Origin of the sequence: Xanthomonas arboricola pv. juglandis (assembly GCF_905367715.1) — a bacterium.
GTDB classification, from domain to species: domain Bacteria; phylum Pseudomonadota; class Gammaproteobacteria; order Xanthomonadales; family Xanthomonadaceae; genus Xanthomonas; species Xanthomonas arboricola.
The window spans coordinates 1724369-1781724 of the sequence record NZ_HG999362.1 but is presented as its reverse complement, the minus strand read 5'-3'; the positions used below and the strand labels follow the sequence as shown (position 1 = coordinate 1781724).

Annotated in this window: 50 protein-coding genes and 1 tRNA gene (2 of these 51 running past the window's edge); 21 read left to right on the top strand and 30 right to left on the bottom strand. The window is 66.0% G+C overall.

The window, feature by feature from the left end; genetic code table 11:
• The 6 genes from KHN93_RS07630 to KHN93_RS07605 all read right to left on the bottom strand — a co-directional run.
• Positions 1-441, bottom strand: the 5' portion of a protein-coding gene (locus KHN93_RS07630; protein ID WP_212579358.1) for an NADPH-dependent FMN reductase. The gene continues 114 nt to the left of window position 1, outside the view; the window shows 441 of its 555 coding nt (coding positions 1-441); it begins with the start codon at positions 439-441; its stop codon lies beyond the left edge, outside the window.
• Positions 442-517: 76 nt separating this feature from the next.
• A complete protein-coding gene (gene asnB, locus KHN93_RS07625) occupies positions 518-2458 on the bottom strand; it encodes an asparagine synthase (glutamine-hydrolyzing) (RefSeq protein WP_212579357.1) in 1941 nt (646 codons plus the stop codon).
• 31 nt (positions 2459-2489) lie between these two features.
• Positions 2490-3134, bottom strand: a complete 645-nt coding sequence (locus tag KHN93_RS07620; protein WP_212579356.1) for a glutathione S-transferase family protein — start codon at positions 3132-3134, stop codon at positions 2490-2492.
• Positions 3135-3258: 124 nt separating this feature from the next.
• Positions 3259-5829 carry a DUF3857 domain-containing protein gene (locus KHN93_RS07615; RefSeq protein WP_212579617.1) on the bottom strand — a complete coding sequence of 857 codons (2571 nt, stop codon included), beginning with the start codon at positions 5827-5829 and terminating at the stop codon, positions 3259-3261.
• Between the two features lie 58 nt (positions 5830-5887).
• A complete protein-coding gene (locus KHN93_RS07610) occupies positions 5888-7051 on the bottom strand; it encodes an acyl-CoA dehydrogenase family protein (protein WP_047124235.1) in 1164 nt (387 codons plus the stop codon).
• Positions 7052-7222: 171 nt separating this feature from the next.
• Entirely contained in the window at positions 7223-8014 is a 792-nt protein-coding gene (locus KHN93_RS07605; RefSeq protein ID WP_006451921.1) for a glycine zipper 2TM domain-containing protein, read from the bottom strand.
• 145 nt (positions 8015-8159) lie between these two features.
• Here KHN93_RS07605 and KHN93_RS07600 point away from each other — a divergent pair, with 145 nt between their 5' ends.
• Together KHN93_RS07600 and KHN93_RS07595 are read left to right on the top strand one after the other, a co-directional pair.
• The gene (locus tag KHN93_RS07600; protein WP_065050408.1) at positions 8160-8375 is read left to right on the top strand and encodes a DUF6116 family protein; all 216 of its coding nucleotides are present in this window, start codon (positions 8160-8162) and stop codon (positions 8373-8375) included.
• Positions 8375-9142, top strand: coding sequence for a TatD family hydrolase (locus tag KHN93_RS07595; protein ID WP_167704288.1), 768 nt, complete (start codon positions 8375-8377; stop codon positions 9140-9142). The genes KHN93_RS07600 and KHN93_RS07595 overlap by 1 nt, the downstream gene beginning before the upstream one ends.
• Before the next feature lie 40 nt (positions 9143-9182).
• Here the strand turns inward: KHN93_RS07595 and KHN93_RS07590 are convergent, their stop codons facing one another.
• On the bottom strand, positions 9183-10013 hold the full coding sequence (locus KHN93_RS07590; RefSeq protein WP_047124233.1) for a tRNA threonylcarbamoyladenosine dehydratase: 831 nt from the start codon (positions 10011-10013) through the stop codon (positions 9183-9185).
• Between the two features lie 74 nt (positions 10014-10087).
• Here KHN93_RS07590 and KHN93_RS07585 point away from each other — a divergent pair, with 74 nt between their 5' ends.
• Both KHN93_RS07585 and KHN93_RS07580 read left to right on the top strand, forming a co-directional pair.
• Positions 10088-10516 carry a hypothetical protein gene (locus KHN93_RS07585; protein ID WP_212579354.1) on the top strand — a complete coding sequence of 143 codons (429 nt, stop codon included), beginning with the start codon at positions 10088-10090 and terminating at the stop codon, positions 10514-10516.
• A gap of 167 nt (positions 10517-10683) precedes the next feature.
• Positions 10684-11166 (top strand): glycine zipper 2TM domain-containing protein, encoded by a 483-nt coding sequence (locus KHN93_RS07580; protein ID WP_212579353.1) that lies wholly within the window; start codon positions 10684-10686, stop codon positions 11164-11166.
• 221 nt (positions 11167-11387) lie between these two features.
• Here KHN93_RS07580 and KHN93_RS07575 read toward each other — a convergent pair whose 3' ends face one another.
• On the bottom strand, positions 11388-11603 hold the full coding sequence (locus tag KHN93_RS07575) for a cold-shock protein (RefSeq protein WP_003483561.1): 216 nt from the start codon (positions 11601-11603) through the stop codon (positions 11388-11390).
• A gap of 227 nt (positions 11604-11830) precedes the next feature.
• On the opposite strand from KHN93_RS07575, the gene KHN93_RS07570 reads away from it, so the two are divergent.
• Both KHN93_RS07570 and KHN93_RS07565 read left to right on the top strand, forming a co-directional pair.
• The gene (locus tag KHN93_RS07570; protein WP_016902705.1) at positions 11831-12316 is read left to right on the top strand and encodes a DUF456 domain-containing protein; all 486 of its coding nucleotides are present in this window, start codon (positions 11831-11833) and stop codon (positions 12314-12316) included.
• A 207-nt stretch (positions 12317-12523) separates the two neighbouring features.
• Complete coding sequence (locus KHN93_RS07565; protein ID WP_016902704.1) at positions 12524-13657, top strand: phospholipase A; 1134 nt, start codon at positions 12524-12526, stop codon at positions 13655-13657.
• Positions 13658-13984: 327 nt separating this feature from the next.
• Here KHN93_RS07565 and KHN93_RS07560 read toward each other — a convergent pair whose 3' ends face one another.
• The 4 genes from KHN93_RS07560 to KHN93_RS07545 all read right to left on the bottom strand — a co-directional run bounded on the left by KHN93_RS07560 (position 13985) and on the right by KHN93_RS07545 (position 17599).
• The gene (locus tag KHN93_RS07560; RefSeq protein ID WP_024938923.1) at positions 13985-14623 is read right to left on the bottom strand and encodes a carbonic anhydrase; all 639 of its coding nucleotides are present in this window, start codon (positions 14621-14623) and stop codon (positions 13985-13987) included.
• Between the two features lie 186 nt (positions 14624-14809).
• Positions 14810-15445, bottom strand: a complete 636-nt coding sequence (locus KHN93_RS07555; RefSeq protein ID WP_212579352.1) for a glutathione S-transferase family protein — start codon at positions 15443-15445, stop codon at positions 14810-14812.
• A 14-nt stretch (positions 15446-15459) separates the two neighbouring features.
• On the bottom strand, positions 15460-15885 hold the full coding sequence (locus KHN93_RS07550) for a hypothetical protein (RefSeq protein ID WP_212579351.1): 426 nt from the start codon (positions 15883-15885) through the stop codon (positions 15460-15462).
• 196 nt (positions 15886-16081) lie between these two features.
• Positions 16082-17599, bottom strand: a complete 1518-nt coding sequence (locus KHN93_RS07545; RefSeq protein ID WP_039528185.1) for a fumarate hydratase — start codon at positions 17597-17599, stop codon at positions 16082-16084.
• 255 nt (positions 17600-17854) lie between these two features.
• On the opposite strand from KHN93_RS07545, the gene KHN93_RS07540 reads away from it, so the two are divergent.
• Positions 17855-19735 (top strand): ABC transporter ATP-binding protein, encoded by a 1881-nt coding sequence (locus KHN93_RS07540; protein ID WP_046342193.1) that lies wholly within the window; start codon positions 17855-17857, stop codon positions 19733-19735.
• Positions 19736-19952: 217 nt separating this feature from the next.
• Positions 19953-20732 (top strand): ferredoxin--NADP reductase, encoded by a 780-nt coding sequence (locus KHN93_RS07535; RefSeq protein ID WP_024938919.1) that lies wholly within the window; start codon positions 19953-19955, stop codon positions 20730-20732.
• A gap of 131 nt (positions 20733-20863) precedes the next feature.
• Here the strand turns inward: KHN93_RS07535 and KHN93_RS07530 are convergent, their stop codons facing one another.
• Positions 20864-21352: a glutathione peroxidase gene (locus KHN93_RS07530; protein ID WP_047128467.1), complete on the bottom strand. Its 489-nt coding sequence runs from the start codon at positions 21350-21352 to the stop codon at positions 20864-20866.
• A gap of 430 nt (positions 21353-21782) precedes the next feature.
• Here KHN93_RS07530 and KHN93_RS07525 point away from each other — a divergent pair, with 430 nt between their 5' ends.
• Positions 21783-23981 carry a M3 family metallopeptidase gene (locus KHN93_RS07525; protein WP_172837930.1) on the top strand — a complete coding sequence of 733 codons (2199 nt, stop codon included), beginning with the start codon at positions 21783-21785 and terminating at the stop codon, positions 23979-23981.
• 97 nt (positions 23982-24078) lie between these two features.
• On the opposite strand, the gene KHN93_RS07520 is transcribed toward KHN93_RS07525, so the two are convergent.
• From KHN93_RS07520 to KHN93_RS07510, 3 genes are all read right to left on the bottom strand, one after another.
• The gene (locus KHN93_RS07520) at positions 24079-24579 is read right to left on the bottom strand and encodes a MarR family winged helix-turn-helix transcriptional regulator (protein WP_039520389.1); all 501 of its coding nucleotides are present in this window, start codon (positions 24577-24579) and stop codon (positions 24079-24081) included.
• A 66-nt stretch (positions 24580-24645) separates the two neighbouring features.
• The gene (locus tag KHN93_RS07515; RefSeq protein ID WP_104559082.1) at positions 24646-25491 is read right to left on the bottom strand and encodes a DUF3298 and DUF4163 domain-containing protein; all 846 of its coding nucleotides are present in this window, start codon (positions 25489-25491) and stop codon (positions 24646-24648) included.
• Between the two features lie 48 nt (positions 25492-25539).
• Positions 25540-25824: a GNAT family N-acetyltransferase gene (locus KHN93_RS07510; protein ID WP_104559691.1), complete on the bottom strand. Its 285-nt coding sequence runs from the start codon at positions 25822-25824 to the stop codon at positions 25540-25542.
• Between the two features lie 216 nt (positions 25825-26040).
• On the opposite strand from KHN93_RS07510, the gene KHN93_RS07505 reads away from it, so the two are divergent.
• Complete coding sequence (locus KHN93_RS07505) at positions 26041-26241, top strand: hypothetical protein (RefSeq protein WP_039528201.1); 201 nt, start codon at positions 26041-26043, stop codon at positions 26239-26241.
• A 140-nt stretch (positions 26242-26381) separates the two neighbouring features.
• Here KHN93_RS07505 and KHN93_RS07500 read toward each other — a convergent pair whose 3' ends face one another.
• Together KHN93_RS07500 and KHN93_RS07495 are read right to left on the bottom strand one after the other, a co-directional pair.
• Complete coding sequence (locus KHN93_RS07500; RefSeq protein ID WP_104559081.1) at positions 26382-26990, bottom strand: rhomboid family intramembrane serine protease; 609 nt, start codon at positions 26988-26990, stop codon at positions 26382-26384.
• A gap of 7 nt (positions 26991-26997) precedes the next feature.
• Positions 26998-28563, bottom strand: coding sequence for a POT-type proton-dependent oligopeptide transporter (locus tag KHN93_RS07495; protein ID WP_212579350.1), 1566 nt, complete (start codon positions 28561-28563; stop codon positions 26998-27000).
• A gap of 291 nt (positions 28564-28854) precedes the next feature.
• Here KHN93_RS07495 and KHN93_RS07490 point away from each other — a divergent pair, with 291 nt between their 5' ends.
• The 4 genes from KHN93_RS07490 to KHN93_RS07475 all read left to right on the top strand — a co-directional run bounded on the left by KHN93_RS07490 (position 28855) and on the right by KHN93_RS07475 (position 34290).
• On the top strand, positions 28855-30624 hold the full coding sequence (locus tag KHN93_RS07490) for a M14 family metallopeptidase (RefSeq protein WP_212579349.1): 1770 nt from the start codon (positions 28855-28857) through the stop codon (positions 30622-30624).
• Between the two features lie 123 nt (positions 30625-30747).
• The gene (locus KHN93_RS07485; RefSeq protein ID WP_212579348.1) at positions 30748-32985 is read left to right on the top strand and encodes a beta-glucosidase family protein; all 2238 of its coding nucleotides are present in this window, start codon (positions 30748-30750) and stop codon (positions 32983-32985) included.
• A gap of 142 nt (positions 32986-33127) precedes the next feature.
• A tRNA-Leu gene (locus KHN93_RS07480) sits at positions 33128-33214 on the top strand.
• 44 nt (positions 33215-33258) lie between these two features.
• A complete protein-coding gene (locus KHN93_RS07475) occupies positions 33259-34290 on the top strand; it encodes a DUF2884 family protein (RefSeq protein WP_244812217.1) in 1032 nt (343 codons plus the stop codon).
• Between the two features lie 21 nt (positions 34291-34311).
• Here KHN93_RS07475 and KHN93_RS07470 read toward each other — a convergent pair whose 3' ends face one another.
• The 5 genes from KHN93_RS07470 to KHN93_RS07450 form a co-directional block, all read right to left on the bottom strand.
• On the bottom strand, positions 34312-34536 hold the full coding sequence (locus tag KHN93_RS07470) for a hypothetical protein (RefSeq protein WP_212579347.1): 225 nt from the start codon (positions 34534-34536) through the stop codon (positions 34312-34314).
• Between the two features lie 233 nt (positions 34537-34769).
• Positions 34770-36350: a DHA2 family efflux MFS transporter permease subunit gene (locus KHN93_RS07465; protein WP_024938907.1), complete on the bottom strand. Its 1581-nt coding sequence runs from the start codon at positions 36348-36350 to the stop codon at positions 34770-34772.
• 6 nt (positions 36351-36356) lie between these two features.
• A complete protein-coding gene (locus KHN93_RS07460) occupies positions 36357-37550 on the bottom strand; it encodes an HlyD/EmrA/EmrK family protein (protein WP_212579346.1) in 1194 nt (397 codons plus the stop codon).
• A gap of 10 nt (positions 37551-37560) precedes the next feature.
• Positions 37561-39048 carry an AdeC/AdeK/OprM family multidrug efflux complex outer membrane factor gene (locus KHN93_RS07455; protein ID WP_212579615.1) on the bottom strand — a complete coding sequence of 496 codons (1488 nt, stop codon included), beginning with the start codon at positions 39046-39048 and terminating at the stop codon, positions 37561-37563.
• A 23-nt stretch (positions 39049-39071) separates the two neighbouring features.
• Positions 39072-39512 (bottom strand): MarR family winged helix-turn-helix transcriptional regulator, encoded by a 441-nt coding sequence (locus KHN93_RS07450; RefSeq protein ID WP_016904051.1) that lies wholly within the window; start codon positions 39510-39512, stop codon positions 39072-39074.
• Positions 39513-39635: 123 nt separating this feature from the next.
• Here KHN93_RS07450 and KHN93_RS07445 point away from each other — a divergent pair, with 123 nt between their 5' ends.
• The 3 genes from KHN93_RS07445 (at position 39636) to KHN93_RS07435 (ending at position 43791) form a co-directional block, all read left to right on the top strand.
• Positions 39636-40487: an AraC family transcriptional regulator gene (locus KHN93_RS07445; protein WP_047124219.1), complete on the top strand. Its 852-nt coding sequence runs from the start codon at positions 39636-39638 to the stop codon at positions 40485-40487.
• A 60-nt stretch (positions 40488-40547) separates the two neighbouring features.
• A complete protein-coding gene (parC, locus tag KHN93_RS07440) occupies positions 40548-42791 on the top strand; it encodes a DNA topoisomerase IV subunit A (RefSeq protein ID WP_212579345.1) in 2244 nt (747 codons plus the stop codon).
• A gap of 343 nt (positions 42792-43134) precedes the next feature.
• Positions 43135-43791 (top strand): thiopurine S-methyltransferase, encoded by a 657-nt coding sequence (locus tag KHN93_RS07435; protein ID WP_104561637.1) that lies wholly within the window; start codon positions 43135-43137, stop codon positions 43789-43791.
• Between the two features lie 275 nt (positions 43792-44066).
• On the opposite strand, the gene bfr is transcribed toward KHN93_RS07435, so the two are convergent.
• Positions 44067-44552: a bacterioferritin gene (gene bfr / locus KHN93_RS07430; protein ID WP_146092610.1), complete on the bottom strand. Its 486-nt coding sequence runs from the start codon at positions 44550-44552 to the stop codon at positions 44067-44069.
• Positions 44553-44698: 146 nt separating this feature from the next.
• Here bfr and KHN93_RS07425 point away from each other — a divergent pair, with 146 nt between their 5' ends.
• From KHN93_RS07425 to hpaM, 3 genes are all read left to right on the top strand, one after another.
• A complete protein-coding gene (locus KHN93_RS07425; protein WP_212579344.1) occupies positions 44699-47101 on the top strand; it encodes a penicillin acylase family protein in 2403 nt (800 codons plus the stop codon).
• 228 nt (positions 47102-47329) lie between these two features.
• The gene (locus KHN93_RS07420; RefSeq protein ID WP_212579343.1) at positions 47330-49474 is read left to right on the top strand and encodes a TonB-dependent siderophore receptor; all 2145 of its coding nucleotides are present in this window, start codon (positions 47330-47332) and stop codon (positions 49472-49474) included.
• A 241-nt stretch (positions 49475-49715) separates the two neighbouring features.
• Complete coding sequence (gene hpaM, locus KHN93_RS07415; protein ID WP_039511620.1) at positions 49716-50765, top strand: type III secretion-associated outer membrane-bound protein HpaM; 1050 nt, start codon at positions 49716-49718, stop codon at positions 50763-50765.
• Between the two features lie 67 nt (positions 50766-50832).
• Here the strand turns inward: hpaM and asnB (KHN93_RS07410) are convergent, their stop codons facing one another.
• Entirely contained in the window at positions 50833-52527 is a 1695-nt protein-coding gene (gene asnB, locus KHN93_RS07410; RefSeq protein WP_212579342.1) for an asparagine synthase B, read from the bottom strand.
• A gap of 361 nt (positions 52528-52888) precedes the next feature.
• On the opposite strand from asnB (KHN93_RS07410), the gene KHN93_RS07405 reads away from it, so the two are divergent.
• A complete protein-coding gene (locus KHN93_RS07405; RefSeq protein WP_212579341.1) occupies positions 52889-53761 on the top strand; it encodes a tetratricopeptide repeat protein in 873 nt (290 codons plus the stop codon).
• 241 nt (positions 53762-54002) lie between these two features.
• On the opposite strand, the gene dapE is transcribed toward KHN93_RS07405, so the two are convergent.
• From dapE to KHN93_RS07380, 5 genes are all read right to left on the bottom strand, one after another.
• Entirely contained in the window at positions 54003-55133 is a 1131-nt protein-coding gene (dapE, locus tag KHN93_RS07400; protein WP_212579340.1) for a succinyl-diaminopimelate desuccinylase, read from the bottom strand.
• 111 nt (positions 55134-55244) lie between these two features.
• Entirely contained in the window at positions 55245-55601 is a 357-nt protein-coding gene (locus KHN93_RS07395) for an arsenate reductase (protein WP_047124215.1), read from the bottom strand.
• Positions 55598-56071 carry a hypothetical protein gene (locus KHN93_RS07390; protein ID WP_212579339.1) on the bottom strand — a complete coding sequence of 158 codons (474 nt, stop codon included), beginning with the start codon at positions 56069-56071 and terminating at the stop codon, positions 55598-55600. Before KHN93_RS07390 ends, KHN93_RS07395 begins: the two co-directional genes overlap by 4 nt.
• Entirely contained in the window at positions 56068-57234 is a 1167-nt protein-coding gene (dapD, locus tag KHN93_RS07385) for a 2,3,4,5-tetrahydropyridine-2,6-dicarboxylate N-succinyltransferase (RefSeq protein WP_212579338.1), read from the bottom strand. The genes KHN93_RS07390 and dapD overlap by 4 nt, the downstream gene beginning before the upstream one ends.
• Before the next feature lie 22 nt (positions 57235-57256).
• Positions 57257-57356, bottom strand: partial view of a [protein-PII] uridylyltransferase gene (locus KHN93_RS07380; protein WP_212579337.1) — the 3' portion only. 2510 nt of this gene lie beyond the right edge of the window; the window shows 100 of its 2610 coding nt (coding positions 2511-2610); its start codon lies off the right edge, out of view; it ends in the stop codon at positions 57257-57259.

Genomic DNA, 57356 nt, shown 5'->3' with positions numbered 1-57356 from the left:
CTGCAGGAAGACTTCCGGTTGGCCAAGCACCCGCATGTCCAGATACGACAGCACATTGCGCAGGTGCTGCTGCGCGGTGGCGGTGCCGATCGCCCCGACCGAGATGCCGACCACGGCAGCCGGCTTGCCCGCAAACGCGCTGTCACCGTAGGGGCGCGAGCCGGTATCGAGGGCGTTCTTGAGCACGCCGGGAATCGAGCGGTTGTACTCCGGGGTGACGAACAGCACCGCGTCAGCCGACCGGATCTGTTGCTTCAGCCGCGTGCCCTCTGCCGGGTAATCGCCATCCTGGTCCTGGTTGTACAGCGGGATGTCGCCGATCTCCACATACTCGAACACGGCCTTGTCGCCGGCCAGATGCTCCAGCGCATGCGCCAGTTGGCGGTTGTAGGACGCGGCACGCAGGCTGCCGACCAGCACGGCGATGGTGATCTTGCTCATGGGGAACGCTCCATTGGGGGAATCAGCGCCCGACTCTAGTGAGCCTGGCGCTCATACCCGGTGAAGCGCGGTTGCCTCAGCGGCCGATCGCGGCGCGTTGGGTGCGCCAATGCACCTGCCAGGCCTGGAACATCAGCACCGTCCACAGGTGCGTATGCCATTTACGCTCGCCGCCGTTGAAGTCCCGCCACAGCCCGGCCACGGTGTCGGCGGCGAACACGCCGTCGCGCTCGAGCGTGGCGTGCGCCAGTAGATCGTCGGCCCAGCCGTGCAGGTCGCCACGCAGCCAGGCACTGACCGGCGCGCCGAAGCCGCGCTTGCCGCGGTAGACCATCGGGTCGGGCAGATAGCGGCACAGCACGCGCTTGAGCAGATATTTGCTGACCCCGTCGCGGTACTTCAGCGACAGCGGCAGCGACCAGGCGAACTCGGCCACCCGCCAGTCCAGCAGCGGTGCGCGCGCTTCCAGCCCCACCGCCATCGTGGTGCGGTCCACCTTGCACAGCAGATCGTCGGGCAGATAGGCGGCAAAGTCGGCCAGCATCATCGCGTCGGCCGGCGTGCCGGAACCGTGCAGTGGGTCGGCCAGGCTGTAGAAACTGTCTGGCTCGGTGGCGCCCAGCACCACCGCGGCCGGATCGCGCCAGCGCGAGATGCGGTTGCGGTAGATGTCGCCGATGCCGCGTGCGCCGGCCTCGGCCACCAGCGCGGCCAGGCCGCCGGTGCGCGAGGACTCGCCGTTGCGGCGTGCCGCCAGCGCCATCAAGCGCCGCAGCGGCCCCGGCACCAGCCCGTGCATGCGCCAGTTGCGCAGCGCACGCTGGTACCGGCCGTAGCCGAAGAACAACTCGTCGCCACCATCGCCGGACAGCGCCACCGTCACCCCGCCGCGCGCCAGCCGTGCGACCAGCGCGGTCGGCACCTGCGAGGCATCGGCGAAGGGCTCGTCGAACATGTCCGGCAGGGTCGGCACCACCGCCAGCGCGTCGGCGCCGCTGACATACAGCTCGGTGTGGTCGGTGTGCAGATGCGTAGCCACTTCGCGCGCCAGCGGCGCTTCGTCGTGATGCGAACCTTCGAAGCCGATGCTGAAGGTATGCACCGGCTGGCTGCTCTGCGCCTGCATCATCGCGGTGACGATCGACGAATCGGTGCCGCCGGACAGGAACACGCCCACCGGCACGTCGGCCACCATGCGCAGCGCCACCGCATCGCGCAGCACGGCGTCGAGCTGCTCCTCGGCCTGTGCATCGCTACCGGTGAACGGCGCCGCCAGCGCGCGCTGCATCGCCTCGCGCGCGTTCCAGAACGGCTGCTGCGCCTGGTCCGGCCGATGCGCCGCCGCGCCGGCCGCCACCATCTGCGCATCCAGCCGCAGCACCCGCCCGGGCATCAACTTGAAGGTGCGCTCGTGGATGCAGGCCGGCGCCGGGATGTAGCCCAACCGCAGCAGCAAGGTCAGCGCATTGCGATCGACCCCGTTATCGAAGTCCGGGTGCTGCCACAGCGCCTTGAGTTCGGAGCCGAACACCAGGGTGTCGCCGGCCCAGCCGTAGTACAGCGGCTTCTTGCCGACGCGGTCGCGGGCCAGATACAGGCAGTTGTCGCGCTCGTCCCACAATGCCAGCGCGAACATGCCATTGCAGCGGGTCAGGGTGTCGTCCAGCCCCCACTCCACCACCGCCGCCAACAGCACTTCGGTATCGGAATGACCACGGAAGCGGTGCCCGAGTGCGGACAGCGCCGCGCGCAGCTGCGCGAAGTTGTAGATCTCACCGTTATAGGCCAGCACATAACGGCCATCGGCCGAGCGCATCGGCTGATGGCCCAGCGGCGACAGATCCAGGATGCTCAAGCGTTGATGCGCCAGCGCCACGCCGGCCTGCGCATCGCACCAGGTGCCGGCATCGTCGGGGCCGCGATGACGCAAGGCGGCGCCCATCGGCCGCACCAGCGCATCGAGTTGTTCGCCATGCATGCGTGGCGAGGCCAGCAGCAGTCCAGCCAATCCGCACATCGTCAGTGCTCCTGCCGGCAGCGCATGCCGCTCATGCCGTCACCGTGCCGGGTGCAGGCGCCGGCATTGCAATAAAACCGGGCACTGCCTGCACGCGCTGCAGCCAGGCACCGATCGCCGGCCAGCGCTCCAGATCGAAGCCGCCGTCCTCGGCGCAATGGGTGTAGGCAAACAGCGCGATATCGGCGATGCCGTAATCGTTGCCGGTAAACCAGCGGTGCTGCTGCAGGTGCTGCTCCATCACGGCCAGCGCCTGCTCGCCGCGGGCGCGCAGCTGCGGCAGTTCGGCGCGGCGCACGGCATCGCGCGGCGTCCATAGGCTGATGAACCGCGCCACCGCCACATATGGCTCATGGCTGTATTGCTCGAAGAACATCCAGCTCAAGGCCTGCGCGCGCTGCCACGCGTCGGTGGGCAGATACGGCGTGCCTTCGGCCAGCCAGAACAGGATTGCGTTGGATTCGGTCAGCACGCGGCCGTCGTCGCGCTCCACCATCGGCACCTTGCCGTTGGGATTCTTGGCCAGATACGCGGGCGTGCGGGTTTCACCTGCGGCGCTGTCGACCTCGACCCAGTGATAGCGGCTGCCCAATTGCTCCAGCAGCAGGCGCACCTTGTAGCAGTTGCCGGAACTGGACATGCCATGGACGGTCAACGGGGGACGCACGGTCGACATCAAGCTGGCTCCGCGGCAGCAACGAGGGGCTGGCAGTGTCACAGCCCCGGGGGTCTTTGCAAAGCCCTGCACCGATTCTGCTGCAAGGCGTGGCCGCGGTTGCCTGCGCTGCCGGCAGCGCGGCTCAGCGCATCACCACCAGCGCCACCGGCACACCCAGCACGGCGACCAGCATGCCCAGCACCGACAACGTCAACGCCAGCGCACCGAAGGCCCGCGCCCGTGCGCAGCCGGTCGCACCGGCAACCGCCTGGACCGCGGCGATCGACCACCACAGCCCGCCTAGCAGCAGCATCAGCACCGCCATGGCCACCTGCGCCAGCCCGGCCGGATCGTGCACACCGGTCCGGAACAGGACGATATCGCCGCCAACCGCGGCCAGTGCCGCCAGCAGGCAGACCAGCCAGGGCAAGGCACTGCCCAGCAGCGCCGGCAGCAACACCGCAAACTCCGCAGTGCCGCCCATCCAGCGCAGCATCCATTGCAGCGACACGCAGCCCACCAGCGCAATGGCCAGCATGATCGCCACGGCGATGGCGTGCACCCACAACGGCTGCGGAGACACCCACATCCAGCTCGAGAGCACCAGGATCAGGCCGAACACGCACCACGCGCTCCAGCGCGCGCCGGCCTGCATGTGCAGGCGCTGCGCAACGGTGTGCGGATCGAACAGCATCCCGCCCAAGCCACCGCCGCGCCACCAGGCCAGGCATGCCAGCACCAACACGATCAGCGCCAGCAGCGCGGCCAGCGGATAGACGAAGACGTGCATCTCCAGCGGCTGTCTGCGCGGGTGTGGCTTGAGGTCGTGATTGAAGTACAGCAGGTCGCGGGCACGCTCCATGTCGGCGGCTGCACGCTTCACGCCGCTGGCGGGAATGCGGTCGGACAGGCGCTGCCACTCGCCGACGATGACGATGCGTCCTTCGTGCGTGGAGACCGTGCGCGAGAACCGGAACCACGGGTTGGCGACCACCTGCGTATCGGCTTCCACCCGCACCGCCGGGTCGACCCGCACCCGCACGGTCTGCCGCGCCAGCCGCGGGCCGCCCAGCGCCAGCGGGCTCTTGCGCGCCGTGGTGGGCAGGGCGTCCATCCATTCGCCGAGCTGGAACAGCGGAAAGCCCAGCGCGTCGCCCTCGTCGGTCGGCCACTCCAGACGGTAGGCCTCGTGCGTGCGCACGTTCAACACATCGGCCGCGTCGATGGTCGGCACGCCGACCTGCGTCAGCGCGGTGTAGTACTGCTGCATGAATTCCAGGTAGTGCTCGCCGACTGCCTGCGCACCGTTGTCGTCGAAGCTGGTCGCCACGCGCTCGCCACGTCCCTGGCGATACGTCGTGTCCACGGTGAAGGTCGCCACACGCTGCGGCTTGCGCAGCGAGATCACGATCTCCTCGTCCACCTCGACCTGCGGCAGCGTCGGCATCGGCGATGGCACCGCCACCAGGTCGCGCTGCCCGGCCACGACCGGCAGGCCGCGCACGAACGGCAACGGCCGGCGTTGCGCCAGCGGGCCCTCTTCGCGGTCGCGCGTGGCATCCACCCATACCTCGCCCTGCGGCAGGTGCGCGCGCACCACCACATGGTCGAACGCGTAGGGACTGGGCAAGCGCAGATCCAGCCCGTGGCCCTTGTCGCTGCTCACCAGCACCGGCTCGGCGCGGATGCCGGCTAGTTGCAGCAGCGCGATCAACAGCGTCGCCTTGTCCTTGCAGTCGCCGTAGCGATTGCGCAGCGTCACTTCCGGCGTATGCGGCGCGTGCGAGTTCTCGCCCATGTCCAGGCCGACGTAGCGGATCTCGCCCTGCACGAAGGCCACTGCACGCAGCAGTGCACCCTGCGGGTCGTCGCGGCGCAGCTGCAGGTTCTGCACCATCCCGTCGGCAACGCGCGCGTCCTTGAACGCGTGCGGATACAGCTGCGCTGCCCATGCCGCCACTGCCGCCCAGTTGCCGGCAGTGGAGACTTCGATCCGGCCATACGGATCGACATCCTCCGGGGTGTCCTTTTCTTCCTGCACGGCGGGCAGGTCGCGTGCGGCGATGTCCAGTGTCGCCACATCGCCGGTGCGGCTGACGTCGCGGCTGAAACCGGGCGCAGTCACCCGCCACTGCAATCCCATGCCGGCCGGATGCCGCACGCGCACCCGGCGCTCGCCCAGCGGTACGCCGTAGCGCGCATCGAATACGTCGTAATAGCCCTTGCCGAACACCGGATTGCTGCCGGTGATGGTCACGCCGTAATCGACCCGGTCGCCCACGCGCAGGTCCGGCAAGGTGATCGACAGCGTCAGCGCGCCATCGATCAAACCGTCTTCCAGTCCGCTTTCGCGGCGCAACCGGGCATAGTGCGCCTGCTTGCGCATGTCGATGCGCTTGCCGTCGCGCCAGACCTCCAGGCTGTTGAGCGCCAGCTGCTGGTACTGCGGCTGGTAATCGATGGAGATCTGTCCGGCTTCGTCCAGACTTTTCGCACGCTGCACGGTGTAACTGAGGCGGCGATACGCCTGCGGCGCCGCGCCAGTCAGATCGACCTGGTCGGACACCAGTTCATAGCGCAGCCCGCTGGCACCGGGCACCTTGTCGGGCACCGCATCGGCAATGACCCAGGCCGGTGGCGGCGCCATGCGCGGCGCCTCGCTGGCCTGTGCCGGTGCGATCACGCTCGCCACCACCGCCAGCACGCAACTCATCCAGAACACGCCACGCAGACGTCGCTTCCCATCCCTGTCGATCAACACCCACTCCTCGTCAAAACGCATTGAGTCCCGTCAGCGCACGCCCGACCACCAACTGATGCACGGTCTCGGTACCCTCGTAGGTGATCACCGATTCCAGGTTCAGCGCATGCCGGATCGCCACATGTTCGGTGGTGATGCCGGCCGCGCCCAGCAGATCGCGGCACTCGCGCGCCACATCCAGGGCCATGCGGCAATTATTCCACTTTGCCAGCGAGATCTGTTCCGGCCGCAGCTGGCCGGCCTGCTTCAGCCGCCCGAGCTGCAGCGCCAGCAGCTGCGCGGTGGAAATCCGCCGCGCCATGTCGGCCAGCTTGATCTGCGCGCTCTGCGTGGCCGCCAGCGGCCGGCCGAACAGGATGCGCTGCCCGCTGTAGGCCAGCGCCTCGCGCAGACAGGCCACCGCCGCGCCGATCGCGCCCCAGGCGATGCCATAGCGCGCCTGATTGAGGCACCCCAGCGGCGCCTTCAGACCGGCCGCGTTCGGCAGGCGCATCTGCTCCGGCACGTAGACGTTGTCCAGGAACAAGCCCGAGGTCACCGACGCGCGCAGGCTCATCTTGTGCGCGATGTCCTGCGCACTGAAGCCGGCGCTGCCGGTCTCGACCAGAAAGCCGCACACGCCGTCATCGGTATGCGCCCAGATGATCGCCAGGCCGGCAATGCTGCCGTTGGTGATCCACATCTTGGCCCCGTTCAAGCGCCAGCCGTCGCCCTGCCGCACCGCACGCGTGGTCATCGCGGCCGGATCCGAGCCGCCCTGCGCTTCGCTCAGCCCGAAACAGCCGATCAGACGGCCGGCGGCCATCTCCGGTAACCAGCGCTGGCGCTGCTCGTCGCTGCCGTAGGCATGGATCGGGTACATGCACAGCGAGGACTGCACGCTGACGAAGCTGCGCAGGCCGCTGTCGCCGCGCTCCAGTTCCTGGCAGATCAATCCGTACGCCACCGCGCCCAGGCCCGCGCCGCCATCGCGGACCGGCAGGCTGGCGCCCAGCAGGCCGAGCTCGGCCAGTTCCGGTACCCATTCGCGCGGAAAGCGCCCTGCGTCGAAGGCATCGCCAATCGCCGGCAGCACCCGCGTATCGGTGAAGCGCGCCACCGCATCCTGCACTGCCCGCTCTTCGTCGGTCAGCAGCGCACGTACATCGAACAGATCATCGGGACGCACTGGCATGTCGGCTTCCGCTGCAGGAGAAGTGGCGATTATCAGCCAGTTGCCGGCCGAACATGGCGGCGACCTGTTCAGCGCACGGACGTCGTCACCAGTGCCTGGAAACGAAAAGAGCCGGCAATGCCGGCTCCTTTCTTGCCAACCAGCGATCCTGCGCGGATCGCTGCCAGCGGTTTACTGACGCGTGCTGCCCGCATCCACACGAACGCCCCTGTCACCGGCGGTCGAAGCGGTCTGGGTCACCAGCTGACCGTCGACCACCGGCAGGCGATCGCTGGCCGGCTTGTCGTTCATGCGCACGGTCTTCTCGAAACCGTCGTAGCGGTAGGTCACGTCGTAGGCCACCACGTTGTCCGCATCGCCCAGCGAGATGCGCTCGCCCGGCTTGCTGTCCATGCGCATGGTGCCGGTGGTGCCGTCGGCATTGCGGTAGGTCACGTCGTAGCCGACCACGCGCGAGGACTGCGAATTGGCATTTTCGGTATGGCACTGGCGCTCGGTGCGATCCACCACGCGGCCGCCGACATGGTTGCGGTCAACGCGATTACCGACCATGCCGCCACCGACCGCACCGGCCACCGTGGCCAGCTTGCGGCCGTTGCCGCCGCCGACCTGGTTGCCGAGCAGACCGCCGATCACCGCACCGGCGACGGTGCCGCCGACATTGCCATCGCGCTCGGGCAGACGTTCCTGCACCACCACGTCGCGGCAGACTTCGCGCGGCGAGGAGCTGGTGGTGGTTTCGCGGATGGCCGCGCTGTTGACGACCTGCGCGTACTGCGGCTCGCGCTCGGTGATCGGGGCGACCTTGACCACGTCGGCATATTCCAGACCACGCGGTGCCGGCTCGCCGTTGGCGACGAAATCGCCGGACGACGGGCGATTATTCATGAAGGCGGCCGTAGCCACGCCTCCAACCAGCAACGCACCAGCAGCGACCAGTATAGTTGTCGTATTGCTCTTCATGATCCAGCTCCGTGCGGACACGCCGCGTTGTTGACGGCGTGATTCCAGCACGCGAACCCTGAACAAAAACGCCCTCGCTCATGAACGCCGCAGTTAAGTTCAGCTAGCGGTTATTTCATGCACTGCTAACAGCCGGAGCATCCGCATGCGCAATCCCGTTACCTCGCGCGCCCTGGACTGGGCCAGCAAGCTGCGCTACCCCACCTTGTTCAAGCTGGCGGCGGCGCTGTTTCTGGTCGACCTGGTGCTCCCGGACCCGATCCCGTTCCTGGACGAGCTGCTATTCGGCCTGACCACGCTGCTGCTGGCCAACTGGAAGACCCGCAAGGCACCGCTGCCCGCGCCGGTGCGTCACGATTGATGCAGCTGGTCGATAGCCACTGCCATCTGGATGCCGGCGAGTTCGACCACGACCGCGCCGCGGTGATCGCGCGCGCGCAGGCGGCCGGTGTCGTGCAGCAGGTGATCCCGGCGATCACCGCCGCCAGCTGGCCGGCGCTGCGCTCCGTCTGCACCCAGGCCCCCGGGTTGCATCCCGCCTACGGGCTGCACCCGATCTTTCTCGATCAGCACCGTCCCGAACACCTGGAGCTGCTGGCCGAGTGGATCGAGCGCGAGCGGCCCTGCGCCATTGGCGAGTGCGGGCTGGACTTCTATCTGGACGGGCTGGACGCGCAGATGCAGCGCGATTATTTCGACGGGCAACTGCAGCTGGCCAAGCGCTTCGAGCTGCCGCTGATCGTGCATGCGCGGCGCGCCACCGAAGAGGTCATCGCCCGCATCAAGGCCGTGGGCGGCCTGCGTGGTGTGGTGCACAGCTTTGCCGGCAGCCCCGAACAGGCGCAGCAATTGTGGAAGCTGGATTTCATGATCGGCCTGGGCGGCCCGGTGACCTACCCGCGTGCCAATCGCCTGCGCGGCCTGGCTGCAACGATGCCGCTGGAGTGGCTGCTGCTGGAAACCGATGCGCCGGATCAGCCCGACGCCAGCATCCGCGGCCAACGCAACGAGCCGGCCTACCTGCGCACGGTGCTGGACTGCATCGCACAGCTACGCGGCGAGGCGGCCGAGCACATCGCCGCGCAGACCAGCGCCAACGCGCGGCGGTTGTTCGGGTTGCCGGGCTGAGCGCACTGCCCGTTGCCGCACGAAGCGGCAACACGCGCACTCACCCCGCCGAGGCAGCCTCGGCAACAGGCTTGGCAGCAGCCACCTTCGGCTTGAGCAACATCTCCAGCGCCTTGCCCACCGCGACAAACGCAAAGGTGCCGGTGATATGCGTGGCTGCGCCCAGCCCTGCCCCGCAATCCAGCTTGAGCGTGGCGTCGGCATCCAGCTGCGGACGGATGCCGCAGACGCTGCCATCGGCCTGCGGGTATTTGACGTTCTCCAGCGAGTACACCGCCGGCACACCGAAATAGCGCTGCGGATTCTTGGGGAAGTTGAATTCGCTGCGCAGCTTCTTGCGGATCAGCGCCAGCATCGCGTCGTGTTCGGTGCGCGAGACATCGCGTACCCGCACCAGGGTGGGATCGGTGCGCCCGCCAGCGGCGCCCACCGTCAGCAAGGGCAACTTGCGTCGGCGACACCAGGCGATGGTTTCCACCTTCACCCGGAAGCTGTCGCAGGCATCGATCACCAGATCGAACGCATCGCCGAGCAGCTGTTCGATATTGCCGGCGGTGAGGAACGACTCCACCGCATCGGCTTCGATTTCCGGGTTGATCGCCACGCAGCGCTCGGCCATCGCGCGCGCCTTGTTGCGTCCGTACTGCCCGGCCAGCGCCGGCAGTTGCCGGTTGGTGTTGGACACGCACAGGTCGTCGGCATCGATCAGGCGGATATGGCCGACGCCGGTACGCGCCAGCGCCTCGACCACCCACGAGCCCACGCCGCCCATCCCCACCACCGCCACGCGGCAGGCAGCCAGCCGCTCCACCGTGCCGACTCCGTACAGCCGGTCGATACCGGCAAAGCGTTCACGCCATTGTGCTTTCATCGGCCTATTTTACGCGCGCCGCTCAGCCCGCGCCCATCGACATGCTGATGTCCGCGTCCACCGGAGTTCCGTCCATGCCCGCCTCGCCCACCGAACAATCGCGCGCGTCCCGCTATGCCTTCCTGCTGGTGCTGGGCATCCTGATCGGGCTGGTGTGCACGGTGATGGTGGCGCGCGTGCTGCAGGCCAGACGCAACCCGGTGCCGGACAGCCTGATGCAGGTGATGGCTTACCAGCTGCGCGCCCTGCAACCCGATACCGATGGTGGCTGCAACTCCACACGCCAGCGAGCGCGACTGCAATCGTTGCGCCTGCTTGCCGACGAACTGGAGCCGGCCTTTCCAGACATCGGCGAGGACCGCCGCTTCGGCGAGCATGCCAGCGCCCTGCGCACTGTCCTGGACCAGGCACGGCGCACGCCCCCAGCCGATTGCGCCGCGCTTGCCGCACTCAGGCCACAGATCAATGACGCCTGCGAGGCCTGTCATCGCGACTTCCGCTGACCCGCCATCGCACCTCCGCATCGACGCGCAAGGCAGCGGTAGTGAACAACACGCTCGGGTTTCGTTAAGCCTGGAGTGATCCAGTTGGCAGACCGTTCACCCTGACCAACACAGGATGACGTCGCCGCGGCCCTGACCGCTTTTTCGAACCACCCCGGAGAGACCTCATGAAGACCCGACTGCTCGTCATTGGCCTGGCTGCAACCGCAACGCTGGTTGGCTGCGCCACCTCCCAGCCCCAGTACGGCAGCTACCGCGGCGACCGCGGCTACGATCAGGGCTATTCGCAGCCGCAGGCACGCTGTGTGGATTGCGGCATCGTGACCCGCATCGATGAAGTCGGCCCGACCCGCAGCGCTCCTACCGGCACCGGTGCGGTGCTCGGCGGCATCGTCGGCGCGGTGGCCGGTCGCCAGATCTCCAAGGAGACCGGTGGCAGCAAGGGCAACAAGAACGTCTCGGCCGTGGCCGGTGCCGCCGCCGGCGCGCTGGCGGGCAATGCGATCCAGAACAACGTCACCAGCGACAGCTTCGATGTGCAGGTGCGCATGGACGACGGCCGCGTGATCGTGGTGAACCAGCGCGACCTGGCTGGCGTGCGCGAAAACGCCTATGTGCGCGTGATCAACGGCAAGGTCGTGCTGCGCTGATCGGCGCGCTTACCAGTAGCGGCCAGGAAAACCACTGCGCTCACCGTCAGGCCGGCGCAGTCGGCGCCCGGAATCGACATGCATCCACGTGTGCTTCGATCTCTTCGTGCCCGCCTGACCACTGCTCGCTACGTTCGATTCGCCAGTGTTGGCGAATGACAGAAAGGCCCGGCGACGGGCCTTTCTGCTGTCTGCGCGATGGCCGCGGTGTTGCGCCGCGCTCAGACCACCTGCACCGCATCGGCCTGCAGGCCCTTCTGTCCCTGCACGACGGTGAAGCTGACCTTCTGGCCTTCCTTGAGGCTCTTGAAGCCCTGGATCTGGATCGCACGGAAATGGACGAAGACGTCCTCGCCGTTTTCGCGACTGATGAAGCCAAAGCCCTTGGCATCGTTGAACCACTTCACGACACCATTCTCGCGTTCGATATTGGACATCTCGACTGACTCCCTACGACACTGTGATGGACTGACGGTGGTGGCTGTGATTGCAAGGAGGAAGCGAGGTACAAGGATGTAGCGGATCGAACGATCTACCGCATCAGGCCACGATTCACGGTGACCGTTGCAAACAGCAGCGCTGGCAACTTAACCCGCGCCAAACGAATTTTCAAGCAGCCCTTGCGCAATTTTGTCAAGCCTGAAACAGGACATTTTTAAACATCATGGATACCACCGTCGTCTACTACATCCTGGCTGGCGTGCTGGTCCTGATCGGCCTTGCCGGAGTCGTCCTGCCGGCGCTGCCAGGCCTGCCACTGGTGTTCGCGGGGCTGCTGGTGGCCGCCTGGGCCGATGGCTTTGCCCACGTCGGCTGGGTGGCGCTGGTGATTCTGGGCCTGATGACGGCGTTGTCGTTTGCGATCGACTTCCTTGCCACTGTGTACGGCGCCCAGCGGGTCGGCGCCAGCAAGGCGGCACTGTGGGGCTCGGTGATCGGCTCGGTCGTCGGCATCTTCTTCATGCCGATCGGCTTGTTCGTCGGGCCGTTCGCCGGCGCGTGGCTCGGCGAATACTGGCAGACCCGCAAATCCGACCAGGCCACCAAGGTCGGCTTCGGCACCTGGCTGGGCATCGTGTTCGGCACCGCCACCAAGCTGGCACTGGGCCTGTGCATGCTGGGCGTGTTCGCCATCGCCTGGTTTTTCTAGCGGATTTCCAGCGCTCAACGAGGCTGATTGGGTCGGTTGATCGCCTGGACGACGATAACCCCAGCCGCCCACACGGTCGCGGACAGCTGTCGACTGCAGGTACCGCCCGGATGTTATGCCACCGTGTACACACCGCGTATGCAGGCGCGACCGTTAAGCTTCGCATCTGACGCGCCTGCCTGGCGCCTTTATTCGGCCAGACTGCCCATGTCCAAGCACCGCACCCGTCCCTTGATGCTGATTGCCCTGGCGGCCGCGCCGCTGGCGCACGCACAGGAAATCGCCCCTACCCCCGCCTCGCCGCAGGCCTGCACTTCCGTCACCTCGGATGCGGCACGGCTGGCCTGCTACGACCAGGCGCTGGGCTATACCCCGCAGCTGACCGCCGAGGCCGATGCCGCCGCGCAGATCGCCAAGCAGAAAGAGTCCAAGCCGCAGGACGAACGTGCCATCAGCCGCGTCGGCGACTTCTTCCGTGCCGATGGCCAGGATCAGCCCAAGGCCGAGGCGGTCGCCAATGCCGGCCGCGGCTCCTTGCTGGACCGCCGTTGGGAGCTGGCCAAGGACTCCAAGCTGGGCACCTTCCAGTTGCGCGGCTACAAGCCGGTGTATCTGCTGCCGGCATTCTGGACCAGCGACTCCAACCGCACCCCGCAGTCGCCGAACCCGGCCAACTCGGTGTCCACCCCGCAGCAACTGGACAGCACCGAACTGAAGTTCCAGCTCAGCTTCAAGACCAAGGTGGTCGAGGATCTGTTCGGCGACAACGGCGACATCTGGATGGGCTACACCCAGAGCTCGCGCTGGCAGGCCTACAACACCGATGCCTCGCGCCCGTTCCGCGAAACCAATTACGAGCCGGAAGCGATGCTGGTGTTCCGCAACAACTACAGCCTGTTTGGCTGGAAGGGCCGCATGAGCGGCATCAGCATCAACCACATGTCCAACGGACGCGAAGATCCGCTGTCGCGCTCCTGGAACCGGGTCATCCTCAACATCGGGCTGGATCGCGAGAACTGGGCACTGACGCTGCGCCCGTGGTTCCGCATCAAGGAAGACCGCGCCGACGACAATAATCCCGATATCGAGGATTACATGGGCCGTGGCGACGCCACCCTGGTCTACAACAAGGACGGGCACGAAGTGGCATTGATCGCGCGGCATTCGCTGCGCGGCGGCGACCGCTCGCATGGCTCGGTGCAGCTGGATTACGGCTTCCCGATCACCAACCTGCTGCGTGGTCACGTGCAGGTGTTCGACGGCTACGGCGAAAGCCTGATCGACTACAACCACAAGGCCACCTACATCGGCCTGGGCGTGTCGTTGCTGGAGTGGTTCTAAGCACAACGCACCGCTGCGTTGAGCAAGGTCGAAAAATATTGAAAGCCGGCATGCGCGCATGCCGGCTTTTTTACTTGTGGACTTGCAGCTTGGAGCGGCAAAACGTAGCAAGCAGCCGTCAGCTGGGCGCGCAGGAATCGTAGTGCATGCGTGGCATGCAGGTTCCGGACACGGCTCACGCCTGCCTGGCGGTAAGCGCAGCAGTTTGATAGTCGCTCCAAGTTCTGCAGCGCTGACAGCTAGGCTGCTCCGCACCCTCCGCTCATATAAAAAAGACAGCGCAGGAGATCATCCTGCGCTGTCTTCATGAAACGGCTTTGGCAGCGATCAGACGTCGAAGAAATCAACCTTGCCGTCTTTCAAGGTGTAGTACGCACCGACCACGCGGACATTGCCTGCGCGCAGCGGTTCGAGCAGCGCCGGCTCGGACGCGCCACGCAGGCGGTCGACGGTGCGCTTGACGTTGGCCTTGACCGAGGCCGCCAACAGGTCGTCGCCGCCCTTGCTCTTGGCGGTCAGCACGGCCGGGACGATGGGTTCGATCATCGCGCCGATCGCGCCCGGGAAGAATGCGTTCTTCTCCACCACCGACACCGCCGCGGCGACCGCGCCACAGCTCTCGTGGCCCATCACCACCACCAGCGGCACGCCGAGCTGGCTGACCGCGTATTCGATCGAGCCCAGTGCCGTGGTGTCGACGGTATTGCCGGCATTGCGGACGATAAACATCTCGCCCAGGCCGCGGCCGAACAGCAGTTCCGGCGGCACGCGCGAATCCGAGCACGACACCAGAATCACGAACGGGGTCTGCCCCAGCGCCAGTTCCAGACGGCGCTTGCTGTCGGAAATGACCTTCTTGGGGCGGTTTTCCACGAAGGCGGCATTGCCGTCACGCAGCACCTGCAATGCCTGCTCGGCATTGAGATCGGTCTTCTTCGACGGCGCCGCGCCGACGGCGAACGGCAGTGACGCGGCGGCGGCCGCGATCGGCGCACAACAGGCACATTGCAGCAGTTTTCGACGGGATGCGGAATGCGACATGGACGAGTCCCTGCTCTCTGGTTGTCTGGCGATCGTACACCGCGCCAGGCGCGTCACCACGGCGCGACTGGAGCTTGTGTCGACACGATTTCGCGGCCCGCGCCCTTCGGTTCAGGTCCAGTCCGTCAGACCTTCGCGGCGATAGGTTTCCTGAAATGCCGGGCGGGCTTTCATTCGCTGCGCATGCGCCTGCAAGGCCGGCCAGGTGTCGCTGGGCCGGGGCATGTTGCGCGACCAACGCATCATCATGGTCAGCATGAAATCGGCCGCCGACAGGGTCTGCCCGAGCAGATACGGGCCATTGGCCTGCAGGTGTGCATCGACCCGCGCCCAGGCCGCCTCCAGTCTGGCGCGTGCCTGGGATTGCGCGGCATCCCCGTGCGCGGCGCCGGCCGGCTCGTCCGGATAGAACCAGGCCCGGTACGCCGGCTGCAAGGTGTTGGCGCAGAAGAACATCCACTGGTAGTACGCCGCGCGCTCGGGGGTCCCGACTGGGGGTGCCAGCCCGGCCTGCGGATGCAGGTCAGCCAGATGCAGCACGATCGCGGCCGCCTCGGTCAGCACGTGTCCGTCGAGCACCAGTGTCGGCACCACGCCGGCCGGGTTGAGCGCCAGATACTGCGGCGATTTCTGCTCGCGCCGGTCGAAGTCCAGCGGATGCAGCACGTGCGGCACCTCCAGTTCGATCAACAACCAATGCACAACCAGTGCGGCAGTGCTGGGGGCGTGGTACAGCGTGGTGGTCATGCAAACTCCTTCGTTTAGTTGGTACAGGAACGCAAGCAGGCGAGCTTGCGGGGTTCACAGCGATTGACATCGCTCTGCTGCGTGCAATCGAACACCTGAGCCATGCAATTGGCCCGCTGCGCCGGATTTTGGATTGAATCGCAGCTCTTTCCGCGTGGTGCAACCGCCATGCGGCAGCTGCTTTCGCTGGGCCGGTCGGCGGCGCACTGCGCGTCGCGGCGGTTGCACTGCGCGATGCAGCGCTCCATCGCCGAGGGGCCGTTGAAGCGCGTTGCGGTGTCGCTGGGCTTGAGCGGCTTTTTCTCGGCAAACGGTACTGGCGCGGTGGGTTGCGGCGCATAGTTGCCGGACGGAAACAGCACGGTGGGCTGGGTCTTTTGTTGCGCTGCCAGAGGCAGGCTGGCGCACACCAGGAAGGCGAGGCAGACGAGACGGAGCATTCCTGTTCTCCTGAGGGTGCCGGCATGTACGCCCCGAGCATAGCCAGTTCCTGTTGGGCCGTCCCGCCACCCTACGTGGGACACGCATGCAGGCGTTTTTTCCAGCACATAGGCAACGCGTGCGAACAGCAGGCACGCGCAGCGCCCAAACTGAAAACGGCGACGCAGTGCAAGTGCGTCGCCGTTCCAGGGTTACTTATTCCACCACGACCGGAATCTTGCCGATGCGCGATTGCCATTGCCGCGGGCCGGTCTTGTGCACCGATTCACCGGTGGAATCCACCGCCACGGTCACCGGCATGTCCTTGACCTCGAATTCGTAGATCGCCTCCATGCCCAGGTCTTCGAATGCGAGCACGCGTGCGGCCTTGATCGCCTTGGACACCAGGTACGCCGAGCCGCCGACCGCCATCAGGTACACGGCCTTGTTGTCGCGGATCGCCTCGATCGCCGCATCGCCACGCTCGGACTTGCCGACCATGCCCAGCAGGCCGGTCTGCTCCAGCATCTGGCGGGTGAACTTGTCCATGCGTGTGGCGGTGGTCGGGCCGGCCGGGCCGACCACTTCATCGCGCACCGGGTCGACCGGGCCGACGTAGTAGATGAAGCGGTTGGTGAAGTCGACCGGCAAGGTTTCGCCCTTGTTGAGCATGTCGATCATGCGCTTGTGCGCAGCGTCGCGGCCGGTCAGCAGCTTGCCGTTGAGCAGCACCACCTCGCCCGGCTTGAAGCTGGCCACTTCCTCACGCGTGATGGTGTCCAGGTTGACCCGGCGCGCGTTGGTCGGGTTGTAGGTGAGCTTGGGCCAGTCTTCCAGCGACGGCGGGTCCAGCATCACCGGGCCGCTGCCGTCCAGGGTGAAGTGCGCATGGCGGGTGGCCGCGCAGTTGGGAATCAGCGCCACCGGCAGGTTGGCGGCGTGGGTCGGGTAATCCTTGACCTTGATGTCCAGCACCGTGGTCAGGCCGCCCAGGCCCTGCGCGCCGATGCCGAGCGCGTTGACCTTTTCATAGAGTTCCAGCCGCAGCTCTTCGGCGCGATTGGACGCACCGCGCGCCTGCAGGTCGACGATGTCGATCGGCTCCATTAGCGCTTCCTTGGCCAGCAGCATGGCCTTTTCGGCAGTGCCGCCGATGCCGATGCCGAGCATGCCCGGCGGGCACCAGCCGGCGCCCATGGTCGGCACGGTCTTGAGCACCCAGTCGACGATGGAGTCGGACGGGTTGAGCATGGCGAACTTGCTCTTGGCCTCCGAACCGCCGCCCTTGGCCGCGACGATCACTTCGACATGGTGGCCGGGCACGATCTTGGTGTTGACCACCGCCGGCGTGTTGTCGCGGGTGTTGGTGCGCTTGCCGGCCGGATCGGCCAGCACGCTGGCGCGCAGCTTGTTGTCGGGGTGGTTGTAGGCGCGGCGCACGCCTTCGTTGACCATGTCTTCCACGCCCATCGTGGCGTCGTCCCAGCGCACCTGCATGCCGATCTCCAGGAACACGGTGACGATGCCGGTGTCCTGGCAGATCGGGCGATGGCCTTCGGCGCACATGCGCGAGTTGATCAGGATCTGCGCGATGGCGTCCTTGGCCGCCGGCGACTCTTCGCGCTCGTAGGCAGCGGACAGGTTCCTGATGTAGTCGACCGGGTGGTAGTAGCTGATGTACTGCAACGCGTCGGCGACGGACTGGATGAGGTCTTCCTGCTTGATCGAGGTCACGGCTGGCTCTACGGCTGGCGGGGGCAATCCGGCCATTTTAGTCGAAACTCCCGGCGTGTCCGGGCGTTGCGTCAATCGAGGCGATTGATCGGGCCTGCGATCGCACGCGGGGGCTGCCCCCGCGGTATTGGCGCGCTACAGGCAAGCGACCACGTTGCTTGCACGCGTGCAGTCGGCAGCGGCGCGCCAATGCCGCCGTGGGCGCGGCGCACCTCCAACACCCCGCGCCGACGCGTGACGCTGCACACTAAGCCGATGTCAGCCTCCCGTTCCGGCGCCCCTGCGCCTGCCGCTCCCCGTACCGGCCCCACCCTGCGCGAGCGCCTGGATGCGCTGCGCAACCTCCCGCCGTTCCTGCGCCAGATCTGGCAGACCAGCCGCTGGCTGAGCGCCAGCAGCATCGGCCTGCGCGTGCTGCGCGCGTTGATGCCGGTGGCCTCGTTGTATATCGGCAAACTGATCATCGACGAGGCCATCCACCTGGTCGGTCAACCGCCGGCCTTCGACTCGCTGGCGCAGGCGCTGGGCAGCGGCCGGCTGAACCGGCTGCTGGAACTGCTGGCGCTGGAACTGGCCCTGGCGATCGGCTCGGACCTGCTCGGCCGGCTGGTCGGCTACGCCGATGCCTTGTTGTCGGAGCTGTTCAACAACGCCGCCAGCGTGCGCCTGATGGAGCACGCCGCGCAGCTGGATCTGGAGGATTTCGAAGACCCCGACCGGCAGGACAAGCTGGATCGTGCGCGGCGCCAGACCATGAACCGCATGAACCTGATGAGCCAGCTGTTCGGCCAGGTGCAGGACGCCATCACCGTGGTCAGCCTGGCGGTGGGCCTGGTGGTGTATGCGCCGTGGTTGATCCTGCTGCTGGCGATCGCACTGATCCCGGCCTTCATCGGCGAGGCGCATTTCAATGCGCTGGGCTATTCGCTCAACTTCCAGTGGACGCCGGAGCGGCGCCAGCTCGACTACCTGCGCCAGGTCGGTGCGAGCGTCGAGACCGCCAAGGAAGTCAAGATCCTCAACCTGCACCGCTTCCTGATCGCGCGCTATCGCCGGCTGGCCGACAAGTTCTTCCAGGCCAACCGCGCGCTGGCGCGCAAGCGTGCGTTGTGGGGCGCATTGCTGGCTGCGCTTGGCACCCTGGGCTACTACATGGCCTATGGCTACATCGCCTGGCGCACCGTGCGCGGCGATTTCAGCATCGGCGATCTGACCTTCCTGGCCGGCAGTTTTCTGCGCCTGCGCCAGTTGCTCGAAGGTCTGCTGATCGGGTTCTCGCAGGTCGCCGGCCAGGCCTTGTATCTGGACGATCTGTATTCGTTCTTCAACATCGTGCCGGAGATCCGCTCGCGCCCGAACGCGCTGCCGGTGCCGCGACCGATCCGCCAGGGCTTCGTGTTCGAGGACGTGGGCTTCCGCTACCCGGATGCCGAACAGTGGACGGTGCGGCATCTGGATTTCGAACTGCGTGCTGGCGAAGTGCTGGCGCTGGTCGGCGAAAACGGCGCCGGCAAGACCACCCTGGTCAAGCTGCTGGCGCGGCTGTACGACCCGGACGAAGGCCGCATCCTGCTCGATGGCCGCGACCTGCGCGACTACGACCTGGACGATGTGCGCGCCAACCTGGGCGTGATCTTTCAGGACTTCGTGCGCTATCACCTGAGCGTGGGCGAGAACATCGGTGTCGGCCAGGTCGATGCGATGGACGATGCGCCACGCATCCGCGCCGCTGCGCAGCGTGCGATGGCCGGCGAGCTGATCGACAGCCTGCCCGATGGCTACGACCAACTGGTCGGGCGCCGCTTCAAGAACAGCGTGGACCTGTCCGGCGGGCAATGGCAGAAGATCGCCATCGCGCGCGCCTACATGCGCGATGCGCAGCTGATGATCCTGGACGAACCCACCGCCGCCCTGGACGCGCGCAGCGAGTTCGAGGTGTTCCAGCGCTTCAAGGAACTGTCCGACAACCGCACCGCGGTGCTGATCTCGCACCGCTTCTCCAGCGTGCGCATGGCCGACCGCATCCTGGTGCTGGCCGCGGGCCGCATCGAAGCCAACGGCACCCATGCCGAGCTGATGGCCCAGGGCGGGCGCTATGCGGAGCTGTTCGAGTTGCAGGCGGCGGGGTATCGGTGAGGCCGGGATTGGGGAGTCGGGATTCGGGAATCGTTAAAGGCGGCGTTCCCGGCGTCTGATCGGTGCTGAGCGTCTTGCCCCGGGGGCCTCCGGGATCCTTATGCAGCTGAACCGATTCCCTATTCCCTATTCCCCATTCCCAGCCAAATGAGAGCCTCTCTCATTTGGCCGGCTTGAGGTAGAATTGCCAGGTACTCTTCCCACGACACTTACCGGTATGTCTTCCGCTTTCGGCGCCGAAACGGTGCTTGAGGTCCGTCACTGGACCGATGCCTACTTCAGCTTCACCACCACCCGCGATGCCGGTTTCCGCTTCGAGAACGGGCAGTTCGTGATGATCGGTCTGGAGACCGAGACGCGTCCGCTGCTGCGTGCGTACTCGATCGCCAGCGCCAATTGGGAAGAACATCTGGAGTTCTTCAGCATCAAGGTGCCGGACGGCCCGCTGACCTCGCGGCTGCAGCACATCCAGCCGGGCGACAAGGTGCTGGTCGGCAAGAAACCCACCGGGACGCTGCTGATCAGCGACCTGCACCCGGGCCGCAACCTGTATCTGCTGGGCACCGGTACCGGTCTGGCGCCGTGGTTGTCGGTGATCAAGGACCCGGAAACCTACGAGCGTTTCGACAAGGTGATCCTGACCCAGGGCGTGCGTTTCGTGCAGGATCTGGCCTATCGCGACTACTTCGAGCGCGAGCTGCCGCAGCACGAATTCCTCGGCGACATCCTGCGCGAGAAGTTGCTGTACTACCCGGCGGTCACGCGTGAGGCGTTCGCCAACCAGGGCCGCCTGACCGAGCTGATGGCCGATGGCCGCATGCAGCAGACGCTCGGGTTGCCGCCGCTGGATCCGGCCAACGACCGCTTCATGATCTGCGGCAGCCCGCAGATGCTGGCCGACCTGCGCAGCCTGCTGGATGCGCGTGGCTTCCAGACCTCGCCACGCATCGGCACGCCGGGGCATTACGTGTTCGAGCGCGCCTTCGTCGAGAAGTGATGCGGCGCGCGTGAGACGTCAGCGCGATGCGGCGTTTACGCAGACCGCGACGCCGGCATGCACTGTCGTAGGAGCGCACCTGGGCGCGATGAAGCGTTGCCGGTAATGCCTCATCGCGCCCAGGTGCGCTCCTACGATTCAACTAACGCGCGCTCGATATCTGCTGCCAGCGCTTCCGGCTTGGTGGTCGGGGCGTAACGCTCCAGCACCGTGCCATCGCGGCCGATCAGGAACTTGGTGAAGTTCCACTTGATCGCTTCCGATCCCAGCACGCCGCGCTGTTCGCGCTTGAGCCATTGCCACAGCGGATGTGCGCCGCTGCCATTGACCTCGACCTTCTCGGCCAGCGGAAAATCCACCGCGTAATCGAGCGAGCAGAACTGGCGGATCTGTGCGGCATCGCCCGGCTCCTGATGACCGAACTGATCGCAGGGAAACCCGATCACCACCAGACCACGCTCGCGATAGCGCTGCCACAGCGCCTGCAGGCCTGCGTACTGCGGAGTAAAGCCGCATTTTGAAGCGACATTGACTACCAGCACCACCTTGCCGGCGTAATCGCGCATCGAGCGGGGCCGGCCTTCCAGGTCGGTGAATTCGAACGTGGAGATATCGCTCATGGCTGCCCTGAAGTGTGCGAGGTGGGCAGCGTAACCCAGCAGCCCGCGGTGTCGCATCGCGGTTGCCGAGCGCGTCAGCCGGGAGGGGCGGTTTTCAACGAATCCGTCGCCGCAGCCAGTTGGCCCTTCCCGCTGGTCCCGGCCGCTGCCACGGCGCGCTACCGGCCAGCATCCGTCAGGCGGACTGATCGAGACCTCGCTGCCCGCCGAGCAGCCGGAATGCAGCCGAGTGGAACACGCCGCAGCGCATGCCGGCAGCGCCGGTCCGGCGGCTGCGCGCCCGTGGTGTCATCGGTCATGTGCCCACAAGACCAACACTGCTCGTGCCCGCCTGGTGGCATCGCAATGACCTTGCAGCCATGCCTTTTGTCACACGCCTGTCCGGCCCGGCTGGGGTAGCCTCGGCGGTTCGCACTTTGGAGCCACCCTCTTGACCACCCGTCTCGCCTTTGCCCTGGCCGCTTCCCTGGGACTTGCCATGCCGTCCTACAGCATCGCCGCACCCGCCACCACGCAGGCCGCCACCCAAGCCAACCCCTTCTTTGCCGACAGCACGCTGCCGCTGCACTACCCGCAGTTCGACAAGATCAAGGACAGCGACTTCGCACCCGCCTTCGACGCCGGCATGACCGAGCAGTTGAAGGAAGTGGAAAAGATCGCCAACCAGAAGGCCAAGCCGAGCTTCGACAACACCCTCATCGCGCTGGAAAAAAGCGGCGCCACGCTGGATCGCGCCACCACGGTGTTCTTCAACCTGGTCGGTGCCGACACCAACGATGCGCGCAAGAAACTGCAGGCCGACTATTCGGCGAAGTTCGCCGCGCACCGCGATGCGATCTCGCTCAATGGCAAGCTGTTCGCGCGTATCCAGACGCTGTACGACCAGCGCAGCAAGCTGGGCCTGGACGCCCAGGGCGTGCGCCTGGTCGAGAAGTACTACAGCGATTTCGTACGCGACGGCGCCAAGCTCTCCGATGCCGACAAGACCACGCTCAAGGCGATGAATGCCGAGCTGGCCAACCTGGGCACCACCTTTAGCCAGAATGTGCTGGCCGAAGTGAATGCCGCCGCCGTTGTCGTTGATGACGTCAAGCAGCTCGATGGCCTGTCCGAAGAGCAGATCGCCGCTGCCGCCGAAGCCGCCAAGGCGCGCAAGCTCGACGGCAAGTACGTGATCGCGCTGCTCAACACCACCGGCCAGCCGCCGCTGACGCAGCTGAAGAATCGCGAACTGCGCAAGAAGATCTACGACGCCTCGGTGTCGCGTGGCAGCCACGGCGGCCAGTACGACAACACCGCGCTGGTGGCGCGCATCATGAAGCTGCGCGCCGACAAGGCCAAGCTGCTCGGCTTCCCGACCTACGCTGCCTATTCGCTGGAAAACCAGACCGCCAAGACACCGGAAGCGGTCAATGCGATGCTGGGCAAGCTGGCACCGGCGGCAGTGGCCAATGCCAAGCGCGAAGCGGCCGATCTGCAGGCGATGATCGACAAGGAACAGAAGGCCGCGCGCAAGCCGACCTTCAAGCTCGAAGCATGGGATTGGGCCTACTACAGCGAGAAGGTGCGCCAGGCCAAGTACAACTTCGACGAGTCGCAGCTCAAGCCGTATTTCGAGCTGAAGAACGTGCTGGAAAACGGCGTGTTCTATGCGGCCAATCAGGAATACGGCCTGACCTTCAAGCAGCGCACCGATCTGCCGACCTACCGCGACGACATCACCGTCTATGACGTGTTCGACGCCGACGGCAAGCAGCTGGCGATCTTCATCGCCGACATGTATGCACGCGAATCCAAGCGCGGCGGTGCCTGGATGAACTCCTACGTGTCGCAGTCGGCGCTGACCGGTTTCAAGCCGGTGGTCGCCAACCACCTCAACATCCCCAAGCCGCCGGCCGGCCAGCCGACGCTGCTGACCTGGGATGAAGTGACCACCATGTTCCATGAGTTCGGCCATGCGCTGCACGGCATGTTCTCGGACGTCAAATACCCGTATTTCTCCGGCACCAGCGTGCCGCGCGACTTCGTCGAGTTCCCCTCGCAGGTCAACGAGATGTGGGCCGACGAGCCGTCGATCCTGAAGAACTACGCCAAGCATTACCAGAACGGCACGCCGATGCCGCAGGCGCTGCTGGACAAGGTGATTGCCGCGTCCAAGTTCAACCAGGGCTTTGCCACCACCGAGTATCTGGGTGCGGCCATGCTCGATCAGAACTGGCACCAGATCAGCGCCAGCCAGGTGCCCGACGCCGCTGGCGTGATGGCGTTCGAAGCCAAGGCCCTGCAGCAGGACGGCATCGCCTACGCGCCGGTGCCGCCGCGCTACAAGACCCCGTACTTCAGCCACATCATGGGCGGTTACGCGGCCGGCTATTACGCCTACATCTGGTCGGAAGTGCTCGACGCCAACACCCAGCAATGGTTCAAGCAGCACGGCGGGCTGAGCCGCGCCAACGGCGATCGCTTCCGTCAGACCCTGCTCTCGCGCGGCGGCAGCGTCGATGCGATGGAACTGTTCCAGAACTTTGCCGGCCATGCGCCGCAGATCGAGCCCCTGCTCGAGAAGCGCGGCCTGAGTGCGCAAGGTGGCGATGGCGCCACGCCGGAAGCGCCGCAGTCCAAGCCGTAATCGCACTGCGTTGAAACCAAGACGCCGCCCGGAGCGATCCGGGCGGCGTTTTTGATGGTCGCGATGAAACGTGCTGCGGGAGCCGCAGACGCCGCGCTCAGAGCTCGACCGAATCCACGCCGTCGAGCAATTTCCTCAACAGCTTTTCCAGCCGCACCTGCTCGGCATCGCTGATGCTGGAGGTCTCTGCATTGAGCAGCGTGCAGGCGTCGGGAAGCAGGCTGTTGATCAACGCCAGGCCTGCCGGCTGCAAGGTCAGCATGATCTTGCGCCGATCGTCCGGGCTGCTGCCACGCGCGATCAAGCCCTTCTCGCACAATTGGTCGGTAAGCCGGGTGATGTTGGCCGGCTTTTCGCTGGCGGCCTCGGCTACCTCGGTAGGCGTGATCGCCTGCTCCGGGGTGCCGTAGAGCATCATCAGAATCTCGTATTCCGGCGGGCTGATACCGTATGGCTTCAAGCGCACACAACCCTGCGTATGCAGTCGCTTGTAGAGATGCTTGATCAGCCGCACCAGGACGGCTGGTTCACGCGGAAACGCCGGATAGCGCACACAGGTGTGGTCCACGCGACTTGCGGTTGGATCGAAACTACTCATATCACCCGTTTGATTACATTACTGAATGGCCAAGCCATTCAATCACATCATCTGCGGGGTGACACCTCAGCGTGCGAAGAGATGTACATATTCCGGCGCGACCGATGCCAACAATGTCGAGGCAGCGACCTCGGCCGTTTGCGTGCCATCCGAATACGGGCCCACCTGATACGGCGGAAACACGAACCGAAGCGCGGTGATCTGCCCGGCCGGATTGAGTACCGGCACGAACTGGGCAAAGTTGTCGACCTGCGCGGCAGTGCCTTCGGCAATCATGCGATCGGCCGAGGCCACCTGCTCGGCCTGTTCTGCGACCGGCACGCGATCGGCTTCCACGCGCTGGGTGGCGGCGTTGTGCAATTGCACGGCCACCTCGCGCCCGATCTTTTCCCAGCCTGCCGGGTCCGGAATCAAGGCCTGCGCGGTCAATTGCCTGCGCTCCTTGACCAGCCAGACGAAGCGCGCCACCAACGGCTCGCCATGCGCACCACCGGTATAGCGGCTGCCGTCCGCAGACACGACGATCAGGTCCGGGGTCTGCAATACGGTCTCGAACGCCAGCGACAACTCGTAAGGTGCGGCAGGCCTGTCGTTGCCAAGCCCGGACACCGCCTCCATGAGTTCGGCGCGTGCTGCCTGCGCATAGCTGCGGATCAGTGCGCTCAGCTCGGGAAATGCGTCCAGCCCACGCGGATAGCTGATACCCACCATGTAGGCGGGCGCCTGCTCGATCACATCCTCCAGCGGGCCGCTTTGCACCAGCACGGGCTCGGCCGGCGGTGCCGCGGCGGCAGTTGCGTCAGCTGCCGGCTGTGCCGATTCGGCCGTTGTCGGCTCGCGCTGCGTACATCCTGCCAACACGGCCAGCATCAGCAAGCCCCGGACTGCGTTCACTCCTGACAACCGCCCCATTCCCACCTGCTCCCCATCGATACATCTGCAAAGACACGCTGCCGGCGATCAGGCCAGCAGATCCTGAAACTGGTGGTGCCGCCGGATATACGCCTCGGCGTAACTGCAGGCAGGCACGACCTTGTAGCCCTGCTGGCGCGCATGCGCCAAGGCAGCCTCGACCAGCACTGCGGCAATGCCGCCTCCACCGATCGCGTCGGGCACATGCGTATGCGTGATGGTCATGCGCTCACCTTCCAGACGGTATGCCAGTTCGGCACGTTGTCCATCGGTGTCTACGCTGAAGAGCTGCTGCGTGGAATCGTGGTCTGCCTGCACTGTCGCTGCCTCCATGGTGGTCTGCACGAGGCAGTGACGATGGCGAGCAGTGTGACCAGCGCGGCGCCGCGCCTGCGTGAAAATGAATCGATGCTGTGACCGCCCGCGCAGCCTGCCGGACCGGCACTTAAGTTCGCTCGCGCCGCGCCGATAGCTGAGCCGAAGGCGCCCGTTGCACCCGGGCCGGTGCGACCCGCCGACGCCTTCGCCTTACCTACGAGGAGTCACCGCATGCACAACGATTCGGCAGGACACAGCGCAGACAGCGATAGCTCGCTGCTGGAAGGCCTGTTCCAGTTCGCCATCAAGGGCGACACCCACAACCCCGACTTCGCGCAGCTCAACGACACGGTGTACCAGCGCCTGCAGCAGGCCTACGGGTCGGTGCCCACGAGCAGCGTCGCTGGCGACCAGAACCGCGACGCGGCCTGAGCCGGCATCGCGTCACTCGCCAGGACCGCTCGCGCACTCGCGAGGGTCCTGGTACGGTCGCCCAATGCGACCCGCTCATCCCGACACCTTCGACCTAACCGCGCGTGTCACCGGCGGCCAGCGGTCGGTTTGCCAACCGATCAGCCGAAACGCGGATTGGACAGTTGCTCCAGGAATACCTGCAGCACGCGCGGCTCCATGATCAGCATGAACATCACGCCGAACGCGGCACCGGCCAGGTGCGCGCTGTGGTTGATGCGATCGCCGCCGCGGCGGTCCATCCACAGGCTGTAGCCGACATAGAACACCGCGTAGATGATCGCCGGCGCCGGAATGAACAGCACCAGGATGATGGTCCATGGCTGCAGCAGGATGAAGGCGAACAACACCGCCGACACTGCGCCGGAGGCGCCCAGGCTGAGATAGTTCGGGTTCTTCTGGTTCTTCAGATAGCTGGGCAGGATCGAGACCACCAGCGCCGCCAGATAGAACAGCGGGTAGGTCAGCACGCTGCCGGTCAGCTTGGTCATCACGTTTTCGATCACCCGGCCGAAGAAGAACAGCGTGATCATGTTGAAGACCAGGTGGCCCAGGTCGGCATGGATGAAGCCGTAGGTGACCAGGCGGTCGTACTGCTTGTGCTTGTCCAGCGCCGGCGGCCACAGGATCAGGCGGTCGGCCAGCTTGCGGTTGTTGAACGCCATCCACGAGACGATGCCGGTGATGGCGATCAGGATCAGGGTAATCATGCGGACCTCAGGCAGAACGGTAATTGTCGACCATGCGATACCCGCGCGCGTACAGGCCGAAGGCCAGTGCCGCCAGGAACGCGAAGGCCGCGAAGAAGAACATCAGAAATGCCGCTTCGCTGAGCCCAGTATCGGCGATGTGGGAGGTCACCGTGGCGTTGCGCACCGCCACGTTCGACAGCAGCACCCATAGATTGCCCACCGTGGTGGTCAGATACCAGAAGCTCATCACCACGCCCTTCATCGACGGCGGTGCCTGGCTGTAGGCGAACTCGATGCCGGTGGCCGACACCAGCACCTCGCCGAAGGTCAGCAACGCATAGGGCAGGATCTGCCAGGCGATATGCATCGGCTCGCCGCCGTCCATGCTGATCTGGATGGCGCCGACCGCGATCCAGGCCAGGCCGCCGAAGGCGATGCCGCAGGTCATGCGACGCAGCGCTGTCGGCTCCCAACCGCCACGCCGCAGCAGCGGATACAGCACCAGATTGTTGAACGGGATCAGCAGCATCACCAGCAGCGGATTGAGCGCCTGCATCTGCGATGCGGTGAACCAGGCCGGCATCGTCATCTCGCGCCCCTGCAGGACCCAGGTCGAGGCTTTCTGGTCAAACAGCGAGAAGAATGGCGTGACCAGCGCGAAGATCACCAACACCCGCAGCAGCGCGCGCACGCCTTTGACCGCAGTATCGGGATGGATGCCGCGCGCACGCTCCAGCTGCCACCAGGTGCCGCCGCCGATGCCGGCCAGCAACAGCACCAGCGCCATGCACAGGCAGATGACGATGCCGAGCTGGTCGACCAGCGCGAAGCAGGCCAGCGCCAGCAGCACCGACACCACTGCCAGCATCAGTCCCGGACGGCCCTGCCCCGGCGCCTGTGTCAGCAATGCGGTGCGCACCACCGCACCGAAGCCGTGCGGGTCCTTCGGCGGCAGCGGCACCCGCACATAGCGCCCGCGGCCTAGCCAGAACACCAGCGTGGCCACGAACATCAGGATGCCGGGAATGCCGAACGCCCACGCCGGGCCCAGATTCTTCAGCGCCAGCGGGATCAACAACGAGGCGAACAACGAGCCGAAGTTGATGATCCAGTAGAAGCCGTCGAACACCACCTTGGCCAGGTGCTTGTTGGACTGGTCGAACTGGTCGCCCATGAATGAGGCCACCAGCGGCTTGATGCCGCCCGCACCCAGCGCAATCAGGCCCAGCCCGAGGAAGAAGCCGCTGCGGCTGCCTTCGAACAGCGCCAGGCACGCATGCCCGGCGCAATACACCAGGCTGAACCACAGAATGGTGTTGTATTTGCCGAAGAAGCGATCGGCCAGCCAACCGCCGAGCAGCGGGAAGAAAAACACCCCGATCATGAAGCTGTGCAGGATGTGCTTGGCCTCGGCCTCGCGGCCGGGTCCGCTGACCTCCTGCAACAGCAGCGAGGTGATCAGGAACTGCACCAGGATGTTGCGCATCCCGTAGAAGCTGAAACGCTCGCAGGCTTCGTTGCCGATGATGAAGGGTATCTGGCGCGGCAGCCGCGCACCGGCAGTGGGGCTCGGCAAGGTGGAAGTGGTCAAGGGCAGTCCGGTCGCGCAGAAAACACGCGCTATCGTACCGGCGGCCGCCGGTTGGCCGCCATCGCGACCATGGGATAAGGCCTTAAATACGCGCTGCATGCATCGACATCGCCACGCTCGTTGCCGCCGTTGCGGTGCACCTGACACGTCGTCCGGCCCAGGCGTGCCGAAAAATGCTGTCGGTACGCCGCAACCACGCCGATCACACGCAAGTCATGACGCAGTGCAGATTGGCCTGCTGCGCCGGCTCGGCTACATTGCAAACGTTTTCCTGGAACACTGGACCGCTGGATGCCCCGCTTCACCCGCCTGGCCCTAAGCCTGTTGCTGCTGACCACCGCCCCTGCCGCACTGGCCGCCGAACCGCTGACTACCCAGGCCGAGCGCAGCGGGTTTGCGCAGACCGGACGCTACGATGAAGTCATCGCGCTCTGCGATGCCTTTGCGCAGCGCTACCCGCAGGCGGTGCGCTGCATCGAGTTCGGTACCACTCCGGAAGGCCGGCCGATGAAGGCGCTGATCGTCTCCACCAGTGGCGCACTGGATGCCGACAGCGCTGCGCAGCGCAAGTTGCCGGTGGTGCTGGTGCAAGGCGGCATCCATGCCGGCGAGATCGACGGCAAGGACGCGGGCTTTCTGGCCCTGCGCGAATTGCTGGACGGCAAAACCGGCAAAGGCGTGCTCGACAAACTGGTCTGGGTGTTCGTGCCGGTGTTCAACGTCGACGGCCATGAGCGCTTCGGCGCCTGGAACCGGCCCAATCAACGCGGCCCCGAGCAGATGGGCTGGCGCACCACCGCGCAGAACCTCAATCTCAATCGCGACTACCTCAAGGCCGACGCGCCGGAAATGCAGGCGATGCTGCGGCTGGTGCAGCAGTGGGATCCGCTGATGTACGTGGACCTGCACGTCACCGATGGTGCCAAGTTCGAGCACGACGTATCAGTGCAGGTGGAGCCCGTGCACGCCGGCGATGCCACGCTGCAACGCGACGGCACGCGCTGGCGCGATGCGGTGATTGCCGACCTGTCCAGACAGGGCTCGCTGCCGCTGCCGTATTACCCCTCATTCGTGCACGAGGACGACCCTACATCGGGTTTTGCCGACGACGTGTCGCCGCCGCGGTTTTCGCATGGCTATTTCCTGCTGCGCAACCGCTTCGGCATGCTGGTGGAAACGCATTCGTGGAAGACCTACCCGGTGCGCGTACGCGTCACCCGCAACGCCATCGTGTCGGTGCTGCAGCAAGCCGCGCGCAACGGCGCCAGCTGGCGCGCCGATGCGCTGGCGGCCGATCAGCGCGCCACCAGGCTGGCTGGCGAGATGGAGCCGTTGAGCTTCGCTGCCGGCCCGGCCGCACGCACCGTTGCCTTCCGTGGCTACGCCTACACGCGTACGCCCTCGCCGATTTCCGGCGCGTTGATGACGCGCTACGACGAGACCAGGCCACAACTCTGGAAGGTGCCGTTACGCGATCAGATCAAGCCGGACGTGGTGGTCGATGCACCACGCGGCGGCTACCTGGTGCCGGCCGCGCAAGCGGCGCTGGTGGCGGAGAAACTGCGCCTGCACGGCATCGCCTTCGACACCATCGCCACCACTGCCGCCCATCCGGTGCAGAGCTTCCGTGCCGACAAGGCAACGTTTGCCGCGCGTTCCAACGAAGGCCACCAGAACCTGGAGATCACCGGGCAATGGCGCGATGAAACCCGCACCGTGCCGGCCGGCTCCTTGTTCGTGCCGATCGCCCAGGCCAGGTCGCGCCTGGTGATGGCGATGCTGGAACCGCAGGCGCCGGATTCGCTGCTGCAATGGGGCCTGTTCAACACCGCATTCGAGCGCAAGGAATACATGGAGGATTACGTCGCCGAAGAGGTCGCGCGCGACCTGCTTGAGCGCGACCCGGCAGTGAAGGCGCAATTCGAACAGCGCCTGGCCAGCGATGCGGCCTTCGCGGCCGACCCGAAGGCACGCCTGGAATTCTTCGCCCGCCTGCATTCCTCCTGGGACGAGCGCTACCGCCTGTATCCGGTGTTGCGCACGGCACAGACCCAGTTCTGAGGCGGCGCCCGCTTCCGGCAAGCATCTAAATCGGCGCGTACGCGCGCCTTTCGAACCCGGGCACCGCGGTGCCCTCCCCTGATTGCAACCGCACCACAAGGACCACCTGTGCCACATCTCGATATGAAACCGTTTACACACTCCAGGCCACGCCGTCTCGCGCTGGCCATCGCCCTTGGCGTCAGCACCGCGTTTGCCGCCCCGCTCGGCGCACAGACCGTCGCCGCAGCGCAGCCGTGGATGGACATCGCGCTGACCGCGGACCAGCGCGCCGACCGTCTGCTCGCGCAGATGAGCGAGGACGAAAAATTCCAGATGCTGCGCAGCTACTTCGGCCTGGGCACCGACAAGATTCCCAAGCCCGAGGGCGCGCTGGGCTCGGCCGGCTATGTCCCCGGCGTCCCACGGCTGGGCATCCCGGCGCAGCAACTGGCCGATGCCGGCGTGGGCGTGACCAATCCCGGCGGCATCCGCAAGGGCGACTTCGCCACCGCGATGCCGTCCGGCCCGTCGGCTGCGTCGAGCTGGAATCCGCAGTTGGCCTATGCCGGCGGCAAGACCATGGGCCGCGAATCCTGGCAGCAGGGCTTCAATGTGCTGCTGGCCGGCAGCGTCAACCTGCAGCGCGACCCGCGCAACGGACGCAATTTCGAATATGCCGGCGAAGACCCGCTGCTGGCCGGCACCATGGTCGGCGAGTCGATCCGCGGCGTGCAGAGCGAGCATGTGCTGTCGACGATGAAGCACTACGCGCTCAACGACATGGAGACGCGACGCAATTTCCACAGCGCCGAGATCGGCGAGCAGGCGATGCACGAATCGGACCTGCTGGCGTTCGAGATCGCCTTGAAGATCGGCGACCCGGCCTCGGTGATGTGCTCCTACAACAAGATCAACGGCATCTACGGCTGCGAGCACGATTACCTGCTCAACCAGGTGCTCAAGCAGGAATGGAAATACCCCGGCTACGTGATGTCCGACTGGGGCGGCGTGCACAGCGGCTCCAAGGCGGCCCTGGCCGGACTCGATCAGCAATCGGCTGGCGAAGTGTTCGACGCGGCGGTGTTCTTCGACGCACCGTTGCGCATGGCGGTGTCGGCCGGCGTGGTGCCGCGCGCGCGCTTTGACGACATGGTCAAGCGCGTGCTGCGCAGCCTGTTCGCGCATGGCGCGTTCGACCATCCCACCCAGCGCCAGCCGATCGACGGCAAGGCCGGGCAGCTGTCCGCGCAGCATGTTGCCGAGGAAGGCAGCGTGCTGCTGCGTAACGAGCAGGCCACCTTGCCGCTGTCCAGGGACGTGCGCCGCATCGCGGTGATCGGTGGGTATGCCGACAAGGGCGTGATGTCCGGCGGCGGTTCCTCGCGTGTGGACTACACCATCAACGGTGGCAACGCCGTACCCGGCCTCAACCCGACCACCTGGCCCGGCCCGGTGATCATCCATCCGTCCTCGCCGCTGCAGGCACTGCGCGCCGCGTTGCCGAACGTGCAGATCGATTATGTCGACGGCAAGGACCGCGCTGCCGCGGCACGCGCGGCCAAGGCCGCCGATGTGGCGATCGTGTTCGCCACCCAATGGTCGGCCGAATCGGTGGACCTGCCGGACATGCAATTGCCCGACAACCAGGACGCCTTGATCGAGGCGGTGGCCAAGGCCAACCCCAAGACCACCGTGGTGCTGGAAACCAATGGCCCGGTGCGCATGCCCTGGGCCGAGCGCGTGCCGGCGGTATTGCAGGCGTGGTATCCGGGCATCGGCGGCGGTGAGGCGATCGCCAACCTGCTGACCGGTGCGGTGAATCCTTCCGGCCATCTGCCGGTGACCTGGCCGGTGGACGAATCGCAGCTGCCGCGTCCCTCGATCCCGGGCCTGGGCTTCAAGCCGGCTAAGCCGGGCGAAGACAGCATCGACTACGCCATCGAAGGCGCCAATGTCGGCTACAAGTGGTTCGCCGCGCGCAAGCTGACCCCGCGTTATGCGTTCGGCCATGGCCTGTCGTACACGCAGTTCCGCATGGGCGGGCTGCGCGTGGAAGCCAACGGCAGCCAGCTCACGGCGAACTTCGAGGTGGAAAACATCGGCCAGCGCGAAGGCGCCGCCGTGCCGCAGCTCTACGTCACCCTGCCCGACGGCCATGCCACCCCGCTGCGCCTGATCGGCTGGCAGAAGCTCACGCTCAAGCCGGGCGAAAAGCGCACCGTGCAGGTGATCGCCGAACCCAAGACGCTGGCCGACTTCGATGCCAAGGCGCGTCACTGGACGATTGCCGCCGGCACCTATCGCGTGCAGCTGGCGCGTTCGGCAAGCGAACCGGTGCAGAGTGCAGAGGTCAGCTTGCAGGCGGCGCAGCTGCCGTAATCCGGTGTGGTGGCGGGCATGCAGTGCGCATGTCCGCCACGCCGTCTTCTCCTTTCGCCAGCAGACACCGGCCACCACGAAAAATTTGTGCCGGATGCGTTGACAGCGTCGCGCGCAACTTGCACAATTCGCCTCCTGAGTCGCCCAGGTGGCGGAATTGGTAGACGCACTAGCTTCAGGTGCTAGCGGGGGCAACTTCGTGGAGGTTCGAGTCCTCTCCTGGGCACCACGACTCATGGTAGATCGTAAAAAACCCCGCTCAGGCGGGGTTTTTTGCGTCTGGGCGATGCGATTACACGATGGTGTGCGGCATCGGTGATGTCTGCAGATCGGCAGCGTCGCAAGGGTGCGGCGCCAATGACTTTCGACACGCGACCACCTGTTGCCGCAGTGGCGACCATGCGCAACGCCTCCACGACGGCAGCACGCCCCATGCGCATCCTCCTCTGGCTTGCCCTGCTGCCGGCCGTTGCCAGTCCGCATGCACGGGCACAGCAGACCGACAAACACGATGCCCCGCGCCATCGCGCGCAGGTGTCTTCGCAGCAATGCGGTCTGGGCACACCGTTCAATGTGCTCGCCGACAGCGGCGGCATCTGGCTTTACCGCGACAGCGATTGGCCACGCGAAATTTTCTTCCACGGCGGCGAACTGAGCATCGACCACAAGCTGCAGCAGACCAGCACGGCCGATGCACGACGCCTCTGGGAGATGGAACAACGCACCCGCGCATTGATGCCGCAAGTTGCCGGCATTGCACATCAGGTGATCGACCTCAGTTACGACGCGCTCGGTGGTGTCATCGAGGTCATGACAGGCAGTGCGCTCAACGCCCGCAAGATCGAACGGCTGCGCAAACGCGCACGCGCGTATGTCGACGGCACCCTGGGCAAGGGGCGTTGGGAGCAGAAGGCCTTCGGCGGCAACTTCGCAAACTACGTCGAACACGAAGCCGAGCAATTCAAGGGCAGCATCGCGCGCCACATGCTCTGGCAGATCGTCACCGGGCGTTCGGACGGAATCGACAAACGCGCCCAACAGATGGAAGGCCAACTGGATGCAAGGCTGGACGCCCAGGCGTCCACCATCGAGGCCAACGCCAACGCGCTGTGCACCCAGGTGCAAGCACTACGTCAGTTAGAAGACGCGCTCGAGTTCCGCTACCAGGGCAAGCCGCTGCAACTGCTCGCGCCCCTACAGGACGACACGCCGCGCCATGACACCGAGCATGACGAACCGAAGCCCGACACCGGCGACGCACCACCGAACCGCGCAGTCGGGCTGCAACCAGCAGCAAACAGCTGAGACCTCACGCCGTCGGTCGGATCATTGTTTCCCGGGCGGGGCGGGCATGTCCTTGATGCCCTGCCGAATAGCGCTTGAACGGGCGAGATCTCCGCTTGCTTCATACGCCTCGGCAAGGCTGTCCAGCGCATTGCGGGACACCGGAAACAGCAACACGTTGAGCGCGAACACACGAATCGCCGCATCTGCGCCGGTCAAGGCTGCAGCGCCCCCACCGCTCCAAACGGTTTGCTGGTTGCTTTGCAAAGCGCTATGCGCACCGACCATCCCGACTGGCTCTTGCCCGCCCACCGTCGCGGGACCTTACGCGGCATGGATGCCGCGTAAGAGCCTACACGGACGTACTTGCGGCGTGTCCCGCGAGGGTGGGCGGGCAAGGGCCCTGCAGCCAAGTCGCAGATCACCCGCTCTGCACTAGACCGGCATGAAGTCGTTGTCTTAGCCGATGTTAGAGCGGCCAAGCGCCTTGTCACCGGCGCCTAATGCCCACCCGCCGCCGCTGCGCCACCTGCGCCCGCACCGAACGGCGGTTTGGCCAGCCACAGGAAGAAGATGATCGCCAGGAAGGTCCAGCCGAGCAGGTAGAAGATGTCGTTGAAGCCCATCTGCGAGGCCTGGTGGTTGATCATGTTGTTGAGCGAGGCCGCGCCGCGTTGCAGGTCGCCCTGCCCCATCGCGGTGACCTGCTCCTGCATGCCCGGGGTGTACACCGAGATGTGTTCGGTGATGTGCGCATGGTGCACCTGGGTGCGGCGTGCCCACAGATAGGTGGTTAGCGATGCGGCAAAGCTACCGCCCAGGGTACGCAGGAAGGTGGCCAGGCCGGAACCTGCCGCGATCTCGCGCCCGTCCAGGTCCGAGAGCAGGATTTGCAGCACCGGCATGAAGAACAAGGCCACACCCACGCCCATCACCAGCTGCACGGTGGCCACATGGCTGAAGTCCACCTGCAGGTTGAAGTTGGAGCGCAGGAAGCTGGTGAACGACAGGAAGATGAAGGCGACGGTGGCGAGCATGCGCAGGTCGAAACGCAGCGCGTACTTGCCCACGAATGGCGTCATCAGCACCGGCAGGATGCCGATCGGCGCAGTGGCAAGGCCGGCCCAGATCGCGGTGTAGCCCATGTCGCGTTGCAGCCATTGCGGGATCAGCAGGCTCACGCTGAAAAACGCCGCATAGGCCACCACCATCGCCAGTGTGCCGGCGCGGAAGTTGCGATGCCGGAACAGCTTGAGATCGACGATGGGATCCTTGTCGGTAAGCTCCCAGATCACAAACACCACCAGCGCCACGGCAGCGACGCAGGCCAGCACCACGATCTTGTCGGAAGAGAACCAGTCCTCGTCGTTGCCCAGGTCCAGCACCAGCTGCAGCGCACCGACGCCGACCACCAGCAGGATCAGGCCGATGTAGTCCATGCGCGGCTTTTCCAGCTGCTCGGGGCGATGGCGCAACTGCGAACCGACAATACTGCTGGCGATGATGCCCAGCGGCACATTGATCAGGAAGATCCATTCCCAGCTGTAGTTGTCGGTGATCCAGCCGCCCAGGATCGGGCCGGCGATCGGTGCCACCACGGTGATCATCGCCAGCAAGGCGAGCGCCTGCCCGCGTTTTTCGCGCGGGTAGATCGACACCAGCAGGCTCTGGGTGATCGGGTACATCGGCCCGGCAACAAACCCCTGCAGCGCGCGCGACACCACCAGCATGCCCATGCTCTGGGCCAGGCCGCACAGCAACGAGGCCACGGTGAAGGCCAGCGTCGACCATACGAACAACTTGGTCTCGCCGAAGCGGCGGCTCAGCCAGCCGGTCAGCGGCAGGGCGATCGCGGTGCTGACGGCGAACGAGGTGATGACCCAGGTGGCCTGCTGCGAACTGGCGCCGAGATTGCCGGCGATGGTCGGCAACGAGACGTTGGCGATGGTGGTGTCCAGCACCTGCATGAATGAGGCCATCGCCAGGCCCACGGTGCACAGCGCCACGCTCGCCGGGCGAAAGCCGGCGGCGGGCGCAGGTGCCGAGGGACCGCCTGGCGCGGTGGGAGCTTGCGAAGACATGCTGGCTTAGCCCGCCTTGGACGCAGCCTGCGCAGGCAGGTTGTCCTGGATGATGCGTTGGATGTCCGCGTCGGCGGCCTGCAACTGCTGCGCATACACGTCGGTGGAGAACACCGCGCCATTGGCGAACTTGGTCGGCAACACGCTGCCCTGCTGGTCATGCAGGTTGACGTCGACCTTCATCGACAAACCGATGCGCAGCGGATTGCCGGCCAGTTGCTTGGCATCGACCGCAATGCGCACCGGCACGCGCTGCACGATCTTGATCCAGTTGCCGCTGGCGTTTTGCGCCGGCAACAGCGAGAACGCGCTGCCGGTGCCCAGGCCCAGGCTTTCGATGCGGCCGGTGTAGTCCACGCCGCCGCCGTACAGATCCGAATGCAGTTCCACTTCCTGGCCCAGGCGCATGTGCTTGAGCTGGGTTTCCTTGAAGTTGGCTTCCACCCACACCTGCTCCAGCGGCACCACCGCCATCAGCACGCTGCCGGGCTGCACACGCTGGCCCAGCTGCGCCGAGCGACGCGCCACGTAGCCGGACACCGGCGCGATGACACCGGTGCGCGCATGGTTGAGATAGGCCTGACGCAGCTGCGCGGCGGCAGTCTGCACGTCCGGCTGGTTGGCCACCGCACTGTCGTCCACCAGCGCGCGGTTGCGTTCGAAGCTCTCACGCGAACCGCTCACCGCCGCTTCGGCCGCGGCCAGTTCCTCGCGGGCATGCGCCAGTTCTTCGTTGGAGATCGCGCCGCTGGCGGCCAGATCCCTGCGGCGTGCGAAGTCGGCACGTGCGCTGCGCAAGCTCACCTCGCGCGAGGACAGTTCGGCCTGTGCGCCTTCCACGCTGCGGTACAGACCACGCACCTGGCGCACGGTCTTGGCCAGATTGGCCTCGGCCTGCTGCAACGCGACTGCGGTGTCGGCCGGGTCCAGCTGCACCAGCAACTGACCGCGCTCCACGCGCATGCCGTCTTCGGCGCCAATGCTGACCACGGTGCCGCCGACCATCGGGGTGATCTGCACCTGATTGCCCTGCACGTAGGCGTCGTCGGTGTCCTCGTGCCAGCGGCCGACCAGGAAGTACCACACCACAAGACCGATGATCGCCAGGATCACCACAATGGCCACGATGCGCAGCGCCGCACGGCGCTTGCTAGGCGCGGCCGGCGTAGGTTGGGAAGAAGTTGGAGTCGTCTGGCTCATCGTCGCTGTCTCAGGAATTCGGTTGTGCGGAAGTGGTCGCGGCGTGTGCGGTGTCGCGCGCAGGTTCCGGCGTGAATCCGCCGCCCAGGGCACGCTGCAACCTCACCGAGGCCAACAGTTGTTGCGATTGCAGGCTGGCCATGCGCTGGCGTGCGAGCAGCAGCTGCTCCTGCACGCTGAGCACTTCCAGGTAGCTGCCGATGCCGGCGCGGTAGCGTTGCTGCGCAAGCGCGAAGGCGGCGGTCACGGTCTGCACCGCGTCGTCCTGCGCACGCGCACGCTGCTCCAGCGAACGCACGGCGTTGACCTGGTCGGCCACCTCGCGCAGGGCGTCAATCACCTTCTGGTTGTAATCGGCCACCGCCAGGTCGTATTGCGCATCGCTGCCGGCCAGATTGGCGCGCAGCTTGCCGCCATCGAAAATCGGCAGGCTCAGCGCCGGCGCAACCACGCCGAACACCGAGGCGCTTTCCAGCAACTGGCCGACATCGCGATTCACCACACCGCCCAGCGCCGTGATGTTGAAACTGGGGTAGAAACGGGTCTTGGCGGCGGCGATATCCTGATCGGCAGCCTCCACGCGCCAGCGCGCGGCGACCACATCGGGGCGGCGGCCCAGCAGGTCGGCGGGCAGGTTGCTCGGCAGCTGCGTGGCGATGGCCGCCCCCAGCGTCGGGCGCGCGATCTCCAGCCCGCGATCCGGGCCCTGCCCGGCCAGCGCGGCCAGGGCGTTGCGGGCCTCGTCGATCTGCTGCTGCGCGGACTGCAGCTGCTGCTGCGCCGACGGTACGCGGGCCTGCGCTTGGCGCACCTGCAGATCGCTGTCGATGCCGGCGCCGCGGCGTTGCCGGGTGAGCTCCAGGGTCTTCTGCACGCGAGTCAACTCATCGTTGGCCACGTCGTGCAGGCGCCATGCGTAGTCGAGCTGCGCATAGGCTTCGGCGATCGCCGCCGACAGGTTCAGGCGTGCCGCCTGTGCGTCCACCTCGGCCGCATGCGCCTGGTCCACCGCCGCTTCCCAGGTGGCGCGCTTGCCGCCCCACAGGTCCACGCCATAGCGGAAGTCCAGCACCAGTTGGCCGTTGCCGCCGAACTTGCCGCCGCGCTCATCGCCCACCATCGATTCGGGCAACTGCACGCCCGCATAGCCACCGGACACCGACAGGCTGGGGCCGCGATCGGCCTGCGCGCTACCGATGCGTGCCTGCGCCTGACGCAGGCGCGCATCGGCCGCCGCCAGGCTGGGACTGTGCTGCAGGCCTTCGGCGATCAGCGCGTTCAATTGCGCATCGCCCAGGGCGCGCCACCAATCGCTGGCCGGCCAGGCGGCCGGGCTCAGGTTGGCCTGCGCGAGGGTGCGCTCGGCATGCAGCGCGCCCGGCTCCAGCATGGTGCCGTGCGGGGCAAGCCCGCGGCTGCTGGCGCAGGCGGCCAGCGCCAGCGTCAGCGTAGTGAGGACGAGCGGCCGCGCAAGCTGCGTGGAGCGCAGGCGCAGCATCTGGATCGGGGAACTAGCAGCGTTCATGAGTTGAGTGCATCGCGGACACGGATGAGAAGAGAGGTGAGTTGTTCGCGCTCGGGCGGAGCCAGATCCCGCAAGCCATGCTCGATGGCGCGCTCGCCACGCAGCTTCAGGCGCTCCCACAGCGCCACGCCCTGTTCGGTCATGACGATCTGCAGCGCACGCCGGTCCTGCGCATGTGGCTCGCGTCGCACCGCACCGAGCGCTTCGAGCTTGTCGAGCAGGCGGGTGACCGCGCTCGGGGTCTGGTCCAGCGCCAGCGCCAGCTCGTTGGCCGTACAGGGCGAGCGCACCGCCAGGATCTTCAGGCCGACGTAGTGGCTGAAGCCGAAGTCCGGCAGCTCGCCTTTCATTTCGGCGTCGAGCTGACGCATCAGCGCATCGCGCACCTGGCGCAACAGCAGGCCGAACGACGGCGAGGCGGTGGAGAGGTCATTCATGGCGGGCTATTTTCTTCCGAAAAATATATTTGTCAACGCAAATATTTCTAACGGGATTAAACCGCCAGCAAGGATCGCCACCTTACGCGCCTGCACCGCTGGCCTGGTAATACAATTGCGCCAATGACTGTCGAAAACCCGCCAACCACGGTAGACGCCCTGCCACCCGGCGTGCGCGCCAGCTTCGAGTGGGCCGACGGACCGGAGGTGATCGCGTTCCTGGCCGACCTGCGCGCGGTATGGGCGCCGGAGACGGTTCGGCATGCGCATGTCCGCGGGCAGCTGATGTATGTGGAGCACGGTGTACTGACGGTGCACACCGAACAGGGAACCCTGTCGCTGCCGCCGGGCTGCGCCGGCTGGATGCCGCCCGGCCAGCAGCACACCGTGGAACTGGCCGGGCCGCTGCGCGGCTGGGGCGTGGTGGTCCGGCCGGACGCCTGCGCAGCGTTGCCCGCGCAAGGCGGGGTGATCCGCCTGACCGGGCTCGCCCGCGAGGTGATCATGCGCGCGGCCGACTGGCCGCTGGGCCAGCCGCTCGACCCCGCCCGGCAACGCCTGGCCGCGGTGCTGCTGGACGAACTGCACCAGGTGCAGATCGACCACCTGCACCTGCCGATGCCGGCCGACCGGCGGCTGCTGCGCATCGCCCGGCAGTTGCTCGATACCCCGGCCGACCCGCGCCCGCTGGACGCCTGGGCCGATTGGGGCGGGCTGTCGGCGCGCAGCCTGAGCCGGCATTTCCGCAGCGAGACCGGGCTGAGTTTCGCGCAATGGCGGCAGCAGGCCCGGCTGGCAGAGGCGCTGCGGCGGCTCAGCCAGGGCAGCCCGGTCGCCCAGGTCGCCGACCAGCTCGGATACAGCAGCCCCAGCGCCTTCGTCAGTGTGTTCCACCGCCATTTCGGCGCTCCACCCACGCGTTATCTGGCCGGCACGCATGCGCGCGGCTTGGCATCCCCCGCCGCATCCGGATAATCGGCGCTCTTCGAGCTCGCGCCACGGCGCGGGCTCCTCTTTCGTAGGACCTGGCTTTACATGACCGATCTGACCCGCCCCACCTTCCATGGCTTCGAGCAGCTGCCGCTGCGCGAGTACGCCGAACGCGCCTATCTCGACTATTCGATGTACGTGGTGCTCGACCGCGCCCTGCCGTTCCTGGGTGACGGCCTGAAGCCGGTGCAGCGGCGCATCATCTTCGCGATGAGCGAGCTGGGCCTGAATGCCGCTGCCAAGCCGAAGAAATCCGCGCGCACCGTGGGCGATGTGATCGGTAAGTACCATCCGCACGGCGACAGCGCCTGCTACGAAGCACTGGTGCTGATGGCGCAGCCGTTCTCGTATCGCTACCCGCTGATCGAAGGCCAGGGCAACTTCGGCTCCACCGACGACCCCAAGTCGTTCGCGGCGATGCGTTACACCGAATCCAAGCTGACCCCGATCGCCGAGGTGCTGCTGGGCGAAATCGGCCAGGGCACCACCGATTGGGCGCCCAACTTCGACGGCACCCTGGAAGAGCCGACCTGGCTGCCGGCGCGCCTGCCGCACCTGCTGCTCAACGGCACCACCGGCATCGCAGTGGGCATGGCCACCGACGTGCCGCCGCACAACCTCAACGAGATCGTCAGCGCGCTGCTGCGCCTGCTCGATAACCCCGATGCCACGGTCGCCGAGCTGTGCGAACACGTGCTTGGCCCGGACTACCCGACCACCGCCGAGATCATCACCCCGGCGGCCGATCTGCGCGCAATCTACGAAACCGGCCACGGCAGCGTGCGGGCACGCGCCACCTACAAGAAAGAACACGCCAACATCGTCATCGATGCGTTGCCGTACCAGGTCTCGCCGTCCAAGGTGATCGAGCAGATCGCCCAGCAGATGCGCGCCAAGAAGCTGCCATGGCTGGAAGACATCCGCGACGAGTCCGACCACACCAGCCCGGTGCGGGTGGTGCTGGTGCCGCGCTCCAACCGTGTCGATGCCGAGCAGCTGATGGGCCACCTGTTCGTCACCACCGACCTTGAGCGCAGCTACCGCGTCAATCTCAACGTGATCGGCCTGGATGGCCGCCCGCAGGTCAAGAACCTCAGGCATTTGCTGAGCGAGTGGCTGAGCTTCCGCAGCGATACCGTCACCCGCCGCCTCAACCATCGCCTGCAGAAGGTCGAGCGCCGCCTGCACCTGTTGGAAGGTTTGTTGATCGCCTTCCTCAACCTGGACGAAGTGATCCGCATCGTCCGCAGCGAGGACGAACCCAAGCCGGTGCTGATCGCGCGCTTCGCGCTAAGCGAGGAACAGGCCGAATACATCCTGGAAACCAAGCTACGCCAGCTGGCGCGCCTGGAAGAGATGAAGATCCGCGGCGAGCAGGAAGCCCTGGCCAAGGAACGCGCGCAGTTGATGGCGATCCTGGAAAGCAAGACCAAGCTGAAGAAGCTGATCAAGGACGAACTGACCGCCGACGCCAAGAAGTTCGGCGACGCACGCCGCTCGCCGCTGGTGCAGCGTGGCGCGGCGCAGGCGATCGACGAAACCGAGATGGTCACCAGCGAACCGATGACCGTGGTGCTGTCGGAAAAGGGCTGGGTACGCGCGGCCAAGGGCCACGAGGTCGACCCGGCCGGCATGTCCTACCGCGAAGGCGACAGCCTGCTGGCGGCGGTGCGCAGCCGCAGCACCCATCAGGTGGCGTTCCTGGATTCGGAAGGCCGCGCCTATTCGACCGCCGTGCACACCCTGCCCTCGGCACGTGGCAATGGCGAACCGTTGACCGGCCGTTTCTCGCCGGCCTCGGGCGCGGCGTTCCAGGTCATGGCCAGCGCCGACAACGCCGCCCGCTTCGTGCTGGCGTCCTCGCACGGCTACGGCTTTGTCACCCGCTTCGAAAACCTCACCGGCCGCAACAAAGCCGGCAAGGCGATGCTCAACCTGACCACCGGCGCGCATGTGCTGACGCCTGCGCAGGTGACCAATCCGCAGAGCGACCGCATCGTCGCCGTCACCAGTGCCGGCAATCTGCTGGCGGTGAGCGCCAGCGATGTGCCCGAGCTGGACAAGGGCAAAGGCAACAAGATCATCGACATCCCCAAGGCCAAGCTCGGCACCGAGCGCGTGGTCGCAGTGGTGGCGGTGGCACCGGGCAATACGCTGCTGGTGCGCAGCGGCGCACGCACCATGAGCCTGTCGTTCAAGGATCTGGATACCTACGTGGGCGCGCGTGCGAGTCGCGGTGCATTGCTGCCGCGAGGGTGGCAAAAGGTGGACGGGCTGGAAGTGCAGTAACGGCTGTTCACCGACGTGGCGCGCAGCGGCGCGTTCGACGCTGCCGCTGCCTCGATTCTGCCGATCTGCTGCAGGGCCCTTGTCCTCCCACCATCGCGGGACACGCCGCAAGTACGTCCGTGTAGGCTCTTACGCGGCATCCATGCCGCGTAAGGTCCCGCGACGGTGGGCGGACAAGGACCGGTCGAGATGGTCGGTGTGGGTGGTTGCGAGCGCGGCGTGCGTGGTTGTGCGCAGTGCATGTCGCACGGCGGTGCGGTGTGGTCGCTTCCTTTCGATCTGCATTGTCAGTGCCATTCCTTGCATCACGGCACTCGTCAACGCAAACCAACAAGACAACATCATGGACACAGATTTCTGGCTGCAACGTTGGCAGAACGGTCAGACCGGCTTCCATCAGGACCAGGTGATGCCGTTGCTGCAAAAGCACTGGCCGGCGTTGCAGTTGCCGAAGGCTGCCCGCGTGCTGGTGCCGTTATGCGGCAAGACGCTGGACCTGCACTGGTTGGCCGCACAAGGCCATCGCGTGCTGGGCGTGGAGATATCGCCGCTGGCGGTGACGCAATTCTTCGCTGATGCCGGCCTGCAACCGCAGCGCCACAGTAGCCGCGCGGGCGAGCACTTTATCGCCGGCCCGATCGAAATCATCTGCGGCGACGCGTTTGCACTGGAGCCAAGCGTGCTGGCCGATTGCAGCGCCTTCTACGACCGCGCCGCATTGATCGCCCTGCCGGCCGGCTTGCGCCAACAGTATCTGCACACCACGTACGCGCGCCTGCCTGCGGGATGCCGCGGGCTGTTGATCACCCTGGAATACCCGCAGGCCGAAAAGGCCGGGCCACCGTTTTCGGTGGACGCTGACGCGGTGCACGCACTGTTCGACACGCAATGGCGGGTGCAGCCACTGGAACGCCGCGACATCCTCGACCTGGAGCCGCGCTTCCGTGCCGACGGCGTCACCGCCCTGTCGACCGGCGTCTATCGTCTGCAACGCAACTGACGGTCGCGGGCGAACTCTGTCATCGGCGAGCGCTGCCGACGCTCCAGTCAGGCGACGCTGGCGTTGCACAAGCAGCGCAGCGCGCGCCGATCAGCACCGCGCGGCGTTGCGCCACGCGATGGTTCGCACAACAGCGAAATGCGCCGAGCAACACCGCCGCAGACCGCGGGCAGTTGACGCAGACCACGCAGCAAGGCGATGCCCCGCGCGGCACCTGCCGATTGCAAATCTGCGCTACGCACGCTCAGCGGCTGCGCAGCGCCCAGTCACCGGGCTCAGCCGGCGACGTGGCCCTTGTCGATCTTCGAGGTCTGGTACAGCCCCAGGCCGATCCGCTTGATCAGGCCCAACTGCTGCTCCAGCCACCAGGCGTGGTCTTCCTCGGTGTCTTGCAGCTGCTTGAGCAGGATGTCGCGGCTGACGTAATCGCCGTGCTCTTCGCACAGCTTCATGCCGGCGGCGAGATTGGCGCGCACTTCGTATTCCACCACCAGATCGCGCTCGAGCATCTCCACCACGGTCTTGCCTGGCGCAAACTCGGCCGGCCGCATGTCCGGGTCACCTTCCAGGAACAGGATGCGCCGCAGCAGCGCATCGGCGTGCTCGGTCTCCTCTTCCATTTCGTGATTGATGCGCTCGTACAGCGCCATCAGGCCCTGGTCCTCGTAACGGCGCGAATGCAGGAAATACTGGTCGCGTGCGGCCAGTTCGCCGCGCAGCAGCTGTTTGAGGTAGTCGACGACTTCGGGATGGCCTTTCATGATGTGCTCCAGCGACGCAATGCGCGCATGGTGCCCTAAGCCGCGGCGCAATGATCTAATCGGAATCACTTTCAGTTGCGCTTGCGGCCAGACCCGCCACGGTCATGACCGGCCGCCACACTGTGACCGAACTCAAGGACTCGACAATGCGCAAATGGCTGGGCCGGCTACTGCTGGCAATCGTGGTGTTGATCGTGGCGGCCGTGTTGGCCGCGTATCTGCTGATGCGTGGCAGCCTGCCGCAGCTGGATGGCAACAGCGCACTGCAGGGCCTGGCGGCACCGGTCAGCGTGCAACGCGACCAGCGTGGTGTGGTCACCATCGATGCGACCAGCAAGGTCGATGCCATGCGCGCACTCGGCTATGTGCATGCGCAGGAGCGCTACTTCGAGATGGACCTGATGCGCCGCGCACCGGCCGGCGAGTTGTCCGAGCTGTTCGGCGCCGCGGCGCTGGACCTGGACAAACGCAATCGCGTGCACCGGCTACGCGCCCGCGTGCATGCCAGCCTGGATGTCGCCGCCGGCAGCCAGCGCGCGGCGCTGCAGGCCTATACCGAGGGCGTCAATGCCGGGCTGGCCGCGCTGCGCGTGCGCCCGTGGCCGTACCTGTTGCTGCGGCAGACACCGCGCGCGTGGACGCTGGACGACTCCATCCTCACCGGCATGGCGATGTATGCCGACCTGCAGGACAACGACAACCAGACCGAACTGGCTGCCGCCCGTATCCGTGCGGTGGTGCCGGCGGCGCTGGCGGCATTGCTTGACCATCAAGGCTCCAGCTGGGATGCGCCGCTGTTCGGCCCCGCGCAAGGCGACGCCGTGCTGCCCGACGCCGCCGCCCTGGATCTGCGCCGCCTGCCGCATCCAGCCGCCACCGCAGGCGCCGAGCCGCCGACGCCGGGCAGCAACAACTTCGCCGTGGACGGCAGCCTCACCAGCGATGGCCGCGCCATCGTGGCCGACGACATGCACCTGGGCCTGCGCGCGCCCAATATCTGGTTCCGCGCACGCCTGCGTTACCCGGACACCAGCGCGCCCGACGGCAAGGTGGATGTCACCGGTTTCACCCTGCCCGGCTTGCCGGCGGTGGTGGTCGGCAGCAACGGGCATGTGGCCTGGGCCTTTACCAACAGCTACATCGACACCGCCGACTTTGCGCGGATTGCGCCGGCCACGTCGGGTCATCCGCAAGCGCTCACCACCCATGTCGAAACCATTCGCGTGGCCGGCGCCGCGCCGGTGCGTTTTGCGGTGCGCGAGAGCGCCTGGGGACCGGTCCTGCACGACAACGCCGATGGCAGCCTGCTCGCGCTGCGCTGGGCCGCGCAGCTACCCGGCGCGATCCGGCTTGACTTTGCGCAGATGAGTACGGCGGCCGATGTGCAGGCCGCCTTTGCAGTGGCGGATCGCTCGGGCATTCCGGCACAGAACCTGTTGCTGGCCGATCGCAGCGGGCGCATCGCCTGGCGGTTGATCGGTGCGCGCCCGGTACGCAATGCCGGCTGTGACCCGAGCGGCATCGCCGAACTGGCAAGCTCGGCGCAGGGTGCGGACGCGGCACCGCCTACGGCAACGGCGACACCGGCGCCAGCGCCGGGCGGCTGCCTGCCCTGGCCGGTGCGCAGCGACGCTGCTCCCGCCCTGATCGATCCTCCCTCGCACCGGCTCTGGACCGCCAACAGCCGCGTCGTCGATGCGCAGCAGTTGGCCACGCTCGGCAGTGCCGGCTACGACCTGGGTGCGCGTGCGCAGCAGATCCGCGACGACTTGTTCGCCAGGCAACGTTTCAACGAGCTGGACCTGCTCGCCATCCAGCTCGACGATCGCGCCGTGCTGCTCACGCGGTGGTGGCAGTTGTTGCGCAGCGTGGTCGAGCACAGCAAGGACCCGGCCTTGCAACAGATCGAAGCCGCCACCCGGCAGTGGGACGGGCACGCATCTACCCGCTCGGCCAGCTATCGCATCGTGCGCGGCTTTCGCGGCATGACCATCGACGCAGTGGAAGCCGGCCTGCTGGCGCCGGCAAAAGCCGCCCTTGGCAAGGACTTCCTGCCGCCGCGTCGCGCGCAGCTGGAAGGCATCGTCTGGCCGTTGCTGCAGCAGCGCCCGGCGCATCTGCTGCCGCCTGCCTATGCAAACTGGGATCAGCTGCTTGCCGAGGCTGCACGCAATGCGCAGACGGATCTCGCTGCGCAGGACGGCGCCTTGAGCGAACGCACCTGGGGCGAACGCAACACCGCTGCCATCTGTCATCCGATCGCGCGGGCATTGCCTGCGCTTGCAAAGCGCTGGCTGTGCATGCCACCCGACCAACTGCCAGGCGATCGCGACATGCCGCGCGTGCAAGGCCCGGCCTTCGGCGCCTCCGAACGCATGGTGGTGTCGCCCGGCCACGAACAGGACGGCATCGTGCATATGCCGGGCGGCCAGAGCGGACACCCCTTGTCACCGTTCTGGGGCGCAGGGCACGACGATTGGGTACACGGCCGGCCAACCCCGTTCCTGCCGACCGCAACCCGCTACACGCTGCAATTGCAGCCGAAATAGGCGTGTTCTTGCTGTCTCGTCCGTCGACACAGGTTTCGACAGTCGTTGGGGGCTGGACGAACGCAAAATCGGTGTCTGCGTTCTGCCGATCGCACCCCGCACCCCGCACCTCGCACCTCGCACATCTGGATACCCAAGTGTCCGCAGCCACGCCCGCCCACCGACCTGCCCAATCAAGCGAGCACAACATGCTAAGATGCATTTGATAACCATTCCCATTAGTGACCAATGCGCCCCACGCTCCTTGTCACCGCGCTCGCCGCTGTCTTGGCTTTGCCCTCGCCCCGCGCCTTCGCCCAACAACACACCAGCACCTCGGCAGCCGTCACCGACCTCGATGGCGTCGACGTCGTCGGCCGTGCGCAGACGCTGTACAAATCCGACGATGCCGCGGTGGCCACACGCACCGACACGCCGTTGTCGCTGGTGCCGCAGTCGGTGCAGGTGCTGCCGCGCGAACTGATCGACGACCAGGCCGCGCGTCAGATCACCGATCTGTATCGCAGCATCAGCGGCATCAGTTTCTTCAGCTATGCCGGCGTCACCCTGCGCGGCTTCCGCCAGGAGAACGTGCTGTACGACGGATTGCGTGGCGATCCGTATGCCGGCTTCTCGGTGCCGCAGCTGTTCAATATCGAACGCGTGGAAGTGCTCAAGGGCCCGGCCGGTGCGTTGTATGGCGGCGGCGAACCCGGTGGCGTCATCAATTACGTCACCCGCAAGCCCGGCCATCAGGCCGCGCGTCGGGTGGAGCTGCAGGTGGGCAATCAATCCTTCGGGGCGGCCTCGTTCGAGGCCACCGGGCCGGCACGCGAAGACGGGCGCATTCGCTACCGCGTTGGCGCCTATGCCGATGGCGAGGACGGCTTTCGCCGCAACACCGATAGCCAGAGCCAGATCGGCGATGCGTCGGTGGCGTTCGACATCGGCCAGACCGGCGAGCTCACGCTGCAGTACACCGACATCACCCAGAACCTGGGCGGCAATCGTCTGCGCGGCGTGCCGGTGGACGACGAAGGCAACTTCCTCACCGACCGTCGCTGGAACCACAACGAACCCACCGATTTCCTCGACATGCGCGCCAAGGTGGCGTTCGCGCAGTACCGCTTTGCGCCGTCGGATGCATGGGATGTGGACATGGCGATGCGCTGGTTCAAGAACGACGAGCATCAGATCTATCACGAGCCGATGGGCCTGATCGACCGCGATGGCGACGGCACCGCCGAATGGATGACGCGGCAGCTGCGCAACCAGTTCCGCGACAACGATGCGATCTCCAGCAACGTCAACGCGGTGTTCCGCACCCGCATCGGCGCGGTCGAGCACAAGCTGCTGATGGGCGCGGACTACTATCGGCTGGATGCGGATTTCCGCGCGCAGACCGCCAACACCGCAGACACCGGCCGCGTGCGTGGGCCGGTGCCGGGCATCGACCTGTTCAACCCGGTATACGGCCGCAGCGGCTTTTACGACTACGGCCTGGACAGCCTGCCCTGGCGCGCCACCAGCACCCGCAGCCAGCGCTATGGGGCGTATCTGCAGGACGAACTCACGCTGACGCCGCGCTGGTTTGCGATGGCCGGACTGCGTTGGGACGGCTTCAAGGACGACAACCGTCTGGACGGCTCGCGCGTCACCGGCAACGATCTCAGCTGGCGTGTGGGCAGCACCTTCGTGCTGCGCGATGGCATCAACGCGTACGCGAGTTATGCCAGCGGCTTCCTGCCGCAGGATGCGGCCAATCAGGACAGCAGCGTCGGCGGGCCGTTCGATCCCGAGCGCAGCACACAGTGGGAAGTTGGCCTGAAGACCGCGCTCAACGATGGCGGGCTGACGCTCAACACCGCGCTGTATCGCATCGAACGCAGCAATATCGTGCAGGCCAACGGCAGTATCGTCGATGGCGTCAATCAGCTCTCCGCGCTCGGCCTGGTGCGCAGCGAAGGCATGGAAGTGGATCTACTGGCCGACCTCACCGAACGCTGGGTGCTCAACCTGACATACGCCTACAACGATGCACGCGTGCTCGATGCGGGCACCAACGGCATCACCAATGCATCCGGCGACCGCTTCGCCAATGCACCGCGCAACACCTTCGGTCTGTGGACGCGCTACGACCTGCCGGCCTGGAACTCGGCAATTGCCTTCGGTGCCGACTATGTGGGCGAGCGGGTCAGCCTGGAAGGCCAGCGCGTCAAGCCGTACGCCATCTTCGACATCAGCTGGCAGACGCAGTGGGATGCCTGGAAACTACAGGTCAACGTCAAGAACCTGTTCGACAAGGTCTATGCCGCCAGCGGGTTCACCGAACGCACCGGGCACTTTCCTGGCGAACCGCGCCGTATCTACGCGCAGCTAGCCTACAGTTTCTAAGCGTGGCGAACGGGCGCCTGCCCAGGCCTTGAGCGATGCTGCAACTGTGACGCTGGTCGGTCAAAGCGGCCGCTGCACGCACAGTTGCGGCCTCAACCACGGCCGTGCAATGAACCTGCGCCGAATCAGGCAGGCCGGAATCAGCCAGACTTTAACGTCCGGTGGGACACACTAGAGGCCGTCGCGATCTGCAACGTGTTTGCGCACGATCGCCCTCCTCCCCCCACTGACCGGAATCCGCATGCCTCAGCTTGCCCGCTCCGTTTCCGCCCTGTTGCCCCTGCTCGTTGCCACTGCCTGCTCGGCAGCGCCGCCCGCCAAATCCGGCCCACCAGATGCGCCGGTCGCCGCCTGTACCGCCAAGGTGCGCCCCGGTCAGGATCTGCAGAAAGCCATCGACAAGCTCCCGCAAGGCGATGCGCCTGCGGTGCTGTGCCTGGAAAAAGGCGAATTTCCGCTCAACGGCCTGGTCTCGATCCACCGCGGCAATCTCGTCTTGCGCGGCAAGGGCCCGACCACGGTGCTGCGCATGGCCGATGGCGTGCAGCAACCGGCGCTGGTGGTCGGCGACTACGAAAACCAGCAGCCGACCGGCGTGATCCGCAATGTCAGCATCGAAGACATGCAGATCGTCGCCAGCACTGGCGACAAGGAATTCATGCCCGAGCGTCCGTACCTGAGCAATAGCGCGGTGGTCGTGCGTTCCGGCCAGGGCATCCGGCTGGCCGGCCTGCAGGTCAACAAGTGCCGCAGTGCCTGCCTGCTGAGCGAGTACGACACCCGCGAGATCACCATCGAAAACAACGATGTGTCCGGCGCGATCTGGGACGGCGTGTCGTTCAACCGCACCGCCAAGGTCACCATGGTCAACAACTACATCCACGACAACGTGGCTGCAGGCCTGACCACCGAGCATCTGGAAGACAGCGAGATCCGCAACAACCGCTTCGAGCGCAACGGCAGCCAGGGCATCTATCTGTCCGACGCGCGCCGCAACCGCTTCAGCAACAATCAGTTCGACGGCAACAAGGTCGCCGGCGTGTTCCTGGCCTGCGCCATCCGCTATCGCACGCCGGAAATCCTGTGCTGGGACAACAGCATGAGCCAGGACAACGTGTTCGAGAACAACCGCTTCTCCAATACGCCCTTCACCTACACCATCGGTGTGGACCGCGCTGCAAACTGCACGGCGGCCGACTTCAAGCCGAACCTGTGGCGCAACAACCAGGCCGACGTGGCCGGCGTGGATATCGAGCCGCAACGCTACGGATACTGCGTGCGCCACGAGTGATCGCAGCGGCGGCCGGCAGCGCGTGAGCGCATGCCGGCCGCTGAGTTTCAACCTCGATGCAGCAGCGTTACGACGCCAAGGCCTGTTCGTGCACACCGGCAATCGCACGGCCGGACGGGTCGGCCATCGCGGCGAAACTGGCATCCCAGGCGATCGCAGTCGGTGACGAACACGCGATCGACTTGCCACCGGGCACCGTCTCCGCAGCCGCCTGGCTGGGGAAGAATTGCTCGAACAGCGTGCGATAGAAATAGGCTTCCTTGGTCTGCGGCGGATTGACCGGAAAGCGCTTGGAGGCGGCGCCCAGTTCGCGGTCGCTGACATGCGCGGCGGCGTGCGCCTTGAGTCCATCGATCCAGCCATAGCCCACGCCATCGCTGAACTGCTCTTTCTGCCGCCACAGGATCGATTCGGGCAGATAGCCGGCAAACGCTTCGCGCAACACGCCCTTTTCCATCCGCGTGGCGCCGCTGCTGGTCTTGTCGATCATCTTGAAGCTGGCGTCCATGCGCATGGCCACGTCCAGGAACTCGCGATCCAGGAACGGCACACGTGGCTCCACGCCCCAGGCCATCATCGACTTGTTGGCGCGCAGGCAATCGTAGTTGTTGAGTGCATCCAGTTTGCGTACCAGTTCCTCGTGGAATTCGCGTGCGTTGGGTGCCTTGTGGAAATACAGGTAGCCACCGAAGATTTCGTCGCTGCCTTCGCCCGACAGCACCATCTTCACGCCCATCGCCTTGATGCGTCGTGCCAGCAGGAACATCGGCGTGGAGGCGCGGATGGTGGTGACGTCATAGGTTTCGATATGGCGGATGACCTCCGGCAGCGCATCCAGGCCCTCCTCGAAGCTGTACTCGAAGCCGTGATGCACGGTGCCCAGCGCGGCGGCGGCGACTTCGGCGGCGGCCAGGTCCGGCGAGCCTTTCAAGCCGATCGCGAACGAATGCAGGCGTGGCCACCAGGCTTCGGTGGTGTCGTTCTCCTCGATGCGATGACGTGCATAGCGCGCGGCAACGGCGGCGACCAGCGACGAATCCAGCCCGCCGGACAGCAGCACGCCGTACGGCACATCGGTCATCAACTGACGATGCACCGCACGCTCGAAGGCCTCGCGCAATTCCTGCAACTGCACCTGCACGCCTTCCACCTCGGCGTATTCGCGCCAGGAGCGCTCGTAATAGCGGCTCAGTGCACCGGTGGCGCTGTCGTACCAGTGGCCGGGCGGAAACTGCGCGGCATCGGCGCAATCGTCCACCAGCGATTTCAGTTCGGAAGCAACCCGCAAGCGGCCTTCGCGATCGTGGCCCCAGTACAGCGGCACCACGCCGATCGGGTCACGCGCGATGAGCACCCGCCCGGCCGCCTTGTCCCATAGCGCGAACGCAAAGATGCCGTTGAGGCGGTTGAGGTAGGAGGCCGGCGCATCCTCGCGGTACAGCGCATTGATCACCTCGCAATCGGAGCCGGTCTGGAAGGCGTATGGCTGCACCAGCTCCTGCTTGAGCTCGCGATGGTTGTAGATCTCGCCATTCACCGCGAGCGCAAGCGCGCCATCTTCTGACAACAAGGGCTGCGAGCCGCCAGCCGGGTCGACGATGGCCAGCCGCTCGTGCACCAGGATCGCACCGGCGTCGACATACACGCCGCTCCAGTCCGGGCCACGGTGACGCTGCCGCTGCGAACATTCCAGTGCCTGCCTGCGTAATGCCTGCAGATCGTCACCGGGTTGCAGGCCGAAAATACCGAAGATGGAACACATGGAAACACTCCTGATGAAACTGCGGGGGTTGGCGGCCGATGGAAGAGCGTGCTGCACGAGAATGACACCCATAAAAAAACCCGCATCGGCCGATGCGGGTTCTCTGATTCCTGGGCGTTTGGTTTTACTTCGCCTAGTCGCAGACCCGCATCGGCCGCGCACGATTGTTCGCGCGCAGATTGTTGCGGTTGGCGTTATTGACGAGGTTGGGCAGGAGCGATGACATGCCTCGACCGTATCCCGCTTTCGACGGCGGCGCAACTGTTGCGATGGCAACCAAGCCCGGCATCGCAGACCACGCCGCGGTCGCACCGGCGTATTGCGAGGATAATGACCGCCCCCAACAATCGGCAGTAATGGAATGACCCCACGCATCGGACGCATGCCGCCCCTGGCCCTGTTGCTTGCAGTGTTGCTGCAGGCCTGCAGCAGCGCCCCTCCACGCACCGATCCAGTCTATCTGCAGCAGCTGGAACAACACGCGGCCGATGGCAGTTTCGACAGCGCGTGGAGTGCGGCCGAACGCCTGGAGGCACGCAACGACCCGCGCGCCATCCACTGGTACGAACGTGCCGCTGCGATCGCCCCGTGGACGTTCCGCAACACCCGCGCCGAACTGGCGCTGGGACGGATCTGGGCAAGCGGGACGCTCTTCCATCCCGACAGCCCCTACATCGACCAGCGCGTCGCATTACGTGCGTCGCCGCGCAAGGGCGAGCATTGGTACCTGGCAGCGGCCATGCATGGAAACCCGTATGCCATCGCCGAGCTCGCCAAGTTTCACCGCGACCGTGGGGAGGCGGCTGCGGCGTTGCGCTGGGATCTGCGCGCGACGATCTATGAGCGCTCCGCATCAGGATCGTCGGGGCTTCCCGCCGCCATCGCGCCAAGCGGAGGTGCATTGCACCCGCTGGTACGCGACATCCAGCGCCGCGCCCGTAACGGCGATGCCGAGGCGCAGGTCGATCTTGGCGCACTCCATGAAAAAGGAATGGGTGGCGTGGACAGAGACGGTACGGAGGCGCTGTGCTGGTACCGGCGCGCGGCGGACCAGGGCAATGTGTATGGTCAGTATTTCTCTGGTCTGCTGCTCGGACGCGGCAGCAGCGGCGTGACGCGCGACGTGGAGACGGCGGCAACCTGGTTTGCCAAGGCGTCCGCACAGACGTTCTATATCGCGGACGAATCGCATTGGCGCGAGGCGATCAAATCGCCGTTCTGGACGTTCGACTAGCCCCCCGAGCCTTGTGCGTCCATGCCACCTGGCAATGCAATGCAATGCAATGCAATGCAATGCAATGCAAGCGCGATGCAAGCGCGATGCAAGCGCGATGCTGCTGCAATCCAAAAGGTCTTAGTGCAGCTTGGCGATGCCCGCGTCGCGCAGCAGCATCGGCATGCCGCAGGTGAACGCGTGCCGTGCGCTGGCTGCGTAGTGTGCAAACCAGCGCGCGGCATGGGCATGTCCTGGCAACTCAGACCAGCAGGCGTTCGATCAGCGTGCGGTACAACGCCGGCAGCGCTTCCAGGTCGGCCACGCGCACGTGCTCGTCGACCTGGTGGATGCTGGCGTTGACCGGGCCGACCTCGATGCATTGCGCACCCAGCGGCGCGATGAAGCGCGCATCGGAGGTGCCGCCGCCGGTGCTTTCTTCCGGCGGTGCGCCGGCGAACTGGCCCAGCACCTCGCGTGCGACGCTGCGCAGGCGGCCTTCCGGGGTGTAGAACGGCTCGCCGCTGCGATGCCAGCGCAGCGCATAGTCCAGCCCGTGGCGATCCAGCAATGCGGTGATTTCCGCTTCCAGCCGCGGCGCATCCCACAGCGGGGTGTAGCGCAGATTGAAGGCCACCTGCAGCTCGCCCGGAATCACGTTATTGGCGCCGGTGCCGGCATGGATGTTCGACACCTGCAGGCTGGTCGGCGGAAAACTCTCGAAACCCTCGTCCCACTGCCGCGCCACCAGCTCGGCCAAGGCCGGCGCGGCCAGATGGATCGGATTGCGCGCCTTGTGCGGATACGCCACGTGCCCCTGCACGCCCTTGACGACCAACGTGCCGGACAGACTGCCGCGGCGGCCCACGCGCAGCAGGTCGCCCAGCCGTTCGGTGGACGACGGCTCGCCGGTGATGCACCAGTCGATCGCCTGCCCGCGCGCGCGGAACAGCTCGGCCACTCGCCGCACGCCGTCGATGGCATCGCCTTCTTCATCGGAGGTCAGCAACACCGCCAGCGTGCCGGCATGCTGCGGGTGGGCGGCGACGAACTGTTCGGCAGCGATCGCGAAGGCGGCCACGCTGCCCTTCATGTCGGCCGTCCCGCGCCCGTACAGCACACCATCGCGGATCTGCGGATCGAACGGATCGCTGGTCCAGGCCTCGCGCGGCCCCGGCGGCACCACATCGGTGTGGCCAAGCAGCACCAGCACCGGCGTACCGCTGCCATGTGTGGCCCACAGATTGTCGACCTGGCCCAGGCGCAGATGCTCGCAAGCGAATCCGGCAGCCTCCAGGCGCCGCGCAAGCAGCGCCTGGCAGCCAGCATCGTCCGGTGTCACCGAGGCACGTGCGATCAGCTCGCAGGTCAGTTGCAGTACGTCACTGGTCATGCTCGTCCTTCCGATAAAAGATGCACCTGGGCTGCCGGCATCGGCAGGTCGCCTGCCTTCCCCGCGCCCGCCCCGCACAGGCCTGTGCGAACCGATGACGCGGTGGCGCCATCAGGCGATGTTGAAGCGCGCCTTGAACCCGTTGTCGGAGAAGCCCTGGCTGAGCGCGCCATCGTCGCTCACCACCACCGGGCGGCGGATCAATTGCGGGTATTCGCGCAGCAGCAGCTTCCATTCGGCGTCCGAACCCGGCGTCTTCTTGTTGTCGGGCAGCTGGCGCCAGGTAGTCGAGGACTTGTTGATCAAGGCCTCGAATCCGCCGGCCTGGCCGGCCCAATCCACCAACGTCTCCGGCGCGGGCGTGTGCTCGCGGTAATCGACGAAGCTGTAGGCCACGCCGAAGCGGTCCAGCCACTTGGTCGCCTTCTTGCAGGTGTCGCAGTTCTTCAATCCATAGAGCGTGGTCATGTCGTCGCCTTTTCGACTCCGCGGCGCGCGTTTGCACGCGCCAACAGGGTGGTTACCAGTTGATCGTGTTCCTGCCCGTGTGCGGGCAGGAACATCACATCGGCGCGTGTGCCGTGGAATTTCAGCGCCATCCGCCGCGGCGGAATCAGCCATGCCGCATCGACCGAGCGCAACTCGGCCAGGTCCACATGCTGCGACCGTCCTTGTTGCACGATCTCCAGTGCATCGCCCGCATCGCGGACCTGTGCCCAGCGGGCGGATGCCCATGCCAGACGCAGGGTCATCAGCACCACCAGTGCAGGCGCCAGCCAGCGCAGGACCTCCAACTGCTGCGGCACGCCATCGCGCAGCAGCGAGCCTGCCACGTAGAGCGCTACCCATCCCAACCACAGGGCCGGGATGCCCCAACGGACCCAGCCACTGAGCGGCCGCGACAGCATGGTGCCGCGCGCAGGCTGCGCGGTACTCAATCGGCCAGGCCGCGCAGCAATTCGTTGACGCTGGTCTTGCTGCGCGTCTTGGCATCCACCTGCTTGACGATCACCGCGCAATACAGCGAGTGCGAGCCATCTTTCGACGGCAGCTGGCCGGACACCACTACGCTATAAGGCGGCACGTAACCGTAGGAAATCTCGCCGGTGGCGCGGTTGTAGATGCGTGTGCTCTGGCTGATGAACACGCCCATGCCGATCACGCTGTGGTGCCCGATGACCACGCCTTCGACCACTTCCGAACGCGCACCGATGAAGCAATGATCCTCGATGATGGTCGGGCTGGCCTGCAGCGGTTCGAGCACGCCGCCGATGCCGGCGCCGCCGGACAGATGGCAATGCGCGCCGATCTGCGCACACGACCCCACCGTGGCCCAAGTATCGACCATGGTGCCTTCGCCCACATACGCGCCGATATTGGTGAAGCTCGGCATCAGCACCACGTCCTTGCCGAAGTAGCTGCCGCGCCGCGCCACCGCACCCGGCACCACACGCACGCCGGCCTTGCGGAACTCGGCCTCGCCGAAGCCGGCAAAACGCGACTCCACCTTGTCCCAGAACGGTGCCGGCTGCGCGTCGATCACGGCCATCTCGTTGACGCGGAAATACAGCAGCACCGCCTTCTTCAACCACTCGTTGACGGTCCAGCCACCCTGCCCGTCCGGCTCGGCGACACGGAACTCACCAGTCTCCAGGCCGTCGATGACGCGGGTGACAATGGCGCGGGTGGAGCCGTCGATCTCGTCGACGGTCAGGCTGGCGCGGCGCTCGAATGCGCTTTCGATGCCGAACTTGAGCTCGTCAGTACCCACCGGCGTTGCAGCGCCGCGCACGGTCTTTTCGGCGATCGGCAGTTTCTTCGCGGCTGCAGCCTTCTTGGCGGCCGGTGCGGACACCACGCTGGTCGGCTGCTTGGCCACGCGCGGGGCCGCACTGGTCGCCGGCTTGGTCGCGCTTTTCTTGGTCACCTGCTTGGTAACGCTCTTGCTGGCGGCCACAGGCTTAGCAGCCACCGCGGTGGCCTTGCGCTTGTCGACGGCCGGTGCCTGGGGCACTTTGCCGCTCTTGCTCGGCGCGCGCTTGGGCGCTGCGCCGGTGGGGGTCGCGCCCTGCTTGCGCGCGGTCTTCTTGCTGGTGGCCATGGGGGGTCTCCGAACGGACTACTTAGGTGGGATCGAGGCAGGCGCACAGCGCGTCGCGCAGCGCCTGCCGGGCGGATTCGGGCAACGGGCGGTCGTGCTCGTCGGTGATCTGGAACTGGTCT

Bases quoted from the DNA above. Each gene is read 5' to 3' on its own strand.
- KHN93_RS07460 (WP_212579346.1), bottom strand. From the start codon at position 37,550: ATGAGCCAGACGACTCCAACTTCTTCCCAACCTACGCCGGCCGCGCCT.
- KHN93_RS07485 (WP_212579348.1), top strand. From the start codon at position 30,748: ATGAAACCGTTTACACACTCCAGGCCACGCCGTCTCGCGCTGGCCATC.
- KHN93_RS07505 (WP_039528201.1), top strand. From the start codon at position 26,041: ATGCACAACGATTCGGCAGGACACAGCGCAGACAGCGATAGCTCGCTG.
- KHN93_RS07535 (WP_024938919.1), top strand. From the start codon at position 19,953: ATGTCTTCCGCTTTCGGCGCCGAAACGGTGCTTGAGGTCCGTCACTGG.
- KHN93_RS07420 (WP_212579343.1), top strand. From the start codon at position 47,330: ATGCGCCCCACGCTCCTTGTCACCGCGCTCGCCGCTGTCTTGGCTTTG.
- KHN93_RS07395 (WP_047124215.1), bottom strand. From the start codon at position 55,601: ATGACCACGCTCTATGGATTGAAGAACTGCGACACCTGCAAGAAGGCG.
- KHN93_RS07610 (WP_047124235.1), bottom strand. From the start codon at position 7,051: ATGCCAGTGCGTCCCGATGATCTGTTCGATGTACGTGCGCTGCTGACC.
- KHN93_RS07620 (WP_212579356.1), bottom strand. From the start codon at position 3,134: ATGTCGACCGTGCGTCCCCCGTTGACCGTCCATGGCATGTCCAGTTCC.
- KHN93_RS07605 (WP_006451921.1), bottom strand. From the start codon at position 8,014: ATGAAGAGCAATACGACAACTATACTGGTCGCTGCTGGTGCGTTGCTG.
- KHN93_RS07550 (WP_212579351.1), bottom strand. From the start codon at position 15,885: ATGCTCCGTCTCGTCTGCCTCGCCTTCCTGGTGTGCGCCAGCCTGCCT.
- KHN93_RS07445 (WP_047124219.1), top strand. From the start codon at position 39,636: ATGACTGTCGAAAACCCGCCAACCACGGTAGACGCCCTGCCACCCGGC.
- KHN93_RS07465 (WP_024938907.1), bottom strand. From the start codon at position 36,350: ATGTCTTCGCAAGCTCCCACCGCGCCAGGCGGTCCCTCGGCACCTGCG.
- bfr (WP_146092610.1), bottom strand. From the start codon at position 44,552: ATGAAAGGCCATCCCGAAGTCGTCGACTACCTCAAACAGCTGCTGCGC.
- KHN93_RS07520 (WP_039520389.1), bottom strand. From the start codon at position 24,579: ATGAGTAGTTTCGATCCAACCGCAAGTCGCGTGGACCACACCTGTGTG.
- KHN93_RS07425 (WP_212579344.1), top strand. From the start codon at position 44,699: ATGCGCAAATGGCTGGGCCGGCTACTGCTGGCAATCGTGGTGTTGATC.
- KHN93_RS07565 (WP_016902704.1), top strand. From the start codon at position 12,524: ATGTCCAAGCACCGCACCCGTCCCTTGATGCTGATTGCCCTGGCGGCC.
- KHN93_RS07585 (WP_212579354.1), top strand. From the start codon at position 10,088: ATGCCCGCCTCGCCCACCGAACAATCGCGCGCGTCCCGCTATGCCTTC.
- KHN93_RS07555 (WP_212579352.1), bottom strand. From the start codon at position 15,445: ATGACCACCACGCTGTACCACGCCCCCAGCACTGCCGCACTGGTTGTG.
- KHN93_RS07540 (WP_046342193.1), top strand. From the start codon at position 17,855: ATGTCAGCCTCCCGTTCCGGCGCCCCTGCGCCTGCCGCTCCCCGTACC.
- KHN93_RS07490 (WP_212579349.1), top strand. From the start codon at position 28,855: ATGCCCCGCTTCACCCGCCTGGCCCTAAGCCTGTTGCTGCTGACCACC.
- dapD (WP_212579338.1), bottom strand. From the start codon at position 57,234: ATGGCCACCAGCAAGAAGACCGCGCGCAAGCAGGGCGCGACCCCCACC.
- KHN93_RS07515 (WP_104559082.1), bottom strand. From the start codon at position 25,491: ATGGGGCGGTTGTCAGGAGTGAACGCAGTCCGGGGCTTGCTGATGCTG.
- KHN93_RS07450 (WP_016904051.1), bottom strand. From the start codon at position 39,512: ATGAATGACCTCTCCACCGCCTCGCCGTCGTTCGGCCTGCTGTTGCGC.
- dapE (WP_212579340.1), bottom strand. From the start codon at position 55,133: ATGACCAGTGACGTACTGCAACTGACCTGCGAGCTGATCGCACGTGCC.
- KHN93_RS07600 (WP_065050408.1), top strand. From the start codon at position 8,160: ATGCGCAATCCCGTTACCTCGCGCGCCCTGGACTGGGCCAGCAAGCTG.
- KHN93_RS07435 (WP_104561637.1), top strand. From the start codon at position 43,135: ATGGACACAGATTTCTGGCTGCAACGTTGGCAGAACGGTCAGACCGGC.
- KHN93_RS07570 (WP_016902705.1), top strand. From the start codon at position 11,831: ATGGATACCACCGTCGTCTACTACATCCTGGCTGGCGTGCTGGTCCTG.
- parC (WP_212579345.1), top strand. From the start codon at position 40,548: ATGACCGATCTGACCCGCCCCACCTTCCATGGCTTCGAGCAGCTGCCG.
- KHN93_RS07405 (WP_212579341.1), top strand. From the start codon at position 52,889: ATGACCCCACGCATCGGACGCATGCCGCCCCTGGCCCTGTTGCTTGCA.
- KHN93_RS07530 (WP_047128467.1), bottom strand. From the start codon at position 21,352: ATGAGCGATATCTCCACGTTCGAATTCACCGACCTGGAAGGCCGGCCC.
- hpaM (WP_039511620.1), top strand. From the start codon at position 49,716: ATGCCTCAGCTTGCCCGCTCCGTTTCCGCCCTGTTGCCCCTGCTCGTT.
- KHN93_RS07455 (WP_212579615.1), bottom strand. From the start codon at position 39,048: ATGCTGCGCCTGCGCTCCACGCAGCTTGCGCGGCCGCTCGTCCTCACT.
- KHN93_RS07580 (WP_212579353.1), top strand. From the start codon at position 10,684: ATGAAGACCCGACTGCTCGTCATTGGCCTGGCTGCAACCGCAACGCTG.
- asnB (WP_212579342.1), bottom strand. From the start codon at position 52,527: ATGTGTTCCATCTTCGGTATTTTCGGCCTGCAACCCGGTGACGATCTG.
- asnB (WP_212579357.1), bottom strand. From the start codon at position 2,458: ATGTGCGGATTGGCTGGACTGCTGCTGGCCTCGCCACGCATGCATGGC.
- KHN93_RS07575 (WP_003483561.1), bottom strand. From the start codon at position 11,603: ATGTCCAATATCGAACGCGAGAATGGTGTCGTGAAGTGGTTCAACGAT.
- KHN93_RS07595 (WP_167704288.1), top strand. From the start codon at position 8,375: ATGCAGCTGGTCGATAGCCACTGCCATCTGGATGCCGGCGAGTTCGAC.
- KHN93_RS07510 (WP_104559691.1), bottom strand. From the start codon at position 25,824: ATGGAGGCAGCGACAGTGCAGGCAGACCACGATTCCACGCAGCAGCTC.
- KHN93_RS07590 (WP_047124233.1), bottom strand. From the start codon at position 10,013: ATGAAAGCACAATGGCGTGAACGCTTTGCCGGTATCGACCGGCTGTAC.
- KHN93_RS07500 (WP_104559081.1), bottom strand. From the start codon at position 26,990: ATGATTACCCTGATCCTGATCGCCATCACCGGCATCGTCTCGTGGATG.
- KHN93_RS07615 (WP_212579617.1), bottom strand. From the start codon at position 5,829: ATGAGTTGCGTGCTGGCGGTGGTGGCGAGCGTGATCGCACCGGCACAG.